The 57,671-nt window shown below is 42.2% G+C and carries 48 protein-coding genes (1 of these 48 running past the window's edge); 40 read left to right on the forward strand and 8 right to left on the reverse strand.

Going from position 1 to position 57,671, the window contains the following annotated elements; all coding sequences use genetic code 11:
* The 6 genes from rplJ to QZ169_RS03850 all read left to right on the forward strand — a co-directional run.
* Window positions 1-286, forward strand: a 286-nt coding sequence (gene rplJ / locus QZ169_RS03825; protein WP_295504997.1) for a 50S ribosomal protein L10, incomplete at its 5' end; no start/stop codon positions are given.
* 72 nt (window positions 287-358) lie between these two features.
* On the forward strand, window positions 359-727 hold the full coding sequence (gene rplL / locus QZ169_RS03830; protein WP_002895571.1) for a 50S ribosomal protein L7/L12: 369 nt from the start codon (window positions 359-361) through the stop codon (window positions 725-727).
* Window positions 728-1,013: 286 nt separating this feature from the next.
* Complete coding sequence (locus QZ169_RS03835; RefSeq protein ID WP_295504998.1) at window positions 1,014-6,758, forward strand: ZmpA/ZmpB/ZmpC family metallo-endopeptidase; 5,745 nt, start codon at window positions 1,014-1,016, stop codon at window positions 6,756-6,758.
* 369 nt (window positions 6,759-7,127) lie between these two features.
* Complete coding sequence (locus QZ169_RS03840; protein ID WP_295504999.1) at window positions 7,128-8,864, forward strand: ABC transporter ATP-binding protein; 1,737 nt, start codon at window positions 7,128-7,130, stop codon at window positions 8,862-8,864.
* Between the two features lie 13 nt (window positions 8,865-8,877).
* Entirely contained in the window at window positions 8,878-10,656 is a 1,779-nt protein-coding gene (locus tag QZ169_RS03845) for an ABC transporter ATP-binding protein (protein ID WP_295505000.1), read from the forward strand.
* Between the two features lie 56 nt (window positions 10,657-10,712).
* A complete protein-coding gene (locus QZ169_RS03850) occupies window positions 10,713-11,267 on the forward strand; it encodes a GNAT family N-acetyltransferase (RefSeq protein WP_295505001.1) in 555 nt (184 codons plus the stop codon).
* Window positions 11,268-11,315: 48 nt separating this feature from the next.
* Here QZ169_RS03850 and QZ169_RS03855 read toward each other — a convergent pair whose 3' ends face one another.
* On the reverse strand, window positions 11,316-12,470 hold the full coding sequence (locus QZ169_RS03855; RefSeq protein WP_295505002.1) for a low temperature requirement protein A: 1,155 nt from the start codon (window positions 12,468-12,470) through the stop codon (window positions 11,316-11,318).
* Between the two features lie 377 nt (window positions 12,471-12,847).
* Between QZ169_RS03855 and brnQ the strand changes: the two genes are divergently transcribed.
* From brnQ to sdbB, 9 genes are all read left to right on the forward strand, one after another.
* Window positions 12,848-14,176 carry a branched-chain amino acid transport system II carrier protein gene (gene brnQ / locus QZ169_RS03860; protein WP_295505003.1) on the forward strand — a complete coding sequence of 443 codons (1,329 nt, stop codon included), beginning with the start codon at window positions 12,848-12,850 and terminating at the stop codon, window positions 14,174-14,176.
* A gap of 157 nt (window positions 14,177-14,333) precedes the next feature.
* Window positions 14,334-15,044 carry a thiol-disulfide oxidoreductase-associated membrane protein CcdA2 gene (ccdA2, locus tag QZ169_RS03865; RefSeq protein WP_002900406.1) on the forward strand — a complete coding sequence of 237 codons (711 nt, stop codon included), beginning with the start codon at window positions 14,334-14,336 and terminating at the stop codon, window positions 15,042-15,044.
* Window positions 15,045-15,071: 27 nt separating this feature from the next.
* Window positions 15,072-15,392 (forward strand): hypothetical protein, encoded by a 321-nt coding sequence (locus QZ169_RS03870; protein WP_295505004.1) that lies wholly within the window; start codon window positions 15,072-15,074, stop codon window positions 15,390-15,392.
* Between the two features lie 70 nt (window positions 15,393-15,462).
* Window positions 15,463-16,026, forward strand: a complete 564-nt coding sequence (locus tag QZ169_RS03875; protein ID WP_295505005.1) for a redoxin family protein — start codon at window positions 15,463-15,465, stop codon at window positions 16,024-16,026.
* 15 nt (window positions 16,027-16,041) lie between these two features.
* Window positions 16,042-17,151 carry a peptide-methionine (R)-S-oxide reductase MsrB gene (gene msrB / locus QZ169_RS03880; protein WP_295505006.1) on the forward strand — a complete coding sequence of 370 codons (1,110 nt, stop codon included), beginning with the start codon at window positions 16,042-16,044 and terminating at the stop codon, window positions 17,149-17,151.
* 59 nt (window positions 17,152-17,210) lie between these two features.
* The gene (locus QZ169_RS03885) at window positions 17,211-17,945 is read left to right on the forward strand and encodes a response regulator (protein WP_295505007.1); all 735 of its coding nucleotides are present in this window, start codon (window positions 17,211-17,213) and stop codon (window positions 17,943-17,945) included.
* Complete coding sequence (locus QZ169_RS03890; RefSeq protein ID WP_295505008.1) at window positions 17,942-19,645, forward strand: sensor histidine kinase; 1,704 nt, start codon at window positions 17,942-17,944, stop codon at window positions 19,643-19,645. The genes QZ169_RS03885 and QZ169_RS03890 overlap by 4 nt, the downstream gene beginning before the upstream one ends.
* Window positions 19,646-19,867: 222 nt before the next feature.
* Entirely contained in the window at window positions 19,868-20,575 is a 708-nt protein-coding gene (gene ccdA2 / locus QZ169_RS03895) for a thiol-disulfide oxidoreductase-associated membrane protein CcdA2 (protein ID WP_049542437.1), read from the forward strand.
* 16 nt (window positions 20,576-20,591) lie between these two features.
* On the forward strand, window positions 20,592-21,167 hold the full coding sequence (gene sdbB, locus QZ169_RS03900) for a thiol-disulfide oxidoreductase-associated lipoprotein SdbB (RefSeq protein WP_295505009.1): 576 nt from the start codon (window positions 20,592-20,594) through the stop codon (window positions 21,165-21,167).
* 51 nt (window positions 21,168-21,218) lie between these two features.
* Here sdbB and QZ169_RS03905 read toward each other — a convergent pair whose 3' ends face one another.
* The 3 genes from QZ169_RS03905 to QZ169_RS03915 form a co-directional block, all read right to left on the reverse strand.
* Window positions 21,219-22,463, reverse strand: coding sequence for an NAD(P)H-dependent oxidoreductase (locus QZ169_RS03905; protein ID WP_295505010.1), 1,245 nt, complete (start codon window positions 22,461-22,463; stop codon window positions 21,219-21,221).
* Between the two features lie 17 nt (window positions 22,464-22,480).
* Window positions 22,481-23,086, reverse strand: coding sequence for an NADPH-dependent FMN reductase (locus QZ169_RS03910; RefSeq protein WP_002900396.1), 606 nt, complete (start codon window positions 23,084-23,086; stop codon window positions 22,481-22,483).
* 170 nt (window positions 23,087-23,256) lie between these two features.
* The gene (locus tag QZ169_RS03915) at window positions 23,257-24,192 is read right to left on the reverse strand and encodes an FAD:protein FMN transferase (RefSeq protein ID WP_295505011.1); all 936 of its coding nucleotides are present in this window, start codon (window positions 24,190-24,192) and stop codon (window positions 23,257-23,259) included.
* A gap of 258 nt (window positions 24,193-24,450) precedes the next feature.
* On the opposite strand from QZ169_RS03915, the gene nox reads away from it, so the two are divergent.
* From nox to QZ169_RS03990, 15 genes are all read left to right on the forward strand, one after another.
* Window positions 24,451-25,827 (forward strand): H2O-forming NADH oxidase, encoded by a 1,377-nt coding sequence (gene nox, locus QZ169_RS03920; protein ID WP_295505012.1) that lies wholly within the window; start codon window positions 24,451-24,453, stop codon window positions 25,825-25,827.
* Between the two features lie 144 nt (window positions 25,828-25,971).
* Window positions 25,972-27,528, forward strand: coding sequence for a ClC family H(+)/Cl(-) exchange transporter (locus QZ169_RS03925; protein ID WP_295505013.1), 1,557 nt, complete (start codon window positions 25,972-25,974; stop codon window positions 27,526-27,528).
* A gap of 118 nt (window positions 27,529-27,646) precedes the next feature.
* The gene (gene efeO / locus QZ169_RS03930) at window positions 27,647-28,519 is read left to right on the forward strand and encodes an iron uptake system protein EfeO (RefSeq protein ID WP_295505014.1); all 873 of its coding nucleotides are present in this window, start codon (window positions 27,647-27,649) and stop codon (window positions 28,517-28,519) included.
* Window positions 28,520-28,523: 4 nt separating this feature from the next.
* Entirely contained in the window at window positions 28,524-29,732 is a 1,209-nt protein-coding gene (gene efeB, locus QZ169_RS03935; protein WP_295505015.1) for an iron uptake transporter deferrochelatase/peroxidase subunit, read from the forward strand.
* Window positions 29,710-31,410, forward strand: a complete 1,701-nt coding sequence (locus tag QZ169_RS03940) for an FTR1 family protein (RefSeq protein WP_295505016.1) — start codon at window positions 29,710-29,712, stop codon at window positions 31,408-31,410. The genes efeB and QZ169_RS03940 overlap by 23 nt, the downstream gene beginning before the upstream one ends.
* Window positions 31,403-32,119, forward strand: coding sequence for a twin-arginine translocase subunit TatC (gene tatC / locus QZ169_RS03945; protein ID WP_295505017.1), 717 nt, complete (start codon window positions 31,403-31,405; stop codon window positions 32,117-32,119). The genes QZ169_RS03940 and tatC overlap by 8 nt, the downstream gene beginning before the upstream one ends.
* On the forward strand, window positions 32,119-32,307 hold the full coding sequence (locus QZ169_RS03950; RefSeq protein WP_223310567.1) for a twin-arginine translocase TatA/TatE family subunit: 189 nt from the start codon (window positions 32,119-32,121) through the stop codon (window positions 32,305-32,307). Before tatC ends, QZ169_RS03950 begins: the two co-directional genes overlap by 1 nt.
* 65 nt (window positions 32,308-32,372) lie before the next feature.
* Window positions 32,373-32,954 (forward strand): xanthine phosphoribosyltransferase, encoded by a 582-nt coding sequence (locus QZ169_RS03955; protein ID WP_295505018.1) that lies wholly within the window; start codon window positions 32,373-32,375, stop codon window positions 32,952-32,954.
* A 115-nt stretch (window positions 32,955-33,069) separates the two neighbouring features.
* Complete coding sequence (locus QZ169_RS03960; RefSeq protein WP_295505019.1) at window positions 33,070-34,413, forward strand: MATE family efflux transporter; 1,344 nt, start codon at window positions 33,070-33,072, stop codon at window positions 34,411-34,413.
* A gap of 227 nt (window positions 34,414-34,640) precedes the next feature.
* Window positions 34,641-36,884, forward strand: a complete 2,244-nt coding sequence (locus QZ169_RS03965; protein ID WP_295505020.1) for an ATP-dependent Clp protease ATP-binding subunit — start codon at window positions 34,641-34,643, stop codon at window positions 36,882-36,884.
* Between the two features lie 206 nt (window positions 36,885-37,090).
* Window positions 37,091-38,431: a dihydrolipoyl dehydrogenase gene (gene lpdA, locus QZ169_RS03970; protein WP_295505021.1), complete on the forward strand. Its 1,341-nt coding sequence runs from the start codon at window positions 37,091-37,093 to the stop codon at window positions 38,429-38,431.
* Window positions 38,432-38,446: 15 nt separating this feature from the next.
* Window positions 38,447-39,520, forward strand: coding sequence for a thiamine pyrophosphate-dependent dehydrogenase E1 component subunit alpha (locus QZ169_RS03975; protein ID WP_295505022.1), 1,074 nt, complete (start codon window positions 38,447-38,449; stop codon window positions 39,518-39,520).
* An 18-nt stretch (window positions 39,521-39,538) separates the two neighbouring features.
* Window positions 39,539-40,570: an alpha-ketoacid dehydrogenase subunit beta gene (locus tag QZ169_RS03980; protein ID WP_295505023.1), complete on the forward strand. Its 1,032-nt coding sequence runs from the start codon at window positions 39,539-39,541 to the stop codon at window positions 40,568-40,570.
* Between the two features lie 13 nt (window positions 40,571-40,583).
* Window positions 40,584-41,843 carry a dihydrolipoamide acetyltransferase family protein gene (locus QZ169_RS03985; RefSeq protein WP_295505024.1) on the forward strand — a complete coding sequence of 420 codons (1,260 nt, stop codon included), beginning with the start codon at window positions 40,584-40,586 and terminating at the stop codon, window positions 41,841-41,843.
* Window positions 41,844-42,085: 242 nt separating this feature from the next.
* Window positions 42,086-44,686, forward strand: a complete 2,601-nt coding sequence (locus QZ169_RS03990) for a PRD domain-containing protein (protein WP_295505025.1) — start codon at window positions 42,086-42,088, stop codon at window positions 44,684-44,686.
* Window positions 44,687-44,797: 111 nt separating this feature from the next.
* On the opposite strand, the gene QZ169_RS03995 is transcribed toward QZ169_RS03990, so the two are convergent.
* The 3 genes from QZ169_RS03995 to QZ169_RS04005 all read right to left on the reverse strand — a co-directional run bounded on the left by QZ169_RS03995 (window position 44,798) and on the right by QZ169_RS04005 (window position 48,777).
* Window positions 44,798-46,183 (reverse strand): MATE family efflux transporter, encoded by a 1,386-nt coding sequence (locus QZ169_RS03995; RefSeq protein ID WP_295505026.1) that lies wholly within the window; start codon window positions 46,181-46,183, stop codon window positions 44,798-44,800.
* Between the two features lie 115 nt (window positions 46,184-46,298).
* Complete coding sequence (locus QZ169_RS04000; protein ID WP_295505027.1) at window positions 46,299-48,260, reverse strand: family 20 glycosylhydrolase; 1,962 nt, start codon at window positions 48,258-48,260, stop codon at window positions 46,299-46,301.
* Window positions 48,261-48,339: 79 nt separating this feature from the next.
* On the reverse strand, window positions 48,340-48,777 hold the full coding sequence (locus QZ169_RS04005; RefSeq protein WP_295505028.1) for a DUF3284 domain-containing protein: 438 nt from the start codon (window positions 48,775-48,777) through the stop codon (window positions 48,340-48,342).
* A gap of 372 nt (window positions 48,778-49,149) precedes the next feature.
* On the opposite strand from QZ169_RS04005, the gene QZ169_RS04010 reads away from it, so the two are divergent.
* The 4 genes from QZ169_RS04010 to QZ169_RS04025 are packed head-to-tail and all read left to right on the forward strand — an operon-like array spanning window position 49,150 to window position 52,493.
* A complete protein-coding gene (locus QZ169_RS04010) occupies window positions 49,150-49,482 on the forward strand; it encodes a PTS lactose/cellobiose transporter subunit IIA (protein WP_002895529.1) in 333 nt (110 codons plus the stop codon).
* On the forward strand, window positions 49,479-49,769 hold the full coding sequence (locus QZ169_RS04015; protein WP_002909758.1) for a PTS sugar transporter subunit IIB: 291 nt from the start codon (window positions 49,479-49,481) through the stop codon (window positions 49,767-49,769). The genes QZ169_RS04010 and QZ169_RS04015 overlap by 4 nt, the downstream gene beginning before the upstream one ends.
* Window positions 49,770-49,782: 13 nt before the next feature.
* Window positions 49,783-51,090, forward strand: coding sequence for a PTS sugar transporter subunit IIC (locus tag QZ169_RS04020; protein WP_295505029.1), 1,308 nt, complete (start codon window positions 49,783-49,785; stop codon window positions 51,088-51,090).
* The gene (locus QZ169_RS04025; protein ID WP_295505030.1) at window positions 51,087-52,493 is read left to right on the forward strand and encodes a glycoside hydrolase family 1 protein; all 1,407 of its coding nucleotides are present in this window, start codon (window positions 51,087-51,089) and stop codon (window positions 52,491-52,493) included. Before QZ169_RS04020 ends, QZ169_RS04025 begins: the two co-directional genes overlap by 4 nt.
* Before the next feature lie 47 nt (window positions 52,494-52,540).
* On the opposite strand, the gene QZ169_RS04030 is transcribed toward QZ169_RS04025, so the two are convergent.
* Window positions 52,541-52,741, reverse strand: a complete 201-nt coding sequence (locus tag QZ169_RS04030; RefSeq protein ID WP_260468138.1) for a 4-oxalocrotonate tautomerase — start codon at window positions 52,739-52,741, stop codon at window positions 52,541-52,543.
* A gap of 105 nt (window positions 52,742-52,846) precedes the next feature.
* On the opposite strand from QZ169_RS04030, the gene QZ169_RS04035 reads away from it, so the two are divergent.
* The 6 genes in view from QZ169_RS04035 to QZ169_RS04060 are tightly spaced (at most 46 nt apart) and all read left to right on the forward strand, a layout consistent with a single transcriptional unit that may run on beyond the window.
* Window positions 52,847-53,419, forward strand: coding sequence for a thymidine kinase (locus tag QZ169_RS04035; RefSeq protein ID WP_002897586.1), 573 nt, complete (start codon window positions 52,847-52,849; stop codon window positions 53,417-53,419).
* 35 nt (window positions 53,420-53,454) lie between these two features.
* Window positions 53,455-54,534 carry a peptide chain release factor 1 gene (gene prfA, locus QZ169_RS04040; protein ID WP_295505031.1) on the forward strand — a complete coding sequence of 360 codons (1,080 nt, stop codon included), beginning with the start codon at window positions 53,455-53,457 and terminating at the stop codon, window positions 54,532-54,534.
* Window positions 54,534-55,364, forward strand: coding sequence for a peptide chain release factor N(5)-glutamine methyltransferase (gene prmC / locus QZ169_RS04045; RefSeq protein ID WP_295505032.1), 831 nt, complete (start codon window positions 54,534-54,536; stop codon window positions 55,362-55,364). Before prfA ends, prmC begins: the two co-directional genes overlap by 1 nt.
* Window positions 55,357-55,947, forward strand: a complete 591-nt coding sequence (locus QZ169_RS04050; RefSeq protein WP_295505033.1) for an L-threonylcarbamoyladenylate synthase — start codon at window positions 55,357-55,359, stop codon at window positions 55,945-55,947. Before prmC ends, QZ169_RS04050 begins: the two co-directional genes overlap by 8 nt.
* Window positions 55,948-55,993: 46 nt before the next feature.
* On the forward strand, window positions 55,994-57,256 hold the full coding sequence (glyA, locus tag QZ169_RS04055) for a serine hydroxymethyltransferase (protein WP_295505034.1): 1,263 nt from the start codon (window positions 55,994-55,996) through the stop codon (window positions 57,254-57,256).
* Window position 57,257: 1 nt separating this feature from the next.
* Window positions 57,258-57,671, forward strand: the 5' end (the start) of a protein-coding gene (locus QZ169_RS04060; protein WP_295505035.1) for a nucleoid-associated protein. 561 nt of this gene lie beyond the right edge of the window; only the first 414 of its 975 coding nucleotides appear in the window; its start codon is at window positions 57,258-57,260; the stop codon falls past the right edge of the window.

The raw sequence follows: 57,671 nt of genomic DNA on the forward strand, positions 1-57,671 counted from the left end.
CCTGGCATCTGTTTTTGTTGGACCATCTGCAGTAGCATTTTCTAACGAAGATGTTGTTGCTCCAGCGAGAATCTTGAACGACTTTGCTAAGAACGCTGATGCACTTGAAATCAAAGGTGGTGCAATCGAAGGCGCTGTCGCATCAAAAGAAGAGATTCTTGCGCTTGCAACTCTTCCAAACCGCGAAGGACTTCTTTCTATGCTCCTTTCTGTACTTCAAGCGCCAGTTCGCAACGTTGCACTTGCTGTCAAAGCAGTTGCAGACAACAAAGAAGACGCAGCTTAATCTTAAGCTACGTAGCGTAGCCTAGCTACGAAAAAATATTATAAATTTAAAAATTATTTGGAGGAAATAACAATGGCATTGAACATTGAAAACATTATTGCTGAAATTAAAGAAGCTTCAATCCTTGAATTGAACGACCTTGTAAAAGCTATCGAAGAAGAATTTGGTGTAACTGCAGCTGCTCCTGTAGCTGTAGCTGCTGCTGGTGCTGGTGAAGCTGCCGCTGCTAAAGATTCATTTGACGTTGAATTGACTGCAGCTGGTGACAAGAAAGTCGGCGTTATCAAAGTTGTACGCGAAATCACTGGTCTTGGCCTTAAAGAAGCTAAAGAACTCGTTGATGGTGCACCAAACGTTATCAAAGAAGGCGTTGCTGCAGCAGAAGCTGAAGAACTTAAAGCTAAATTGGAAGAAGCTGGAGCTTCAGTTACTCTTAAATAATAGAGTTTCCAATCATAGAAATCAACCAAGTCGAAAGACTTGGTTTTTTGTATCCAAAAATCATTTTTATGTTAAAACGCTAACAAAAAATAGGATTCTATGATATAATTTAGACAGATTATTGCGATTTAGGAGATATTATGAATAAGATAAAAGTTATATGAGATTGTAGATTAGCAGATTTTTGTTAGGGAGATTCAGATGAATGGAAGCAATGGCTTACTGTTGCTCGTTCTCTGGTTTAAAGGATTTGTTATTCTTTTTAGAATAATTTGAAAGGGATTTTATGAAAAAGTTTTTTGGGGAGAAGCAAACTCGTTTTGCTTTTAGGAAATTAGCTGTCGGGCTTGTTTCGGCTGCTATTTCTAGTTTGTTTTTTGTGTCTATCGTTGGGGTTGACTCTGTTCAAGCGCAGGAAAAGTTGAATGTTCACTATAAATACGTGACAGATACTGAAATAACTCCGCAAGAAAAGGAGTTGATTGTAAGTGGATTTCCTAAAATGTCAGAAGGCAACGAGGAGACTTACTATCTTGTCTACAGGTTAAACTCAAATACTGGAGCAAAAACCTTACCGAATACAGGCGATGATAACAATTCCAATACTATGATGACGGCTGGTCTGTTAACGACGATAGGATTGGTTGTTTTTGTTGTGTCGAAAAGAAAGGTTAAAAGCAAGTTCCTATTGACTGTTTTGGTGGGTGCTGGTGTCGGAGGAGGTTTGATACTATCCGTCGATGCGTTGGAAAATGGGATCTTGCTGCAGTATAATGCCGAATATCAAGTGTCGGCTGGGGAAAGTCTGCCGTCACCGGGTGAGATCTCGGGCTATACCTATGTTGGCTACATAAAAGATGAATCAATTAAAAAATTATTAGACAATAAGATTCTTGATAATCAGCAGAATGCTAATCTAAATAAAGAGACTTTAAACCAAAATGAGAAGCTAGATTATTCAGTTTCTTTTGATAAGAATGGGCTGAAAAATCAAACTCTTGGTGTCAATACAATTGAGCCCCAAGATGAAGTCTTGTCTGGCCGAGTAGCTAAACCAGAACTATTATACAAAGAAACGTCTATTGAAACTGAGATAGCCTTTGGAGAACAAATACAAGAAAATCCGGATTTACCTGAAGGTACTGTAAGAGTAAAACAAGAAGGCGAACCAGGCCGTAAAATCGAAGTCGTTCGAATTTTTACTGTAGATAATGCGGAAGTTTCTAGAGAGGTTCTTTCGACAAAAATAGAGGAAGCGACTCCTAAAATAGTGGAAAAAGGGACTAAAAAGCTTGAAGCGCCTAGCGAAAAACCAGTAGCTTCTAACTTAGTGGCACCCGAGCAAGTTGCTCCCTTACCAGAGTACACAGGCGTCCAAGCCGGCGCAATCGTTGAGCCTGAGCAGGTTGCTTCATTACCTGAGTATACAGGTACATTATCTGGAGCCATAGTTGAGCCTGAACAAATTGAACCGGAGATTGGAGGTGTCCAATCAGGAGCAATTGTTGAACCCGAGCAAGTTACATCATTACCAGAATACACAGGAACTCAGGCAGGTGCGGTAGTCGAACCTGCGCAAGTGACTCCCTTACCAGAGTATACGGGAACTCAAGCAGGAGCAATCGTAGAACCTGAACAAGTTTCTTCATTGCTAGAGTATACAGGAACCCAATCCGGTGCGATAGTCGAACCTGCGCAAGTGACTCCATTGCCAGAGTATACGGGAACTCAAGCAGGTGTAGTAGTGGCACCCGAACAAGCGACTCCATTACTTGAATATACAGGAACGCAAGCAGGAGCCATAGTTGAGCCTGAACAAGTGTCTTCATTACCTGAATACACAGGAACCCAAGCAGGTGTAGTAGTTGAGCCTGAACAAGTGTCTTCATTACCAGAATATACAGGTGTTCAATCAGGAGCAGTAGTGGCACCCGAGCAAGTGACTTCATTGCCGGAGTACACAGGAGTCCAAGCAGGAGCTGTAGTGGCACCTGAGCAGGTCGCTCCACTACCAGAGTATACAGATGTCCAAGCAGGAGCCATAGTTGAGCCTGAGCAGGTAGAGCCTCCGCAAGAGTATACTGGAAACATCGAACCAGCAGCTCCAGAAGCAGAAAATCCTGCTGAAAAAGCTCAAGAGCCGAAAGAGCAGAAGCAAGAACCTGAAAAGCATATTGAATTGAGAAATGTATCTGAACTGGAATTGTATAGTCTATCTGACGGAAAATACAAACAACACGTTTCTCTGGATGCCATTCCAAGAAATCAAGACAATTATTTTGTGAAGGTCAAATCTTCTAAGTTTAAAGATGTTTTCTTGCCGATTTCTTCAATAGTTGATAGCACGAAAGATGGTCAGCCGGTTTATAAAATTACAGCAAGTGCTGAAAAATTAAAACAGGACGTCGACAATAAGTACGAGGACAATTTTACTTTCTATCTAGCTAAAAAGGCAGAGAGAGAAGTCACAAACTTCACTTCCTTTAGTAACTTGGTTCAAGCTATAAATAATAATCTTGGTGGAACCTATTATTTAGGTGCTAGTCTGAATGCCAATGAGGTCGAACTAGAAAATGGCTCTAGCAGTTATATAAAGGGCAGATTTACTGGTAAGCTGATTGGCAGCAAAGACGGAAAAAATTATGCTATTTATAATTTGAAGAAGCCTTTATTTGACACTTTGAGCGCTGCTACTGTAGAAAATCTGGCTCTTAAAGATGTAAATATCTCAGGGAAATCTGAAATTGGGGCCCTTGCAAATGAAGCCAATAATGCAACAAGGATTAACAATGTCCATGTAGACGGTGTTCTGGCTGGTGAACGAGGTATTGGTGGCTTGGTGTGGAGGGCATATAATTCTAAGATTACCAATAGCAGTTTCAAGGGAAGAATTGTTAACTCCTATGAAACGAGGTCACCATACAATATTGGAGGATTAGTAGGTCAACTTACTGGGATCAATGCAGTAGTTGACAAGTCAAAAGCTACGATTGCCATCTCGTCAAATGCGGATAGTACAAACCAAACTGTCGGCGGCCTTGCAGGTCTTGTCGAGAAAGATGCGCTTATCAGCAATAGTTACGCTGAGGGCAACATTAATAATGTGAAGCGCTTTGGAAGCGTTGCTGGTATAGCTGGCTACTTATGGGATAGAGATTCTAGCGAAGAGAGACACGCTGGAAGATTGCATAATGTTCTTAGCGATGTCAATGTTATGAACGGAAATGCGATTAGTGGCTATCACTATCGAGGAATGAGGATAACTGACTCATATAGCAACAAGGAGAACAGAGTCTACAAAGTGACTCTTGAAAAGGATGAGGTTGTAACTAAGGAATCTCTCGAAGAGAGAGGAACAATCCTTGATGCTTCTCAAATCGCAAGTAAGAAATCTGAAATCAACTCTCTTAATGTACCGACTGTCGAAAATTTGCTGACTAGCAGCAATAAAGAAAGTGATTTTTCTAAGGTTGAAGACTATCAAGCCAGTCGAGCATTAGCGTATAAGAATATCGAAAAATTACTGCCGTTTTATAATAAGGCAACCATTGTCAAATACGGTAATCTGGTAAAAGAAGATAGCGCTTTGTTTGAAAAAGAAGTCTTATCTGCAGTCATGATGAAGGATAATGAAGTAATTACAGATATTGCTTCGCATAAAGAGGCGGCTAATAAGCTCTTGCTGCACTATAAGGATCATTCATCTGAAACACTAGATATTACCTACCAATCTGACTTTAGTAAGTTAGCAGAATACCGTGTTGGCGATACTGATCTCATCTATACGCCAAATCAATTCTTGCATAGTCATAGTTCGATCATCAATGAAGTTTTGCCTGATTTGAAAGCGGTCGATTATCAGTCAGAGTCTATCAGAAACACCCTAGGTATTTCTTCAGGAGTTTCACTGACGGAATTATACTTAGAAGAGCAGTTTGCCAAAACCAAGGAAAATCTAGCAAATACACTGGAAAAACTGTTGTCTGACGATGCAGTCATTGCCAGCGAAAATCAAACGATTAATGGTTACGTCGTAGATAAAATCAAACGCAATAAGGAAGCCTTGCTTCTAGGTTTGACCTATTTAGAACGCTGGTACAACTTTAACTATGGTGACGTGAATATCAAAGACTTAGTCATGTACCACATGGATTTCTTTGGTAAGGGCAACGTATCACCTCTAGATACAATCATTGAATTAGGTAAATCTGGCTTTAACAATCTTCTAGCCAAGAACAACGTAGATGCCTATAGCATCAGCCTTGCAAACAATAATGCAACAAAAGATTTGTTCAGCACGCTTGCCAATTATCGAGAGGTATTTTTACCAAACAAAACAAATAATCAATGGTTCAAAGAGCAAACCAAGGCTTATATCGTTGAAGAAAAATCAGCTATTGATGAGGTGAGGGTCAAACAAGAGCAGGCTGGCAGCAAGTATTCAATCGGGGTGTATGATCGAATTACCAGCGACACTTGGAAATACCGAAATATGGTTCTACCTTTGCTGACAATGCCTGAAAGATCTGTCTTTGTCATCTCGACTATATCTAGTCTTGGTTTTGGTGCTTATGACAGATATAGAAATAATGAGCACAGAGCAGGGGCAGAACTCAATAAGTTTGTTGAGGATAATGCCCAAGAAACCGCAAAACGTCAACGCGACCATTATGATTATTGGTATAGAATATTAGACGAGAAGGGGCGTGAAAAGCTCTATCGAAATATCTTGCTCTATGATGCCTATAAGTTCGGTGATGACACTACTGTTGGCAAAGCTACAGCAGAGGCGCAATTTGACAGTTCTAATCCAGCTATGAAGTACTTCTTTGGACCTGTTGGAAACAAGGTTGTACACAACAAGCATGGAGCTTATGCTACTGGGGACGGTGTTTACTATATGGGCTATCGCATGCTGGATAAGGACGGAGCCATTACCTATACCCATGAAATGACGCATGATTCTGATAATGAGATCTATTTGGGTGGATATGGAAGAAGAAGTGGACTGGGTCCAGAATTCTTCGCCAAGGGCTTGTTGCAAGCACCGGACCATCCAGATGATGCGACAATCACGGTCAACTCAATTCTCAAATATGACAAGAACGATGCGACTGAAAAATCTCGTTTGCAAGTCCTGGATCCAACTGAACGATTCCAAGATGCGGATGATTTGAAAAACTATGTTCACAATATGTTTGATGTCATTTATATGTTGGAGTACCTAGAAGGGATGTCAATCGTGAACCGTCTGTCCGATGTGCAGAAAGTAAACGCTCTGAGAAAAGTCGAGAATAAATATGTCCGAGATGCTGATGGAAATGATGTTTACGCAACCAATGTGATAAAAAATATTACAATGGCGGATGCGCAGAAAATAAACTCATTCGACAGTCTGATTGAAAACAATATTCTTTCAGCGCGTGAGTACAAAAATGGTGATGTAGAAAGAAATGGCTACCATACAATTAAACTCTTCTCTCCGATTTATTCGGCATTAAGCAGTGAAAAAGGAACTCCTGGAGATCTTATGGGAAGGCGTATGGCTTATGAGCTTCTGGCAGCCAAAGGCTTCAAAGATGGTATGGTCCCTTATATCTCTAATCAGTATGAAGATGATGCTAAGCAAAACGGGAAAACAATCAGTATCTATGGTAAGACCAGAGGTCTGGTAACTGATGACTTGGTTTTACGCAAGGTCTTCAATGGTCAGTTTAATAATTGGACAGAGTTTAAGAAAGCTATGTATGAAGAACGTAAAAACAAGTTCGACAGCCTGAACAAGGTCACATTTGATGATACAAGACAACCATGGACAAGTTATGCTACTAAGACCATTAGTACCGTGGGAGAGTTGCAGGCATTGATGGATGAAGCAGTTCTCAAAGATGCAAATGACAATTGGTATTCTTGGAGCGGCTATAAACCAGAACATGACAGCGCTGTGCATAAGCTGAAAAAAGCAGTCTTCAAAGCCTACCTCGATCAGACCAATGATTTCAAAAAATCAATCTTTGAAAACCAGAAGTGATTGGTTTGAGCAGTCAAATGGTCTGCAAAGTTACAAGTCTGAAATGATAGGGCAGAGCTTGAATTACTCTTAAATTCAGACTTTCTTGCAGATAAGAAATGACGAACCTAGTGAAAACTAGGTTTGTTTTTCTATATAAGTCAAGCAATTAAAACAGTTGCTGGTCTGCTTTCAGGCAGTTTGTTGCTGACAGTCAGTTATGAGGCTGATACTAGACAGGAAAAAAGTCCCCAATAACCTTTACCCGCTTTCATATTTTTGTTATAATATCTATAGTAAAGCGTGCATTTGCGCGCTCTTTTCTGTGTTTAGAAAGCACTTGGGTGCTTTAGAGTGAGTTATTTTTGAATAGATGGTGAAGGAGGAGTTATGTTATACATTTGGTCTTATTTGAAGAGATATCCTAAGTGGTTGGTCTTGGACTTTGTTGCGGCAATCTTTTTTGTAATCGTCAATCTAGGTCTGCCAACGGTGCTGGCTCGGATGATTGATGAGGGAATCAATCCTAAGCAGACAGATCGGCTCTTTTTCTGGGCTTGGGTGATGTTTGGCGTTATTATCTTAGGAGTGCTGGGGCGAATCGTTCTGGCTTATGCGGCAGGGAAGCTAACGACGACCATGGTGCAGGACATGCGCAATGATCTCTATGCTAAGCTTCAAGAGTATTCTCATCATGAGTATGAGCAAATCGGTGTATCCTCTTTAGTCACGCGCTTGACCTCGGATGCTTTTGTACTCATGCAGTTTGCAGAGCAAACCCTGAAAATGGGTGTCATTACTCCCATGATGATGCTGTCTAGTATTCTCATGATTTTCTTGACCAGTCCGTCTCTGGCCTGGATTGTAGCTGTTTCAGTGCCCTTCTTGGCTGTTGTGGTCATTTATGTGGCGGTTAAAACTAAGCCCTTGTCTGAAAAGCAGCAGAAGACCCTTGATAAGATTAATCAGTATGTGAGGGAAAATTTGACTGGTCTGCGCGTTATTCGAGCTTTTGCAAGAGAGGAATTTCAAGAGAAGCGTTTTGCTGACGAAAATGAGGTCTACGCGCAAAACTCCAATAAGCTCTTTAAGCTGACTGGTCTGACAGAGCCGCTCTTTGTGCAGATTATTATTGCGATGATTGTGGCCATTGTCTGGTTTGCCCTAGATCCTTTGCGGGATGGAAGTCTTGAAATCGGGAATCTTGTTGCCTTTATCGAATATAGCTTTCACGCGCTGCTGTCCTTCCTCTTCTTGGCCAATCTCTTTACCATGTATCCTCGGACGGCGGTATCGAGCCAGCGGCTCAAGGAAGTCATGGACATGCCCATTTCAATTAATCCTAATCAAGATGGTATAACCGAGACAGATACACAGGGTTATCTGGAGTTCGACAATGTAACTTTCGCTTATCCAGGTGAGACAGAGAGTCCTGTACTGCATAATATTTCCTTCAAAGCTAAGCCTGGTGAGACTATTGCCTTTATCGGTTCAACTGGTTCTGGTAAATCTACACTGGTGCAGCTGATTCCTCGCTTTTACGATGTAACACTAGGTAAGATTTTAGTGGACGGTGTGGACGTCCGTGAATACAATCTGAAAGCTCTTCGTCAGAAGATTGGCTTTATTCCGCAGAAGGCTTTGCTATTTACCGGAACTATCGCAGCGAACCTGCGCTACGGAAAGGAAGAGGCTAGTCAGGAAGAGCTGAGTCAGGCGGCTGAGGTTGCTCAAGCCAAGGACTTTATCGAGAGTCGGGAAGAGCGTTTTGAGACTCATCTGGCTGAGGGAGGAAGCAATTTATCCGGAGGGCAGAAGCAACGGCTCTCTATCGCCCGAGCGGTGGTCAAAAAGCCGGATATTTATATCTTTGATGACTCTTTTTCTGCTCTGGATTATAAGACAGATGCGGTGCTTCGTCGTCGCCTCAAGGAAGTGACAGGTCAGGCAACAGTGCTGATTGTAGCCCAGCGAGTGGGAACCATCATGGACGCTGACCAGATTATCGTTCTGGATCAGGGCGAAATCGTTGGACGCGGGAAGCATGAAGAACTAATGGAAACCAACGATATCTATCGTGAAATTGCGGATTCGCAGCTGAAAAATCAATCTTTGGCAGAGGAATAGAAAGGAGACTGATATGAAAAACACATCTAGTTTTGCTCGCCTGTGGAGCTATCTAAAAGTTTATAAATTTGCAGTCGCCTTTGCGATCTTCCTCAAAATCCTCAGCGTCGTTATGAGTGTCGTCGAGCCCTTTGTCTTAGGTCTAGCCATTACTGAACTGACAAATAATTTGCTGGATATGGCTAAAGGTGTGGCTGGTGCCCAGATTAATGTGTCCTATGTTGGCTGGGTCATGGTCTTGTATTTTGTGCGGGCAATTTTTTATGAAATCGGTTCTTACTATTCTAATTACTTTATGACCAATGCAGTGCAGGCTACCATTCGTGACTTGCGAGATGAACTTAGTCATAAGATTAATCGCATCCCCGTTTCTTACTTTGATAAGCACCAGTTTGGTGACTTGCTGGGGCGTTTTACCAGCGATGTCGAAGCTGTTTCCAATGCCTTGCAGCAGTCCTTTCTGCAGGTTATAAACGCAGTCTTTACTCTGATCTTGGTTATCGTCATGGTATTGGTACTCAATCTGCAGTTGGGTATCATTGTGGTAGTTTCGATTCCGATTACCTACCTCAGTGCTCGCTTTATCGTAAAGAAATCCCAGCCGTACTTTAAACAGCAGGCAGATGCATTGGGAGCTATGAATGGCTTTGTTCAGGAGAATTTGACAGGCTTTAATATTTTGAAGCTCTATGTCAGAGAAGAAAGCTCCCAGGAGGATTTTCGTCAAATTACGCAAAATCTGCAGAAAGTAGGTTTTAAAGCCAGCTTTATCTCTGGTTTGATGATGCCTGTTTTGAATGTTATTTCAGATCTGACCTACCTCTTGCTGGCTCTGCTGGGCGGTCTTCAGGTTATTGCAGGACGATTGACAGTCGGAAATATGCAAGCTTTTGTTCAGTACGTCTGGCAGATTAACCAGCCCATTCAAAACCTGACTCAGTTAGCAGGTCAGCTGCAGAGTGCCAAGTCTTCTTTAGACCGGATTTTCCAAGTGCTGGATGAAGCAGATGAAGTCAATGATGAGACAGAAAAGCTGGATCAAGATCTGACAGGTCAGGTTAGCTTCAAGGATGTGGACTTCCAGTATGTGGCAGACAAACCGCTCATTCGGAATTTCAATCTGGAAGTCAAACCAGGAGAAATGGTGGCTATTGTCGGTCCGACTGGTGCTGGTAAAACCACGCTGATTAACCTGCTCATGCGTTTCTACGATGTGACCAAAGGTGCGATTACTGTGGATGGTCATGACATACGCCATTTGTCTCGTCAGGACTACCGAAAACAGTTCGGTATGGTGCTGCAGGATGCCTGGCTTTATGAGGGGACTATCAAGGAAAATCTTCGCTTTGGCAATCTGCAAGCCACTGATGAAGAAATTGTAGAAGCGGCCAAGGCAGCTAATGTGGACCACTTTATTCGGACCTTGCCAGGCGGCTACAATATGGAAATGAACCAAGAATCCAGCAATATCTCGCTAGGTCAGAAGCAGTTGCTCACGATTGCGAGGGCTCTTTTGGCCAATCCTAAGATTTTGATTTTGGATGAAGCGACCTCATCTGTCGATACACGGCTGGAGCTCTTGATTCAAAAGGCCATGAAGACACTTATGCAGGGACGGACCAGTTTTGTCATCGCACACCGGCTGTCGACCATTCAGGAAGCGGATAAGATTTTGGTGCTCAAGGATGGTCAGATTATCGAGCAAGGAAACCATGAGAGTCTCTTGGCTGATAAAGGATTTTATTATGACCTCTATCAGAGCCAATTTTCTAAAAAGGCGGAAGAAGCTTGATAATGCTTGCTAAATTTTTTGACAACTGCTAGAATATTAAGCAAAGTGAGGTAGCAATGTCTTTAACAAGTCAAATTATTACAGCAGAATTTCCCGATTTAGATAAGGTTGAGGCCTTAAACCGCGAGGCTTTTCCTGAAGAAGAGAGAGTTCCTATCAGTGAATTTCTCCGCTATACTAATGATAAACGGTCTCATTTCTTTGCCTTCTACAATGAGGAAGAATTTGTTGGTTTTGCTTTTGCAGTCTATAACGAAAAAATGTTCTATGTCAGCTTCTTTGCGATTATGCCGCACCTTCGCAGCCATGGCTATGGGGGAGAAATTATTCATAAACTGACAGAGTTTTATCAAAAAACCATGGTTCTAGAAGTGGAACGTGTCGATGAGGAATGTGACAATCTAGAGCAACGTCAAGCACGTATGGACTTCTATAAGCGTAACGGCTTTCGAACGACTAATGCCTTTCTGGAATATGAAGGATTAAGCTTTGAAATCCTGTATTTGGGAGACCATTTTGATGAGGAGGCTTATCGAGATATTTTCCATATGCTGCAAGAGAAGAACTTCTTTGAATTCGAAATTAAGTACCGAAGATTTAGCGATGTTTAAAAACAAGCAATTTCAAAAAGGTTGAGATAAGATGTCTCAACCTTTTTACTATGAAAAATCTCTTTTATTTTGTTTAGGATCAGGATGTACAATATTGTATTTCTCGCGCATTAAGCGTCGGTAGCGCATACCGGTTTGCTGCATCAAAAAAGTCGAAATGACTAAGGACAGGCCTAGCAGAAAAAGATTTTGGCGCAGGATATAGAAAAAGAAGCAAGAAATAAATAAGATAAGAGAGTACTGACCAATCAGCTTTTTATCAATTTGGTAGAAGTCGTGATTGTACCAAGAAGTTGCTAAAGTCCCGATGAAAAAGGCCAGAATGGAAAAGATAAAGAAATAAGTGCCTAATTCATGATGGGCTTTATTGGCAATGAACTGGAGACCAAGAGTAAGAAACATGAGGCTCAGTATGATAATCAGATGAGCATAGTGAAGCAGAAGCGGTGAAGCATTTTGATGGTGATTAACATTGATAAAGGTCTGGACAATATAAAAAACAAAGAGAAAACCTAAACCGAGAAAGAAGACAACACCCTCCAAAGGATAGTGAGTAAGGGGATAGGTGCGGATAATTGTAACAACGGATTCGCCAAAAGTCAGAATTGTAAAAAGCTGCTTGCGCTCCAGAAAGTGAGCGAAATTGAAGCGGTCTGTGAAGAGTTCTTTTCTGAAAAAAAGGGGCAAAATCAGAGGAAGATAGTAGACTGGAAAAACAGAAAGGGAAAAAGGAATCAGAGTAGTTGCAAGAGGTAGAAGGGCGATAGAATAGATAAGCAAGAAGCTGATATGAAACTTCATGACCCGATTAAATCCTAGTTTTAGTCCCTTGAGATAATATTGGAGGGCAATGGTCAGGTAAGCTAGTATTAGAAAACAATTAAAGGCGATAACAGTAAGCTGGTTATTGGCAAGGATATCTAAATCAAAATTGATGTTGAGAGCCAGATTTCCTACCCAGAGCATGAGAAAAATTACTGAGTAAATGTCAATCATGCGCGAGTCGCCGTATTTGTTATAGTAATAAGCTTCATTACTCCAAATGCTAATCATGACAATGTTGATAGTGATAAAGGCTACAATTTGCTGCCAGTTCAAAGGCTCGATATGGATGGCAGAAGTCATCTGACTAATCGCTAAGACAAAGGATAAGTCAAAAAAGAGTTCGTAGTTGGATACGCGTTTCGAAACAATCTTGGACATAGATCCTCCTATAAATAATTAGGGAAAGCAAGCGAAGTCAACATAAAATAGACAAAGAGATATGTAAGCTCTTTCTAACTTTTCTTCTCTTAGTATAACATAAAGGAGCCACGCAAGAAAGGCAGGTAAGGAGGTGAGTTATAGAAAATACCTTGCGATTTAAAACGAAAAATTTTATTTAGTCTTAAATCACTCAAAATTCACAAAAAATCTGTGGATAAATGAGGATTTTGCCCAAAATTCTGGATAGATAATTCGATTTAAATCAGATATAGCCTTTTGATTTGAATTAATATTCTGAAAAATTCAAAAGTCTTGCGTATCGGGCTATTTCCGTATATACTGATAAAGCATGAAAAAAATTAAAGGAGATTCCCGTGATTAAAAAAGGTGGCTTAACAGGCTTGCTCTTATTTGGAATATTTTTCGGTGCTGGGAATTTGATTTTCCCGCCTTCACTTGGAACATTATCTGGCCAGCATTTTTGGCCAGCTATTGCAGGATTTGTCCTGTCTGGAGTTGGGCTTGCTGTGCTGACTTTGATTATCGGAACTCTCAATCCTAAGGGATATATCTATGAGATTTCTAAGAAGATTGCACCTTGGTTTGCTATTGTCTATCTTGTTGCCCTCTATCTCTCCATTGGGCCCTTCTTTGCTATCCCGCGGACTGCGACAGTGGCCTATGAAGTTGGTATCGCTCCTATGCTGTCTAAAAATATGACAGGTATCGGATTGATTGTTTTCACGACACTTTACTTTGCGGCGGCTTATCTGATTTCTTTGAATCCATCTAAGATTTTGGATCGGATTGGACGTATTCTGACGCCTGTCTTTGCAGTTTTGATTATTATCTTAGTCATTCTAGGAGCTTTGAAATACGGAACAACGACACCTCGGCAGGCTTCGGAAGCTTATTTAGCGTCAGCTTTTGGACAGGGCTTCTTGGAAGGTTATAACACTTTGGATGCCTTGGCTTCCGTGGCCTTCAGCGTAATCGCAGTAACAACTCTTAACCAGCTAGGTTTCAAGAATAAAAAGGAATATGTTTCAACCATCTGGGTTGTTGGTTTGATGGTAGCGTTGGGTTTTAGCGCTATGTATATCGGTTTGGCTTTTCTGGGCAATCATTTCCCAATTCCAGCTGAGATTATTGCCAAAGGCAATCCAGGTGTTTATGTCCTATCGCAGGCGACACAGGCTATCTTTGGATCTACAGCACAGATTTTCCTTGCAGCTATGGTTACTGTGACTTGCTTTACGACAACAGCAGGACTTATTGTATCGACTGGGGAATTCTTCCATAAAACTTTCCCTAAGGTATCTTATAAAGTGTACGCAACGGTCTTTACTTTGATTGGGTTTGCAATTGCTAATCTTGGGCTTAATGCTATTATTCAATATTCTGTTCCAGTCTTGCAAATTCTCTATCCAATTACCATTGTTATCGTACTGATTGTCATTGTCAATAAATTCTTGCCACTATCCAAAATCGGTATGCAATTGACGGTAGCAGCAGTGACTCTGATTTCCTTTGCGGGCATTCTTGGGCAGCAGTTCCATATCACTAGGATAAGTGATATTGTAAATGCCCTTCCATTTGCTCAGGCTTCTTTGCCTTGGTTGGTGCCGGCTCTAGTTGGAATCCTACTTTCTCTCTTTTTGCCTAACAAGCAGAAGAGTGAGCGTTTTGAGATGGAGAGCTAATAGATAACATCCGCCACAATGTGGTGGATGTTTTTGCTAAATCCAGAAATCTCAAGCAATATAACATCAAATTCAAGTTTTTTCAAATCAATCTCCCTATTTTTAGGGGGATTTTTATTTTATACTAGAGTCAGAAATTGATAGAGAGGTTTTTGAAATGGCAACAAGTTTTTTGTTCTTTATTTCTGTTTTTCTGGCGGGGATTCTATCTTTTTTCTCGCCCTGTATTTTACCGCTTATGCCAGTCTATGTGGGGATTTTGCTGGATTCGGATCAGCCGAAAACGGTTCGGTTTATGGGAAAAGACATTTCCTGGTATGGTCTAGCTAAGACGCTCTGCTTTATAGCTGGCTTATCAACTGTATTCTTAGTTTTGGGCTACGGAGCTGGTGCTTTGGGGCAAGTCCTCTATGCCCCTTGGTTTCGCTATGTTCTGGGCGGGATTGTCATTCTACTGGGAATCCACCAGATGGGAATCATTAATATCCAGCAGCTGCAAAAGCAAAAGAGCATCCAACTTAAAAAGAATAGTAAAAGAAGTGATTTTCTTAACGCTTTTCTCTTGGGTATCACCTTTAGCTTTGGTTGGACGCCCTGTGTGGGACCTGTTCTGAGTTCTGTTTTAGCAATTGCTGCTTCTGGAGGCAACGGCGCTCTTCAGGGAGGCTTGCTTATGTTGGTTTATACACTTGGATTAGCCCTTCCTTTTCTAGCCATGGCTTTGGCTTCTGGCTGGGTATTACAGCGCTTTGCGAAACTCAAACCTTATATGGGAACGCTTAAGAAAATCGGCGGTGCACTCATTATTCTCATGGGAATTTTGCTAATGCTTGGAAATCTAAACGTTTTAGCATCATTATTTGGATAAAAATTATATAATTAAAGGAGACACATCATGAAAAAAATCACTACACTTACAATCGCTGCACTTAGTATCTTTGTCCTAGCTGCCTGCTCTAATCAAAAATCAGATTCTGATATGAAGAAGATGGATGACAGCAGCATGATGAAGAAAGACGTTATGAAAAAAGACGACATGAAGAAGGAGGATATGAAAGACTCCAGCATGTCTGATGATAAAATGAAAAAGGATGATATGAAGGATTCTTCTATGATGTCCGACAATAAGTCTGATATGAAAGATGATATGAAATCAAGTGATTCAAGCATGAAGGATGACATGAAAGATTCATCCGAAATGTCATCTGACAAATAAGAATTCCACCATAGGAAAGAAAGTCGTCAGTTTTGTCGGCTTTCTCCTTATTTTGAAAGGAAAGAAAACGATGAAGAAGTTATCGATATTGACAGTCAGTCTGCTTTGTGTCGGCTTTTTGGGAGCCTGTTCAAATCAGAAGATAAACTCGGAAGTTTCTAAAAGTGATAAAAGCAATATGCAAACAAAAGCTGATTCTGAGCAATCTACCAAGATGGCCAAGGACTTTAGTCTGCAAGGAGTAGATGGCAAGACCTACAAGCTGTCTGATTTCAAAGGCAAGAAAGTCTATCTAAAGTTTTGGGCTTCTTGGTGCTCAATCTGTCTATCTACACTTGGAGATACCAATGATTTGGCTAAGGAGCAGTCAGGAAAAGATTATGTTGTCCTATCGGTGGTGTCTCCGACTTTTAACGGAGAAAAGTCTGCCTATGATTTCAAGGAATGGTACAAGTCTTTGGATTATAAAGACTTCCCAGTTCTCATGGATACCAAGGGAGAATTGCTGAAAGAATACAGTATTCGCTCTTATCCCTCTGCTCTATTCGTAGGAAGCGACGGTTCTCTTGCCAAGACACATATTGGCTACATGAGCAAGGAAGATATTGAGAAAACATTGAAAGAAATCAAGTAGAAAGGAGTAATGAACATGGAAGGCAAATGGAAGATTCTTCTGGTTATGCTTGGTTTGCTTGTCTGCTTTGGACTGGTCTATGTGATTATGGGAAATGGTAAGCAAACGTCTCCTGAGCAGATCAAGAAAGCCTCTATGAGCAAGACAGAAGCGGTAGCCAAACAAAAGCAAGAAGACGTCAAGGAAGAAGATAAGCGGGAGATTTATCTGGCTGGCGGCTGTTTTTGGGGAGTAGAAGAGTACTTTTCTCGTGTGCCAGGTGTAATTGATGCAGTATCAGGCTATGCAAATGGTAAGGGAGACACGACCAAGTATGAATTGGTCTCTCAAACTGGTCACGCTGAGACTGTTCACATCACTTACAATGCCAAGAAAATTTCGCTAAAAGAAATTCTGCTTCACTATTTCCGCATCATTGATCCAACTTCTAAAAACAAGCAGGGAAATGACCAGGGTACCCAGTATCGGACAGGTGTTTATTATAAGAACGAAGCTGATCTTGAGACTATTAATCAGGTCTTTGATGAGGTTGCTAAGAAATATGATAAACCTTTAGCTGTTGAAAAAGAAGCTCTGAAAAACTTTATCAAAGCAGAAGATTATCATCAGGATTACCTGAAGAAGAATCCTAATGGATATTGCCATATTGATGTCAATCAAGCTGCTTACCCAGTTATCGAAGCTAGTCGCTATCCTAAACCTAGCGATGAAGAGATTAAGTCCAAGCTCTCGCCAGAAGAATATTCTGTCACACAAAAGAATGATACAGAGCGAGCTTTTTCTAACCGCTATTGGGATAAGTTCGATGTTGGTATCTATGTGGATGTGGTGACGGGAGAGCCTCTCTTTTCATCAAAGGATAAGTTTGACTCTGGCTGCGGTTGGCCAAGTTTCACCCGTCCTATCAGTCCAGATGTAGCGACTTACAAAGAAGACAAGAGTTTCAATATGACACGGACGGAAGTTCGCAGTCGGGTTGGAAATTCCCATCTGGGTCATGTTTTCACAGACGGTCCTAAGGACAAGGGCGGCTTGCGCTATTGCATCAATAGTCTGTCAATTAAGTTCATTCCAAAAGCTGAGATGGAGGAGAAGGGCTACGGTTATCTTTTGGATTATATTTAAGAGCATTTTGATTGAAAATTTGCTATAATAAATCCAGTATAAATAAGGAGTTGAATCTTGTGTATTCAATTATGATTGTAGAGGATGAGTATCTGGTAAGACAGGGAATTGCGTCCTTGGTAGACTATGAACAGTTTGGTATGCAAGTTATTGCCCAGGCTGAAAATGGAAGAGAAGCTTGGCAGAAATTTCAGGAAAATCCTGCTGACATCCTGCTAACCGATATCAATATGCCACAGATGAACGGCCTCGAACTGGCCAAGCTAGTCAGAGATCAGGTTCCTACTTGCCATATCGTTTTTCTGACGGGCTATGATGATTTTGACTATGCTCGGACGGCCATTAAGCTAGGTGCTGATGACTATCTGCTAAAGCCTTTTTCCAAGGATGATGTTGAGGAAATGTTGGCCAAGGTGCAGACCAAGCTTGATAAAGAACGCAAAAAAGCCCAGATTCAAAACTTGGTCGATCAGGGGCAGCGTTCTGAGTTGGAAGAGGCTATTCACGAGCGTCTAGCAGATTCAGAATTAAGCCTGAAGAGTTTGGCTTCCCAGCTGGGTTTCAGTCCCTCTTATCTCAGCGTTTTAATCAAAAAAGAACTAGGCTTGCCCTTTCAAGATTATTTGATTCAAGAGCGGATGAAAAAAGCAAAACTCTTACTCCTAACTACAGATTTGAAGATTTATGAAATAGCAGAGCAAGTAGGTTTTGAAGATATGAACTATTTTTCTCAGCGCTTCAAGCAGGTGGTTGGGCTGACACCTCGGCAGTTTAAAAAAGGAGAGGAGAAATGAAACGATATCCGCTTCTTATCCAGTTGATTGTCTATATTTTTCTGCTGGTTCTTTTGCTCTTGGGATTTGTTGGGAGTCTTTACTATCAGACTAGCTCGGGGACTATTCGACAGCTGACAGAGCGAACTACGCGTAATAGCATGGAGCAAAGTGGGCAGTTCATTGCTTCCTATTTGCAGAAATTAAAACAAACCACCTCCACACTAAGCAAGGAAGAAACGATTCGTAAATTTGCTCAGAATCAAGAAAGTAGTGAAACATCCGTTCAGACTTTGATGAAAACCATCATTGAAACAGATCCGGATTTGGTGTCGGCAGTATTGGTTACCAAGGACGGGCGCGTGGTCTCGACAGATACTCAAATAAGTATGCAGACATCCTCTGATATGATGAATGAAAAATGGTATCAGGAAGCTGTCCGTACCAGAGCCATGCCTGTCTTGACTCCTGCTCGCAAGGAGTCTCTATCATCAGAGAAGGAGAAGTGGGTTGTTTCCGTCACTCAGGAAGTGGTGGATGAAGCAGGGCAGAATCTCGGTGTTTTGCGTCTGGATATCGGCTATAACAGTCTCAAAGCCTATCTGGATCGGCTTCAGCTAGGGAAGAAGGGTTTTAGCTTTATTGTCAACAGCCAGCATGAATTTGTCTATCATCCCAAGAAAAGTGTTTATTCATCCAGTCAGGAAATGAAAGCTATGCAGCCCTATATCTCGGTCAAGGACGGTTACGCAGACCAGAAACAGGCGTTTGTCTACCAGATTGATATCGCGGACAGCGACTGGACTCTAATTGGTGTTGCCTCATTGGAGCAATTGCAGATGCTTCAGTCACAGATGCTTTATTCTTTTGTAGGAATGGGAGTTTTAGCACTCCTGATGTGCTTGACTGGTATTTGGTTTGTCCTGCGTTTGTGGATTAAGCCTCTGCAGAATCTGCAGGCTGTCATTCTGAAGATTGGCTCGGGCGACTCAAACCTTCGGGCAGAAGCAAAGGGTTCTCCAGAGTTGGTTGACTTGGCTCAGCAATTCAATAAAATGTTGGACCAAATTGAACAACTAATGGAAGCTGTCAAGACTGAAGAACAAAATGTCCGACGCTATGAGCTCCGAGCTCTCTCAGCTCAAATCAACCCCCACTTCCTTTATAATACCTTGGATACCATTGTATGGATGGCTGAGTTTAATGACAGCAAGCGTGTTGTTGAGGTAACAAAATCACTCGCTCAGTATTTCCGTTTGGCGCTTAATCAAGGGCACGAACAGATTGCTCTTAGAGATGAGATTGACCACGTTCGTCAGTATCTCTTTATCCAGAAGCAGCGCTATGGTGACAAGCTCCAGTATGCGATTGAAGAGGATCAATCCATAGCTGATTATAAACTGCCCAAGCTGGTACTTCAGCCTTTGGTTGAAAATGCCATCTACCATGGAATAAAGGAAATTGACAGACAGGGCATGATTCGGGTGACATCAGTAGTAGAAGAGGGGCAGCTGGTACTGTCTATCTATGATAACGGCCGAGGCTTTGATGTCAACGCCTCTATGGATGCGACTCTCCTTCGCTTAGGTGGTGTCGGTCTGAAAAATGTTGATCAACGCTTAAGATTGCAGTTCGGAGACGACTACCATATGGAAATCCAGTCCGAACAAGATAAATTTACCCAGATTAGTCTTTATTTACCGCTAGTTACAGATGATTAGGTCTATTAAGTTTTAAAATATTCAAGCCGGTAGGATTTTCTCCGGCTTTTTACTGTTTGAAAAAATGTACTATTATTGCTGTTCATCAGGCGAATTTTTCTCTCTTTCTACTCTCATCACGCTTGCAAGAAAATTACCGTAGCGGATTTGTGAAAAATCTATAAGATTCATTTATAATGATAAGTGAATGTATATTCTACGTAAGTAGTTAGAGGAGAGTAAATGGAATCACCTTTATTTTTTGTTTCAGTTTTTTTAGCGGGTATTTTGTCCTTCTTTTCCCCTTGTATTTTTCCCTTATTGCCGGTTTATATTGGCATTTTATTGGATGACAAGGAGGGCAAGACCCTGAAAGTATTTGGACGGGAGCTTGCTTGGCAAGGCATGGTTAGAACGCTCTTTTTCATTGCAGGCATCTCAACGGTCTTCTTTTTGCTTGGCTTTGGAGCTGGATTTTTAGGAACTATTATTTACAGTTCGACCTTTCGTTATGTGATGGGTGGCCTCATCATTCTGCTAGGTCTGCATCAGATGGAGCTTATTAATATTCGTCAGTTACAGATTCAAAAGAGTTTGACTTTCAAAAAGAACGGTCAGAAGCATCATTTTTGGTCTGCTTTCTTACTGGGGATTACCTTTAGCTTTGGTTGGACTCCCTGCATCGGTCCGATTCTCAGCTCAGTCCTGGCTTTAGCAGCTTCGGGTGGAAATGGTGCTTTTCAGGGAGCAATTTTGACCTTGATTTACACTTTGGGAATGGCTCTGCCTTTCTTAATTCTAGCTTTGGCATCAAGCTTTGTTATGCAGTATTTTAATAAAATCAAGCCTTATATGGGCCTGATGAAGAAAATTGGCGGAGCCCTGATTATTCTGATGGGAATTCTGCTGATGTTAGGACAGCTTAATGCCCTGTCTGGACTTTTTGGATAAAAGGAGAGAAAGAAATATGAAAAAATTCGTTACATTATTAGCAACTGTGTCAGCTGTAGCCTTTTTGGCAGCCTGCTCAGAACAGGAAGAGAAGCCTATGACTATGCCTACAACCAGTAGTTCATCTAGCGAAGTTGCTCAGACAAGTACAGTCGCCCAAGCAGCTGTCGGTCAAGAGGCGCCTGACTTTACTTTGCAGTCTATGGATGGAAAAACAGTCAAACTTTCTGACTACAAAGGCAAGAAAGTTTATCTAAAATTCTGGGCTTCTTGGTGTGGACCTTGTAAGAAGAGTATGCCAGAATTGGTCGAATTAGCTGGTAAAACAGATCGTGATTTTGAAATCTTGACAGTTGTAGCACCAGGCCTCCAAGGAGAGAAATCTGTCGAGGAATTTCCAAAATGGTTTCAAGAACAAGGTTATAAAGATGTACCAGTTCTATTTGACACTTCAGGAGAAATTTTCCAAGCCTATCAGATCCGCAGTATCCCGACTGAAATCCTCATTGACAGTCAAGGGAAAATCGGTAAAATCCAGTTTGGAGCTATCAGTAATGCTGATGCAGAAGCAGCTTTCAAGGAAATGAAATAAAGCGAAAAAAGAATGGACTTATGATCCATTCTTTTTTAGTTTGTAAGGTAATTAAGCACTAGCACCTGATGTTGCATCAGCTCCTCCGTCTCCATGACCTCCATCGCCTCCAGCATCAGAAGCACCAGAAGTAGCGTCTGCGTCTCCATGACCTCCGGCAGGAGCAAATGGTCCGCTGCCTCCAACCAAACGTTTACCAGTTTCTTTTAAGTACCAGTCGAGCCATGGTTGGAAATTAAAGACGATTTCATTGATACCTGCGTATGATCCGTCTGGATAGTACATAGCTTGGTAGTTGTGGGTATTGATAACTCCTGCAGGTGAACCAGGGACGATTGTACGAACGTATTCTTGGTTTCCGTTGCGAAGTGTTCCGATAACCCACTCTACATTTTTCATCCGAGCTGGTGGAAGAGAGCCGTGAACAGTTGACATGCGGCTACCTGATTGAGGTGGCACACGTTTGGCAAACATAGTGTCTGGGTCTTGGTGAGCGTTGTTGTAGTAGAGGAATTGGTTGTTATCGTCAGCGTATGTCAATTCAAATGGCATAGCTTTCAAGAACATATCAATTTGATTAACGGTCAAGATACCATGGTCAAGTTTGACATAAGTATCACCTGAAACAGCGCCAGTGATTTCAGCGACTTTTTCCACCCATTCTGGATCATCTGGATCAACTTCTGTAATTGTCGTAGCGATTGGCTTTCCGCAGTCTAAGTCTTCAGGTTCAATTGGTTTTGGTTTTTTCAATTTTGAAACGACCTCTACATATTTGATAAAGTTATCTAAGCATGTTTCAAGGAAATTCACAGTTCCTTCGTTAGTGATATTGCCATCATTGTCAAAAGCTTCCTTGGCTTTGCCCAGCAAGAACTCATTGCCTGGAAGGGTATAAGCATTGACGCCAGGAGCATCTAGGATTTTACGCAGGTGAACTTGAGCGCGAGATGTTCCTTGGTCGTAGTAAGAAGCACCGACAATCATGACAGGCTTGCTTTCGAAAGGATGAACCTCATAAGAGAGCCATTCTAAGACACTCTTCAAAGGAGCGCTGATAGTATGATTGTGCTCAGGGGTTGCGATGATGACACCGTCTGCACGTGTGATTTTGTTATACAAATACCGCAATTGGAAGCTTTCATCCCATTTTTCATCTTGGTTAAACATTGGGACTTCATCGATTTCTAAGACTTCCAATTCAAATTTAATTTTGAACTGACGACGGATGAATTCCAATAATTTTCGGTTATATGATTGTTCGTAGTTTGATCCTACAATTCCAACAAATTTCATTCTTTCGGTCTCCTATCTTACAATTTTTCCCAGTTAAATTCTTCAGCATCTTTGCGAAGCAATTCTTGTGCGTTGCGCAATTTTTCAGTGATTTTGACAAAGATACGGAAGTCATCAAAGATAGCATCCAATTTTTTGACAACGTCAAGATCTACCAAGTCTCCGCTTTGATCAAAAGCTTGAAGAGAATGTGAAAGCAAGAACTCATCTGGAAGAACAGTTGCCTTGATTTCTGGAGCGTTCAAAATTTGACGGAGCTGCAGCTGGGCACGAGAGGAGCCAAGTGTACCATAAGAAGCACCAGTGATCATGACCGGCTTGTTCAGCAGTGGATAAATACCATAAGAAAGCCAAGCCAGAGCATTCATGAGTACAGCTGGGATAGAATGGTCGTATTCAGGTGTGCCGATAAGTACGCCATCCGCAGCATCAATTTTTTCGGCAATTTCTGATACCAACTCAGGGACATTTCTGTCAGCAGGTTTATTAAACATCGGGATATCTTTAATCTCAACCAGCTCGATTTCAGCCTTGTCAGCGAAGTGCTTAGACATATATTGAAGAAGTTGCCGGTTTGTAGAACGCTTAGAATTTGTTCCAACAATTGCAATAAGTTTTAACATAAAATTTCCTTTCTGAAATTAAGATACAAAACCCTCATGTGTGCATTTATTTTTCTTTAGGCAGATAAAAACCAGAAGAAAGAGAGGGTGTTTTTAAATGGGCATGTTTATAAAAGCTAGAGCGATAGAGTTACCGCTTAGTGTTGTAGCAAATTTATCACATTTGAAAATTAAGAAGCAGGAATTATCTGCTCTAAAAGGCCTGAGCTACAGAAGAGTTGACTGTCTTGGGTGATAATCAAGGCTTCAATCCCTGTTTGCTGTTCAATCTGTGACAGAATTGATGTCGGACTTTCACCAAATAGGCGAGTTGTCCAGATTTCGCCATCTACGGACTTGTCTGAAACAATGGTCAGACTAGCTAATTGATTTTCGATAGGATAGCCTGTTTTGCGATCCAGAATGTGATGGTAGTTCTGCCCCTCAACTGTAAGGGTTCGCTCGTAGATTCCTGATGTGACCACTGACTGATTGGTGACGGCTAGTATAGCTGAGTGATTGCCGCGTAACAGCTTGGGATTTTGGATGCCAATCCGCCAGGCGCGCTGGCTGACTGCATTTTGCCCAATCGTCAGAACATTGCCACCAAGATTGATAAGAGCAGAAGTCACTCCCTGACTCAGCAAAAAGTCCTTAATCTTATCAGCGATATAGCCTTTAGCCAAGGCGCCTAGATCCAGCTTCATGCCTTTCTTTGTTAAAAAAACACTACAATCTTCTGGATTCAACTCAAGTAAGTTTGGGTCAGTCAGAATTAGAGCTTGCTGAATCTCCTCCGTACTTGGGAGACGAGCATCTGAAAATCCTATCCGCCAGGTCTGGACGAGAGGGCCAATCGTGATATTTAAGTGGCTGCCTTCTGCTAGGCTGTGATATTTTCCCAGCTCAATCAGCTCAAAAAGCTCTGGATGAACTGAGACGCTTTTAACTCCTGCCAAATGGTTGATAGTCATAAGTTCAGAGTCTTCATCATTGGCACTGAAGCGATTTTTATAGACATGAAGCAGTTGGACCGCCTCATCTAATAGTATTTCCGCTCGCTCATGATAGAGAGAGAGACAAATTGTACTCCCCATCAAATGAAGCGAGCGAGAAGTGAAGTCCACATTATCACAACCTTTCTAAAATTAACCTCTCTGACCTTATTATATCAAAAAGATACCGGTTTCACAATCTTAAAATTGTTATATTTTCAGAAAATTAACTTTCGCACAAAGCTGTATTTTCGAAGCGATGAGACAGCGGTAGTACAGCTTTTTAGGCAGGATAAGAATTTTTGAAAATATCGAGCAAATTTCTTGTAAACGCTCACAGGAGATGATATACTGGTCTAGTAAATTATAAATTAAGGTAGGACTATTCTTATGAGTAAAATCGTTGTAGTTGGTGCAAACCACGCAGGTACAGCGTGTATTAATACAATGTTGGACAATTATGGTGCAGAAAACGAAGTAGTTATTTTTGACCAAAACTCAAACATTTCATTCTTGGCATGCGGAATGGCCCTTTGGATTGGACAGCAAATCAGCAAGCCAGATGGACTTTTTTATGCAGATAAAGAAACTTTTGAAGCAAAAGGCGCAAAAGTTTATATGAATTCACCAGTTGAGTCAATTGATTATGATGCGAAAAAAGTTACAGCTATTGTTGATGGCAAAGAGCATGTAGAGTCTTATGACAAATTAATTTTAGCAACAGGTTCTCAGCCAATTCTGCCTCCGATTAAAGGTGCTGAGCTGGATCCTAACAGCCGCGAATTTAAGTCAACCTTGGAAAATCTGCAGTTCGTAAAATTGTATCAAAATGCTGCAGATGTTATCGAGAAATTGCAAGACAAGAGCAAACATATCGAACGTGTGGCAGTAGTAGGTGCTGGTTACATTGGGGTTGAGTTGGCAGAAGCCTTCAAACGCCTTGGTAAAGAAGTGATTCTGATTGACGTTGTGGATACTTGCTTGGCTGGTTATTATGACCACGACTTGTCTGATATGATGCGTCAAAACCTTGAAGATAATGGTGTTCAATTAGCCTTCGGTCAAACTGTTCAGGCTATTGAGGGTGAAAGCAAGGTAGAACGCATTGTAACAGATAAGGCTAGCTATGATGTAGATATGGTTGTCTTAGCAGTTGGCTTCCGTCCAAACACTGGTCTTGGTACCGGCAAGCTGGAAACATTCCGCAATGGTGCTTTCTTGGTAGATAAGAATCAAGAAACTAGCATCAAAGATGTTTATGCAATTGGTGATTGTGCGACTGTTTACGATAACTCTATCAATGATATAAATTACATTGCTTTGGCTTCTAACGCCCTGCGCTCTGGTATCGTAGCAGCTCATAATGCTTGCGGTCATGAATTGGAGTCTAACGGTGTTCAAGGTTCTAACGGTATTGAAATCTTTGGTCTGAAGATGGTTTCAACTGGTCTGACTGAAGAAAAGGCTAAACGCTTTGGTTACAGCCCAGCTGTAGTTGAGTTTAAAGATACTCAAAAGCCAACTTTCCTTGAAAAGGTTGAGCATCATGATGTTACAATTAAGATTGTTTATGATAAGGACACGCGTGTAGTTCTTGGAGCTCAGATGGTTTCTAGAGAAGATATGTCTATGGGGATTCACATGTTCTCATTGGCCATTCAAGAAAAGGTTACAATTGATAAACTAGCCTTGTTGGATCTCTTCTTCCTGCCACACTTCAACAAACCATACAACTACATTACTCAAGCAGCTTTGCGCGCTAAATAAGAAAATAAGTAAGTCTGGGACAATTCCTGGACTTTTTTTGTAGAGTCTTTTAAAAACTGAAACAAGAAATTTATATTTCATCTGTTTATCAGGCCTGCTTTGTGCTAGAATATTGGTAAAGTAACTATTTAGAGGAGATTGGGAATGACAAAAGAAGCTAGCTCACGTGAGGACGACATCAAGAGAGAATTTAATTTCGCAACTCATTCAATTATTTCCCAGGTTTTGCGAGGTGTTTTAGTTGGGATTTTTGCTGGACTGGTAGTGGGCATTTTTCGCTTTCTGATAGAAAAAATCTTTCATTTAGTGCAGGATGTCTACCATAGGAGTCAGCAGTCTTTGCTTTGGTTACTGGCCTTAGTGTTAATTTATGCTTTCATCGTCTTGCTCAATGCCCGCTTGGTAAAGTCGGAGAAGAATATCAAGGGGTCAGGTATTCCGCAGGTTGAAGCAGAACTGAAAGGCCTGATGTCGCTTTCTTGGTGGAGTGTTCTCTGGAAGAAGTTTGTTTTAGGGATTTTAGCCATTGCCAGCGGTCTGATGTTGGGGCGAGAAGGACCAAGTATTCAGCTAGGTGCTATGAGTGGCAAAGGCGTTTCTAAAATTCTGAATCTTAGTGCTGCTGAGGAGAGAGCGCTCATTGCAAGCGGTGCAGCAGCAGGCTTAGCAGCAGCTTTTAATGCACCAATCGCGGGTCTGCTATTCGTAGTAGAAGAAGTTTACCGTCATTTCTCACGCTTTTTTTGGGTTTCTACGCTGGCGGCCAGTCTGGTTGCCAACTTTGTCTCTCTTTCTATGTTTGGCCTAACACCAGTACTGGACATGCCGGATAATATCCCAATCATGAGACTGGAGCAGTATTGGATTTACCTAGTCATGGGCTTGCTGCTGGGCTTGTCAGGCTATGTTTATGAAAAAGTCATTTTGAACATTCAGCTAGTTTATCAGTTTTTAGGACGAATATTTAGGATTTCAGAAGCTTATTATCCTATTTTAGCCTTTGCTTTGATTCTTCCAATTGGCTATTTCTTACCTCACTTGCTGGGCGGGGGCAATCAGTTGATTTTATCTTTGACCGCTAGTCATTATACTGTGGGAACCTTGCTCTTATTTTTTATTCTGCGTTTTGTTTGGAGCATGTTGAGTTACGGAAGCGGGCTGCCAGGTGGTATTTTTCTGCCTATCCTTGCTCTGGGTTCACTTCTGGGCGGAGCAATGGGGGCAGTCTGTCTGCAGCTGGGTTTGATTTCTCAGGAGCAATTTCCGATTTTCATTATTCTGGGTATGAGTGGCTACTTCGGCGCCATTTCCAAGGCTCCACTGACAGCCATGATTCTGGTCACAGAGATGGTCGGTGACATCCGTAATCTCATGCCGTTGGGACTGGTCACTCTGACTGCTTACATTATCATGGATCTGCTAAAAGGAGCACCAGTCTATGAAGCCATGCTGGAAAAAATGTTGCCAGACAGTATCGAGGATCAAGGAGATACTACTTTAATTGAAATCCCTGTTTCTGAAAAGATTGCTGGTCGGCAGGTGCATGAGCTAAACTTGCCTGATGGGGTCTTGATTACCATGAATGTCCACAAGGGAAAGACTCAAACGGTCAATGGCAGCACGCGCCTCTATCTGGGAGATACGATTTACTTGGTGCTGAAAAAGACGGAAATCGGGAAAGTTAAAGAAGCGCTGCTTTAGCGGTTTGAATATACAGTTTTTGATTAAATTGTCAGACAATTTCTTGAAATATGAGAAAAAAACTGGTATAATTTACAGGAAATAATCTCTATCTAGGAGAGAAAACAAAGGAGTCACCATGAAAAAACTTGGCATCGTCCTATTTTCAACGGCAATTTTACTGACTGGCTGTGCAGCCAACAACTCTTCAAACAAGACTGGCTCAAGCAGTCAAGCATCCAGCAGCCAAACAGCTGTCAATCAGAAAGAATTGGACAAGGCGACAGCGGATTACAAATCTTTTGTCCAAGGACAAATCGATCAGCTCCTGACAGATACGGAGAAATTTCGTGATACCCTTAAAGAAGGCAAGCTTGATGAGGCTAAAAAGCAATATCCGCTTATTCGTATGGCCTACGAGCGCTCGGAACCGATTGCTGAGAGCTTTGGTGAATCAGATGTTAAAATTGACTTCCGCTTAGTCGACTATGTGGATGAAAACAAGACCGAAGAAGGCTGGTCTGGTTTCCACCGCATCGAAAAAATCATGTGGGAGCAAAATACGACCAAGGGAACGGAAAGCTATGCTGATCAGCTGGTCAACGATATCAAGGAGCTAAAAGCTAAAATCGCAACAGTTGAAGTGACTCCGGATATGATGTTGACGGGTGCTGTTGACTTGCTCAATGAAGTAGCGACCAGCAAGATTACAGGCGAGGAAGAGGTATTCTCCCATACAGATCTCTATGATTTCCGAGCAAATATTGAAGGAGCAGAAAAGATTTTTGAGCTCTTTAAGCCATTGATTAAGGACAAGGACGAGAAACTTGTTAAGACTTTGGAACTTGAGTTTAAAAACGTCAATAGTCTCCTAGACAAGCACATGACCGACTCTGAAAACTACAAGCTCTATACAGAATTGACAAAAGAAGACACCAAGGAGCTGGCAGAAGCTGTAACAAAACTGGGTGAGCCTCTTTCACAAATGGGAGTCATTCTAGACGGGAAGTAATCATATGACAAACGACGAAAAATGGTTTAATAAAAAGATGGATCGTCGTGAATTTCTTAAAAAAGCAGGGATTGGAGGCGCTGGTCTTGCACTGGGTGTCTCTGGTGCATCTGCTTTTTTCGCTAATCAGGCGAAGGAAGATAAGAAATTCGCTGACGGTGAGGAAGAAATCAGCTTCTATGGAGAGCATCAGGCGGGTATCACTACTCCGATGCAGAAGAATATCTACTTTGTTGTGTTGGATTTGCATACGACAGATAGGGAGACCATTATTCAGCTCTTCAAGGACTGGACAGCCTACAGTGAGAAGCTGGTCAATGGAGAATTGGTCAAAAAAGATAATTCAAATGCCCTTTTGCCGCCAACGGACACTGGAGAAACTGTCGGTCTCAACCCTTATCGATTGACCTTGACCTTTGGTGTCTCAGCCTCTTTTTTGAAAAAAATGGGCCTGTCAGACAAACGACCGAAGGCTTTTCGAGATTTACCTCCTTTTCCAAAAGAGCAGCTCAAAGAAAAATATACGGGTGGTGATATTGTCATCCAGGCCTGCTCAGATGACGAACAGGTAGCATTTCATGCGGTCCGCAATCTGATCCGCAAGGGCAGAAATGCCATCACCATGAAGTGGAGTCAGTCAGGCTTTGCTGCTATCGGAGACCGGATGTCAACGCCTCGTAATCTCTTTGGATTTAAGGATGGCACGGCCAATGTGACCAAGGAAAAAGATTTTGACAAGGTCATTTGGTGCGACAGCAAGGACTGGATGCAGGGCGGCTCTTACATGGCTGTCCGCCGAATCCAGATGTTCCTTGAGACCTGGGACCGGACCAATCTGCAGGAGCAGGAAAATACTTTTGGCCGCTATAAGGAAAGCGGAGCGCCTTTTGGCAAGAAAGACGAGTTTGACGAGGTTGACTTAGACTTGCTGCCAGAGGATTCACATGTCCGTCTGGCCAAGGAGGTTGATAAGCCTATATATCGCCGGTCTTACTCGTACTCGGATGGGATTGATGAAACTACTGGTCAGTTCGACACAGGCTTGCTCTTCCTATCCTTCCAAAAGGATCCAGACAGCTTTGTCAAGGTTCAGACCAATCTAGGCGCTCAAGATAAGATGAATGAGTACGTCACACATGTCGGCAGTGGCTTGTTTGCTTGCTTTGGTGGAGTGAAAAAAGGAGAGTACCTTGGTCAAAAATTATTTGAATAAAAGCCTATTTGTCTTAGGACTCTTGCTGTTCTTTTTGGCTAAGCCAGTTTTAGCGGATGAGAGCTACAGCAGTTTATTTGTCAAAATCACTGATGCCAGCACTGCGGTCAAGCAGAAGGAGCAGGAAAAAGCCAAGCAGCTAGTCGGAGAAATCAAGACTGAGTTTGATAGAGTGGCTAATCACGACTCAGCAGCGGGACAAGAGGTAAGCAAGGCACTAGACTTATCGGGTCAGGTGACTGAGGAGAAGCTGACAAAGATTTCTTCAGCCCTCTTGAAATTTGAAAAAGAGCAGAATCCAGTCGACTTAGAGGCCGAGAAAAAGAAGCTTCTCAGTAAGCTAGAGCCAAAATTTGAAAATCTACAAAAGGCCATTAGTGCTAAGGATTTAGAAGCGACACGAGAAGCATACAAGAAGATGAATAGCACCTGGACCACCAATGAAAGCGTGGTGCGAGACAATAGCACAGCCCATTACGGCAAGGTAGAAACAGCTATTTCATTCCTGCGCAGTGCCATTGAGACGGAGCCTACTGACTTTGATATGATTCAGTCTTCTTTTGATGATTTGAAAACCGCCATTGATAATTTTGTCAAAGGCGAGAAAGTCCAAGAAACTGCTGGCAATCTGACGCTGAAAGATGGAATTAAGCTCCTAGAGGAAGCCTTGAGTCTCTTCCAAAGCGGAGATGATAAAAAGGCCGCCGCCAAGATGAAAGAGTTCATCACCATTTGGCCAACGATTGAAGGAGATGTTAGTGTCAATAACCCTTCACTTTATACCAAGGTAGAGAGTCAGACGCCTGTTATTATGGTCAAGGGGAGCGAAGAGAAGTATCAAAAGCAGCTAGAATTCTTGATTAGTGAGCTGTCACAGATTGACACGACAGCTTCCTATCATTTCTTTGATGCTATGCTGATTTTGCTGCGTGAGGGTGTAGAAGCGCTCTTGATTGTCATGGCTTTGATAACGACTCTAAAGGCCTCAAAGATGAAAAAAGGACTCAAATGGGTCTATGCCGGCGCAGCGAGCGGGGTTCTAGCCAGTGCTGTGATTGCAGCTTTGCTGCAGTTTCTATTCCCAGCAGTTGCTTCAGGATCCAATCGTGAGATTATCGAGGGTGCAGTGGGAATTTTCGCTGTCGCCATGATGATATTGGTTGGTATCTGGCTGCACAGCAAGGCATCTATTGAGAAATGGAATGACTTCATGGAAAGCCAAATGAAGGCTGTAACAGCCACAGGCAGTTTTCTTTCCATGTTTGCTCTTAGCTTTCTGGCAGTTTTCCGTGAAGGGGCTGAGACCATCCTCTTTTATGCGGGAATTCTGCCGCGTATCACTATGACTGATTTCCTTTTGGGAATCGGCTTGGCAGTTCTGGTCTTGGTCTTTCTGGCCTTTATCATGAGCAAGGCGTCTGGTCTTCTCAAGCCACACAGCATTTTCTTCTGGCTGACTTGGCTAATCTATGCTCTGGCCTTTAAAATGCTGGGCGTCAGCATCCATGCCCTTCAGCTGACCAATATCCTACCGACTCACTTAATCAATGGTTTTGTGACAGTAGACTGGATGGGGATTTATCCAAGCCTGGAAGTGGTCGTCAGTCAGGTGCTCTTTATCCTGCTGGTGGTCTATGTAAGCTTTAAAAATCTGAAAAGCGAGCGGCAGCATGGATAAAAAAGAGCAGACAATTATTGAGCATTTGATTGAGTTCAGACGGCGTTTTTTAGCGGTATTGGCTTGCTTCTTCATGGTTTTTCTGGTCAGCTTGCTTTTTTCGGCTGATATTTATCGATGGCTGACTAGTAATTTTGAGCAGAAGCTGCTGGTGCTGGGGCCGGATGATATCCTTTGGATTTATATCAGTCTGGCTAGTCTGGTCGCTTTTTCCCTGACCTTGCCTTTTTTGGTTTATCAGGTCTGGGAGTTTGTCCGACCAGCTTTGCGAGCCAATGAAGCACGAGCCGTTTTCGCTTATATCCCGGCTACCTTTATCTGTTTTGTTTTGGGGCTGGCTTTCGGCTTTTACTTTGTGACTCCGGCTATTTTACAGGTTTTGCTGTCGCTGGGTGAGGGTCTCTTTGGGACTCGGCTGACAGCACAGAATTATATTAGTTTCGTCTTTCATACCACTATTCCGATCGCTTGCCTTTTTGAGCTGCCAGTTCTTGTGTCCTTTCTGACTTCTATCGGTTTGCTCAATCCGAAATTTTTGGTAAAATATAGACGATACGCTTACTTCGTTTTGCTGGTTTTAGCTGTTGTCCTGACACCGGCCGACTTTATCAGCGATTTGTCTATGACAATACCTTTGATTTTGCTCTATGAAGTCAGCATCTTGCTCAGTCGCATCATTTATCAAAGAAAATCAACGAGGAGAAATTAATGGGACTTTTAAAAGACATCGGAGTACCTGGGGTAATCATTATTGTTCTGGGAGCCCTGCTCATTTTCGGACCAAAACGCCTGCCCGAACTAGGGCAATCTATCGGTAAAATGTTTTCAGAATTCAAAAAAGCAGTCAATCATGCTGGAGAAGAAGACAAGACCGAGAATAAAAATAAAAAAGAGTAAACGAAAAGCACGGATATCTGTGCTTTTTCTGCTAGAATCAAGATGGATTTTGAAAAGGAGGATAAATGAAAACATTAGAAGAACGGATTCTCAGAGATGGACAAGTGTTAGGTGAAAATATCTTGAAAGTTGACTCTTTTCTGACCCATCAGGTTGATTTTTCTCTGATGAAAGAGATTGGCCAGGTCTTTGCGGAGGCGGTAAAGGAGGCAGGAATTACAAAGGTAGTGACTATTGAGGCTTCTGGTATTGCTCCGGCTGTCTACGTGGCTGAAGCGCTGAATGTCCCAATGATTTTCGCTAAGAAGGCCAAAAACATCACCATGACAGAAGGGATTTTGACGGCTGAAGTTTATTCTTTTACCAAGCAAGTGACTTCGACCGTTTCGATTGCTGGGAAGTTTCTCAACTCCGATGATAAGGTGCTGATTATTGACGATTTTTTAGCTAATGGCCAGGCAGCCAAGGGCTTAATTACAATTATTGAGCAAGCAGGAGCGCAAGTGGAAGCTGTCGGAATTGTCATCGAAAAATCGTTTCAGGATGGCCGTCAACTTTTGGAAACTGCTGGTTATCGTGTCCTTTCTTTGGCGCGAATCGCAGGATTTGAGAAGGGGCAGGTTGTCTTTACTGAGGCAGATATATGATTTCCTTTTCCTTTTGACTATCTGTCTGGCTTATAGTATAGTAAAGATAGTTGATATTCTAAAAATCTAAGCTCATTGATTTTACTTGGGTAGAAAAAGTTTTTGAGGGATTTCTATGCACCAAACTCATAATTTACAGCAGCGGATGCGGCTCTTTATTTCTATTTTTTTGCCGATTTTAATCTACCAACTGGCCAATTTTTCAGCTTCATTTGTCGATACGACCATGACTGGCCAGTATGATACTCTGCATCTGGCTGGTGTTTCCATGGCAACTAGTCTTTGGATTCCATTTTTCGATTTGCTGATAGGGATTGTGACGGCCTTGGTCCCCATAATTGGGCATCATTTAGGACAGGGAAAAAAAGAAAAGATTGCTGCTGATTTTTATCAATTTATTTATCTTTCTTTGGGGTTATCGCTAATTTTATTTGCCTTGGTATTTGTGGGCGCTCCTCTGGTTTTGTCTCACCTTGGTCTAGAGCCTTTGGTAGAAGAAGTGGCTAAGAACTATCTTTGGTATCTGGCGCTTGGTATTATTCCTCTTTTGCTCTTTAGCACTATCCGTTCTCTGTTTGATGCTTTAGGGTTGACCAAGCTTTCCATGTATCTCATGCTCTTACTTTTGCCTTTGAATAGCTCTTTCAATTATGCCCTAATATACGGGGCGTTTGGATTTCCAGAAATGGGCGGAGCTGGAGCTGGACTTGGGACTTCTTTGGCTTATTGGGTTTTGCTCCTCATATCCTTGTTGGTAGCAGTTAAACATCCCAAAATCCGATCCTATGAGCTATGGAAGATTCGACCGCTAGATAAAAAGGGCTTAATCGAAGGCATTCGACTTGGACTGCCTATCGGCGGAACGTTTTTTGCTGAAGTCGTGATTTTCTCGGTTGTTGGACTGGTCATGGCTAAGTTTTCGTCACTAATCATTGCCAGCCATCAGGCGGCCATGAATTTTTCAAACTTAATGTATGCCTTTCCTATGAGTATTTCAACCTCAATGTCCATCATTGTTTCTTATGAAATTGGAGCCAATCGTCATGATGATGTTAAGAAATTCTGTAAACTTGGGCGGCTGACGGCCTTGGGAATTGCTGGATTTACCTTTCTCTTTCTCTATATCTTACGTGACCGTGTGGCTGCTCTCTATGGTTCGGATACCGAGTTTATCCGTATGACATCTGTTTTTCTGACCTACAGCCTCTTTTTCCAGTTAGCAGATACTTTTGCGGCTCCTTTGCAGGGCATTCTTCGGGGATACAAGGATACTCAGGTGCCATTTTACTTAGGTTTGATTGCTTATTGGGGAATTTCGCTGCCTCTGGGGTTCTTCTTAGATCACTTTACTAGTTTAGGTCCTTATGGGTATTGGATTGGCCTCATTGCCAGCTTGGTGATGAGCGGCATACTCTTTCAGTGGCGGCTTAATCGTTTGACTAAAAATATCATAACTTAAAGAGCGCTGGCTTGTCCTTTTAGGATAAGTCAGTGTTATTTTTTTCACAAAGTTTTATTAAAATTAGATTAAAACGGTAAAACGCTTACATATTTTCTAGTATATTGATTGTGAAAATGATATAATAGACATAAGATTATCGAGTTAAGTTTTTGTTTAAATAGGTTAAATTTTAAAATATTGTTTGCAGTTGTCTTTGGTTTTCAGTAGAAAAGCGAGGGAACTATATGACTGAACACTATACCCATCTTTTGCAAGAAGTACTAAATGCTGCAAAGGAATTAGCTATTCAAAAACACAATTATCAAGTGGACATTCCGCATGTTTGGACAGTGCTGACCCAGCCTCAAGCTTTTGCCTTGGAATTCTATACCGGTTTGGACCTTGATATTAATGAATTTATCAGAGTCATCAATCAGGAACTAGATAAAATTCCTGTGTTTTCGCATACGGATAAGAACCGATTTGGACGTCAGTATAGCCAGCGTCTCAAGAATCTTTTGGATGATGCGGAGGCTGAGAGGGCGGAACTGAGGGACGAGGTAGTAACAGTAGAACACCTGATTCTCTGTCTATTTCATCAGCAGCGAAATCCGATAACTGTCTTTTTGAAGCAGGCAGGGATTGATAAGGAGCTAGTTGCGAAAAAGTTGAATAAGGTTCGCCAAGGCAAACGAGCTGTCTCTTCCAGTCAGGAGAGTCGCTATCAAGCCCTGAGCAAATATGCAACTAACTTTAATCAGTGGTTGGCAGACCAGTCCGGTAGGAAGGTGATAGGCTGCAAAGAGGAAATCAATGATATTATCCGTGTCCTTTCCAGAAAAGACAAGAGCAATGCCATTCTCATAGGTTTTCCAGGTGTTGGGAAAACTAAAGTAATGGAGGGATTTGTTGGCAGACTGATTGCTGATGATGTTCCGGAACATTTACTGGGCAAGGAAGTTTTTAAGTTAAATCTAGGCGGACTGATTGCCGGAACTAAATACAGAGGAGAGTTTGAAGAGCGCTTCAAGGCTGTTTTGGATGAGGTGCTGGCTGCTAAGGGGAAGATTATTCTTTATATTGAGGATATCCACCAAATCGTGACAGCAGGTCGGACAGAGGGTTCTCTTGATGCAGGCAATCTTTTAAAGCCGCTCTTGGCTCAGGGACAGATTAATATCATCGGAACCACAACTTTTGCTGCTTATCGAGAAAGCTTCGAGCTAGATCAAGCTTTGGAGGGGCGCTTCCAGCGCATTCGCATTGAGGAGCCTGATCAAGATAAGGCATTGACAATTCTGCAAGGACTGCGAGAGAATTATCAGGACTTTCACGGAGTTAGGCTGACGGACGAAGCTCTGCAGGCAGCAATCAGTCTTTCAATTCGTTATCTGTCAGATCGTTATTTGCCTGATAAGGCACTGGACTTGATTGATGAGGCTTGTGCTGTCAAGAAAATCCAGCTAGCTCAAGCGGAAACAGAACGACCAGACGTCAGTCGTGAAGATATAGCTAGTATCGTAGAACGTATAACGGGAATCAAAGTGCAGGGAATCATGGACAACGAGCGCGAACACCTGCTAAATCTAGACAAGCTCCTGCGCCAGAGAATTGTAGGACAAGACCAAGCTGTTCAAAAGGTTTCGGAGGCCATTTTACGCTCGAGAGCTGGAATTCAAAATCCAAAGCGTCCTATTGGTTCATTCATCTTTCTAGGGCCTACTGGAGTCGGGAAGACTGCTCTGGCAAAAGCCCTTGCTGAGCGGCTGTTTGGCAATGAGTTGGAAATGGTCCGACTGGATATGTCTGAATACATGGAAAAACATGCCGTGGCTCGTTTAGTTGGTCCGCCACCAGGCTACGTAGGATTTGAAGAGGGAGGACAGCTGACAGAAGCTGTTCGTAGAAGGCTTTATTCGATTGTCTTGCTGGATGAGATTGAGAAAGCCCATCCGGATGTATTTAACACCCTGCTGCAAGTATTGGACGAAGGACGCTTGACAGACTCTAAAGGGCGTACTATCGACTTTAAAAATACTATTTTGATTATGACAAGCAATATTGGCTCCCAGCAGATTTTGGAAAGTCTCAAAAGTAAACAGGGACTGACTGCTGAAACGCAGGAAGAAGTTCTGTCCCTGCTACAACATAGCTTTAGACCAGAGTTTTTAAATCGAATTGACGAGACGGTTATTTTCAACCCTCTGAGGGCGGAAGATATGATCAATATCGTAAAAATTGTGGTTCGGCAACTTCAGGAAAGGTTGGAACATCAGAAGATTCAGCTTCATCTGAGCGAAGAAGTTTACGCTTTCTTAGCCCAGAAAGGCTACCAGCCGGAGTTTGGTGCCCGTCCTATTCAAAGAAGCATTATGCGTTATCTAGAAACGCCTTTGGCTCGTTATTTGGTCGAAAATAAGGAAACAGCTGAAATGACAGTTCAAGTCAGTTTGAAGGATAGGCATCTGGATTTTAATTATTTGGTATAAGCTTCTTCCAAAAGGTAAGCGCTTGCTATGTGTAGACAAAGAAAATGAAGAAAGGGGGTTCATGGTTTCTGAGCAGACTCTATCCTGAGATTTTGAAATGAGTCTTAGGTATACGAAAAATAATGAGATACTTTTTGTATCTATAGCCGACAACAATCATTTTGATTGTTTGAGCACCCTTTGCATTTTATGAAAGGAGGCCTGTTTTGTCTGTTTATGATGTTTTGATTATCGGTGCTGGACCGGGCGGTTATGTGGCTGCTGAAGAAGCAGCTCGTTTGGGTAAGAAGGTGGCCGTGGTAGAAAAGAAGTCTATCGGCGGAACCTGCCTGAATGTGGGATGTATACCGTCTAAGGCCTATCTCCAGCACGGTCATTGGTTGCTGACAATGGAGGAGGCTAGGCGTTATGGCATTGAGAGCAAGCTTGAAAGGATTGATTTTGAGAAATTGGTAGACCGAAAGAATCAGGTTATTGCCAGTTTGCAATCTGGAATTCATGCTAGCTTTAAGTCTTTAGGTATTGAATATATCCAAGGGCAGGCCAAGTTTGTCAAAGACCGAACTTTTTCCGTCAATGGTAAAGAAATCAGTGGCAAAGATGTGATTTTGGCTACTGGCAGTTATCCTTTTGTGCCTCCTATCAAGGGATTGGAACAGGTTGACTATCTAACGACAGATACGTTTTTTGACTTGAGGGAGCTTCCTGAGAAGTTAGTCATTATCGGAGGTGGCGTTATCGCAATTGAGCTAGCTTTCGCTATGGCTCCTCTGGGTGTCGCTGTCACTGTTATTGAGGTTGCGCCGGAAATTCTTTTGACCGAAGAAGCTGAAGCGCGACATGTGATTCAAAAGAAACTAAAGAAAATGGGGGTGATGATTTATCAGGGAGCGCAGATAAAGGAAGTAACTTCTAATTCTGTCTTACTTGAGAACGAGCAGGTTGCTTTCGACCATCTTTTGGTCGCTACTGGCCGCAAACCAAATCTAGAGCTAGCAAAGGATATGGGATTAGCCTTGACAGATCGGAATTTTGTCAAGGTAGATCAATACTACGAAACATCCAAAGAGCATGTTTATGCTATCGGTGATCTCTTGGAATCTTATATGCTGGCTCACGTAGCTAGTGCAGAAGGAATAAAGGCTGTAAGAGCTATCTGCCGGAGAGCTGAAGAAGCAGTTGATCCGCTGGGTGTTCCCCGTTCACTCTACACCAATCCTGAAGTAGCTTCTTTTGGTCTCAGCAAGGAAGAGGCTGAGCAGGCCGGCTATGATGTTCTGGTCGAGAAGCTGCCTTTCTCTTATAATGGGCGGGCTATCGCAATAGGTGAGACGGAGGGCTATGTCAAGCTAATCTCAGAAAAGCAATACCATCTTCTGCTAGGTGCAGTCATCGTCGGTCCGAACGGTACAGATCTTCTGCAGAATTTGATTTTGCTGAGGCAGGCCGAAGCAACGCTGGATCAAGTTCTTGAAACAGTTTTTGCTCATCCGACTACATCAGAACTAATACAAGAAGTCGCTAAAAGACTCGTTCAGGACGATTAATGAGGAGGTAAAAATATGTCAAATTATAAAGATTTACCACAACGATTGACCAAAACAAGAAGCCAAGGGGCTGTATCAGAGCTAGTCGATTTAAAAGTCCATGATGCTACCGAAGTTGAGGTGGAGCAGATTTCCAAAGAAAAAGCCAAAACCATGTATAAAACCATGTGGGATATCCGAAATTTTGAGGAAAATACACGGCGTTTCTTTGCTGCAGGACAGATTCCTGGCTTTGTTCACCTTTATGCTGGAGAGGAAGCGATCGCTACGGGTGTCTGTGCCATTCTGACAGACCAGGACTATATTACCAGTACTCACCGAGGACACGGTCACTGTGTTGCTAAGGGCGGTGATTTAAAGGGAATGATGGCAGAAATTTTTGGCAAGGAGACTGGACTTGGAAAAGGAAAAGGCGGATCTATGCACATCGCCGATTTGGATAAGGGGATTCTCGGTGCCAATGGTATGGTTGGTGGAGGCTTTGGTCTAGCAACTGGTGCTGCTATGCGTAACAAGTACTTGAAAACAGACAGTGTAGCTGTCTGCTTCTTCGGTGATGGTGCAGCCAATGAAGGAAATTTCCACGAATGTCTCAACATGGCAGCAATTTGGAAACTGCCGGTTATCTTTGTCAATGAAAACAACTTCTTTGCAGAATCGACACCGCAATGGTATTCTTCAGCGTCTGGCACCATTGCTGAGAGAGCGGCTGCTTATAATATGCCCGGCGTTCGGGTTAATGGTAAGGATTTATTCGCTGTCTACCAAGTAGCCAAGGAAGCTGTAGAGCGGGCTCGTAGAGGTGAAGGACCTACCTTAATTGAAGCTGTAACATATCGCGATCATGGTCACTTTGAAGGGGATGAGCAGAAGTATAAGGCTTTGGAAGGTGAAGAAAAAGACTGGGCTGATGTGGATGCTCTGGACGTCTTCCGTGACTACGCTATCGAGCATGGCCTCTTGACTGAAGATGAACTTGATGCCATCTTAGAAGAGTCTCGAAAGGATGTGGAAGAAGCTATCAAATTTGCTCAAGACAGTCCTATTCCTCGTCCCGACTCTCTGCTGGAAGATGTATTTGCTGATTGATAGAAGGAGGTTGATCAAATGGCTAGACAACTGTTATTTATGAAAGCAATCAATGAAGCGCTGGATCAGGCAATGGCAAAAGATGACACCGTAATCCTTCTGGGAGAAGATATTGCTGGCGGTGTAACAATCAAGCACTTGGAAGAAGAAAACGAAGATGCTTGGGGCGGTGTAATGGGTGTGACCAAGGGACTCATGCCAAAATATGGCCGAGAGCGGGTGATTGATACTCCGATTTCAGAGCACGGATACGTGTCAGCTTCTGTTGGAATGGCTCTGACTGGCTTGCGTCCAGTACCGGAGCTGATGTTCAATGACTTTATCGGTTTCTGCTTTGACGCCATTCTGGGGCAAGGCTCAAAAATGCGCTATATGTTTGGTGGCAAGGCCAAGGTTCCGATGACAATGCGGACCATGCATGGGGCAGGAGCTTCGGCTGCAGCTCAACACTCGGGTTCATATTACGGTATCTTTGGATCTATTCCTGGTATAAAGGTAGTTGTTCCAGCAACTCCGTATGATGCTAAAGGGTTACTGCTGGCTTCCATTGAAGACGACAATATCGTGATTTATTCAGAAGATAAGACTCTCTATGGTATCAAGGGAGAGGTACCAGAAGAATATTATACAGTTCCAATTGGGAAGGCTGCTGTCCGCCGTGAGGGAACTGATCTTACTATCGTCACTATCGGTAAGATGCTCTATGTAGCTTATGAAGTAGCGGATCGCTTGGAAAAAGATGGTGTTTCAGTTGAAGTGATTGACTTGAGAACAGTAGCTCCTTGGGATGAGGAGACTGTCTTTGAATCAGTCAAGAAAACTGGACGGCTGATTATCGTTGATGAATCAAACCCTCACAATAACACAGCGACGGATATCGCAGCAGCAGTGACAGACAAATGCTTTGACTATCTGGACGGTCCAGTGAAATGCGTCTGTGCGCCAAATGTGCCGGTACCATTTGCGGTGAATTTGGAACAGCTCTATATCCCTAATGCTGATAAGGTTCTGACTGTTGCTGCAGAATTGATTGACGATCTGAAGAGATAGAAGGGAGGCAAGTATGGCTACAGAAATTGTAATGCCTAAGCTAGGCTTAACAATGACCGAAGGTCTGATAAATAACTGGCTGGTCAAGGAAGGCGACACCGTAGCTGCTGGTCAGCCTGTCTTGGAAATCAGTTCTGAAAAATTGACCAGCGATGTAGAGGCGCCAAGTGCAGGAGTGATTTTAAAAATTATCAGTCAGGCTGGCGATACTGTCCCGTGCAAGAAAGTAATTGCATGGATTGGTGAAGCAGGAGAATCTATTCCAGGTATGGAGACGGAAGAAGTCTCTGCGAATAAATCAGAAAGTGATAAGGGAGCAGTTGATTCAGAGCCAGAGCTAGCTGAAAAAACTGTGGCAGCAAGTTCCAACACTGTTGGAAAAAGTGAACAGGGACGTATTTTTATCACCCCGCTGGCCCGCAAGATTGCTAAGGAAAAAGGATATGATATTTCCATGATTTCAGGAACGGGAGGTAAGGGCCGCATTACCCGACGGGATGTGGAAAACTATAAACCAGAGGCGCTTCCAAACCAAACACCTGAAAATAGCTCTGCGATCCTTCAGCCGGCTAGTCAGGTTGACTATGGCGCAGGATTGACAGGCATGCGTAAGTCTATTGCGGAGCGGATGATGACCAGTCTCCAGACATCGGCTCAGGTGACCTTGCACCGTAAGGTTGATATCAGCAAGCTGATAGCCTTTAGACAGGATATGAAGGATAAGGTAGCTTCTCCATTAGAAAATGGTGAAATCAGCATCACGACCCTGCTGACAAAGGCTGTTGCCAAGGCGTTGAAAGATCACCCTCAACTCAACGCTTGGTATTTCAATGGTCAGTATCAGGAAGTAGAAGATATTCACATCGGTATTGCGACGGCACTTAGTGATGGTCTGGTGGTGCCAGTCATTCGTCACGTGGATAAGCTAACGCTGGCTGACTTGGGCCTAGCTATCAAAACAGAGGCCAATCAAGCTCGTAAAGGCACTTTAGATCCAGCTCTTTACTCAGGTTCAACCTTCAGCATTACCAATCTCGGGGCAGCAGGGATTGAGTATTTCACTCCTATCCTAAATACTCCAGAAGTGGCGATTTTAGGAGTTGGTGCCCTGCAAACGGCGCTGGCTCTTGACAGCCAAGGACAGGTCTACGAGCAGAAATTCCTGCCACTCAGCTTGACTTTTGACCATCAAGTCGTAGATGGTCAGCCCGCAGCAGAGTTTCTAGCTAGTCTAGCGGACAAGTTGGAATCTCCTTACGACTTGGTTTTCTGATAAAAGAATGAATAAAGAATTTCATTCCTGAATGATAAAGAAAGAGGCCAGCTGTTTATATCACTCATTAACAGTTGGCTTTTATATATTCTATCATTCTCTTGCTTCAATTTATAATGTTTAGATAAGGAAATGACAGGATGATAGGGAGTAAATTCTAAGGCTCTAAGTAGGTGAATCAAGCTGCAGTATAAGATAAATTGAATGACGATAATGGGAGAAAAATATCAGTGAGGTAGAATATGAAGGTTGCCAAAACACTAGTCTTAGAATATCTAGAGCAAGAATTACTAAAGAATAATAAGCAAGGCCTTGAAACAAAAGTGATTGCTGCTGCTTTAGGAATGCAACGCTCAAATGTGAGTACCATTTTGAATCAATTGGTAAAAGAAGGGATGCTTGTTAAAGGAAATACAAGGCCAGTTCAATACAAGTTAAAAGAGATATTTGTAGAAAATCCTTTGGATTTTCCAAGCATTATAGGTGAAAATGGCAGTTTGCGAACAGCCATCCAGTTAGCACAGGCAGCTATTTTATACCCAAATTATGCCCTTCCAGTACTCATTTTATCCGAGGTCGGTGCTGGTAGAACTCACTTCGTTAATAAAATGATGGAGTTTGCCATTCAAAATCAAGCGATTAGTAAACCTCAGTTGTTTGAAAAAATTAACTGCTTAGACTATATTGATGTTCTGGATGATTTGCTGAAGTTGTTATTTGGCTCAGAGGGGACTAAGTCTGTATTTGAGAAAGTGGCAGAAGGAATTTTATTTATAGATAACATACAGGTTCTATCTTCGGCGGATCAAAATAGATTGATTTCCTGGCTGAATCACAGAGAAGGAGAACAAAAGAGACGTCAGAAGAAAGGTTTGGTGATTATCGGAAGTAGCGCTAAGCTATCTGAACATTTATCCAATAAACTTCCTGTTGTAATCCAGCTGCCTTCTTATCCGAATCGACCGATTAGTGAAAAGCTAGAGTTACTAAATTACTTTTTAGCTATCGAATCAAAGAATTCTGCGCATGATATTCAAGTGCCGCGTGATGTCATTCATTCCTTCATCCTATCAGCGAATATTAGCAATATAAAAGAATTAGAATATGCAGTTCGAACTGCTTGTGCCAATGCTTTTGTAAGAAGTCTGAGGTCGGAGCTAAAAGATTTAACACTTAGTAATGACGATTTGCCCATTCCTTATCAAGGAATTCGGCATTTAGGTGGTCATAATGTAGTTAAAATCGATGAATTGATTGGCAAACGTAAGGTGCTGATTTATGATAAGGAGTTGGGATTGCTGGATTTTCCAGAGCAAGAGTCGGATGATTTATATAACAAAATTAAATCAGAATATTCTCAGTTATCAGAAAGAGGCATTGAGCAGGATGATGTTTTTGAGGCAGTGAGAAACTATATTCAAAGCTATATTGAATACAAACCTTTTGTTAAGAAAGAAGATGAGTTGGAAAATCTTAATCAGCTTGAGACGATTGTTTCTGCTGAAGTAATCCAGTTGGTACAAGCCTTTGTTCTATCTGTTCAAAAAGAACTTAATATAGAGCTTAATTCGACGGCATATTACGGCATCAGCCTTCATGTCAATGCGATGCTTAAGCAGAAAGGGTCTTTAAATCGGCAGTTGGATAATGATGCTATTGTGAAAGTGATTCGGGATTATCCAATAGAGTATGCACAATGTTCTAAATTTGCCAGGCAACTAGAAACAAGATTTCAACTGGCTGTTCCAATAGATGAAATCGTCATCCTAACCATGTTTATTATTGAATCCGAAAAGAAACAAGATAGTCTACGACCTATCTTGCTCTACGTTCTGCATGGTAAAGGGGTTGCCAAGTCCTTGGCTGAGTCAACCAAGATGCTGACAAAAAATAGCCAAGTGTATGGCTTTGATATTCTATTAGAAGAATCTCTAGAGGAAAGCTATCGTAAATTAAAAGACCAAATTGAGGAGCTAGACCAAGGTTTAGGAGTCATCGTCCTCTATGATATGGGATCGATTAAGGAAATGCTGGATAAAATTCGAGAAGAAACTCTGATTAAAATCAGAGAATTTGAAATTCCCATTACTATGATTGGCATGGGGATTGCACGGCGCTGTTTGATAGAAGATGATATTGACAGTGTCTTTCACGCTTTTCATATGGAAATGAATCAGCTTTATAAAAATCGGGACCAAGAAAAAATCATCATCACGCTCTGTTATACCAGCGAAGGTGGTTCTCTTCAGCTCAAGCACTATCTTGATCAGTATTCAAAGCTGGGTTACCGTGTCATTGCTTTGTCAGTTGCTAATAAGGAGATGTTGATTGAGGAAGTGATGGCCTTAAGAAAGACCTATCAAGTTCATGCTTTTGTTGGAACTTTCGACCCTCAAATTATGGGTATCCCTTTCATTTCCATTAAAGATGTTTTTGAGCAGCCCAAGGAGCACTTAGATAAATTATTGATGTTTGTACCGACCTCTGTCAATAGCTACGATTATGAGAAAGTTTACCAATTTTTAGAAGAGCAATTTGTCTATACTTCCTTAGCTAAGATTAAAAAGATTCTTCCTGCTATTTTAGATGAATTTGATTTTTATTATCAGCTTACAGAGGAGCAAACAATAGGTTTGTTTGTTCATATTGCGTGTCTAGTGGAGCGGACCCTTTCAGGAGAATGCCTGAAGAAGAGCAGTAAAGAAATTACTGGTGTTATCGAAAAATTCCCTGACGACTATAAGCATGTTAGGAAAATCATCCGAACAGTGGAGCGAAGCTTTAAGATTCTTGTAGATGACGCAGAGGTCAGTGTTTTAATTCAGATGCTGCGCAAATTATAAAATTGTAAGTTGGAGTCGCAAACCAATAAAAAAGCACCTGACTCTCATTACCTTTTTAGTCGGGATTTACATTTCCGATTTCTGTGGTAATGTTGTGATTTAGATGCTTTTTTACATGTGCTCTTGCACAAGATTATGCAGCCATTTCCCTGAGAAGACACGAGGGATGCCCCAGATTGGCTTGAGAATGTCTTCGCCATTTATCACAAGAAAGATTAGCCAAATGGGAGCCTGCAGACTAACCAGAGCATAGCCAAGTGGAATGCTGAAGAGCCAGACAGGTAAAATATCTAGCAGGCAGGCATAGTTGGTATCGCCTCCGCTACGTAAAATCCCGACGATTAAAACAACACTAAAAGCTTTTGGAATAAACAACAGGGCATTTAACTGAATCATCAGGATGGTTAGCTGCTCTGTCTGATTGCTTAAGTTGTAGAGTTTCAGGGCTAAGGGCATGGCCCAGATGAGTAGGATGCTGACGATGAGCCCGATGAGAGGTAATAGAAGTAAGAAGCGCTTGGCATCTTGTAAGGCTTTTTCTACTTGGTTTTCCCCGATGGTATTGCCTAGCATAACAGCTACGGCATTGCCTGCACCACGAACGAAGACAAAACCAATTTGGGCAATGGCGCTAGCAATCTGGGTAGAGGCCACCACTTCAGTACCTAATAGCCCGATAATGGCCAAGCCAATTGATGTTCCAAGAGACCAAGCGCCTTCATTAAAGACGACTGGTAAGGTTTTTTTCAAAAATTGATAAACGAAGTCTTTGTGGAAAGCAAAGAGTTCAGCTATGCTAGCGGCTCCAGCCATCCTTGTTCGATAGACACCAAAGACTAACCAGCAAAGCTCTAGCAATCGAGCCATAAAGGTAGCAATAGCGGCACCAACCAGTCCAAGTTTAGGAAACCCAATCAGCCCAAAAATAAGGACGGCATTGCCAATGATATTGGTCGCCATGGATAGGAGACTAGCAAGAGTTGGTAAGAAAACTTCATTACTACAGCGACACATGGTGGCCAAGGAGGTTGTGATAGCTGTCATCAGGTAGGTCCAGGAGACGATAGATAAGTACTGGGCGCCCAACTGAATAGCTTCGGTATCATGAATATAAAAACCAATCAGTTGCTTGGGAAAAAGTAAAGCGACTAAAGTAAAGGAAGCGGAGATGAGCCCGCTCAGCATATAGACTAATCCCAAGGTTTTTCTCATATCAGCAATTCGCTGGGCTCCCCAGTATTGGGCCATGAAGACAGAAGCTCCGCTACCGATACCAAACTGTACAATAGTCAAGAGAAAGAAAATCTGGTTGGCAGCACCAGCAGCTGCGATTTGTTTTTCTCCTAGCTGGCCAATCATGACAACATCAGCTAGATTGACAGCGCTAGCCAGTAGAAATTGAAGAGAAAACGGTAGACTGAGACGTAAGAATTGTTTCAGAAATGTTTTCTTTTCACTCACTGTCTCACCTCCCTTCGTTTCAAATAGGATAAGCAATCAGTATGTCTAGTAACCTGATATCTAGAAAGTTTCTGCTTTTTTTGAATTGGATGATTCTGATTCCTCATAAATTTCGCTATTTCTATCTGATAGCTTGAAATAAGCCTCAAGTTTAGTGATAATAGGCAATTTGATCAACAAAAATTTGACAATCTTTGTCAGCTTCTGTTTGAATCTCTACATTCTTCAATTCCTTTTCAGGATAAGGGTTTTGAATAGGAAATGCGAAGAAAGTTTGTTGCTCTTTTTGATAAGGTTTGGTGCTAAGCGAGACTTCAAATAATTGCTCATCTACCTTATAGATGGGTTCGCCAGGTAGAGGGTTGGTATTGGTAGTCCGATCCCATTCAACACTTGTTTTGCCAATGTTTTCTCCAAAGATAATTGGAACAGCAACCTCTGTCTGATCGGTATAGGTTAGTAGGATATTTCCGATTTGATAGGTTTCCATTTCGGGGAAGACACCGTCCACAAACCATTGGTATTCCACAAAATAGTCAGTAGCATAGCCAATTTCAATCCAGATAGGATGCGCTAGTGTTTCAAGGCTGCGCGAGTGGTTCTGCAGGTCAGGATAGTGGTAATGGAAGAGATATGATAAGGTTTTATCACGGATAGTCGCATAGTCTTCATCACGATAGTCATGATTCCAAAACATCTCGTATGCATAGGCCAAGCCGAAGAAAATGACATTTCTCTGCAGGATTACCTCATTTAAAGTGCTCCAGTTGGAGATGATAGCTCCCTTGCTCCCCTTCTTCAAATGCTCAGCCCAATGCGGAAAGAGATAGCCTTCAAAATTACCATAACGGATGCTAAAGCCTTCTTCTAAAACTTCATCTTCCAGTTTTTCATCCAAACTCCAGAGCCAATGGAGAATTTCGACATCTTTGGGAATCTGGTGAATAGCCTGCCAGGTTGCCGGCATGATGCCAACTTTTTTGCCTGTATCTTTTTTGAACTGGGGAGTGTACATGATGATTTCTGCTCCACCAAAAGACCCTGCATCAGGAACGATAGCGTTTTTCAGTAACTTGTCTCCCCAAATCATGGTTCGGACATTTTTCTGCTTGAGGTGGTCATAAATCTTGATAATGTCCTCTGCAAAGATATCAGCTCCAGCCTTCCCTTTGCAACGCTCACACATGGCAATTGAATAGTATTCATCATGCCCGATATTGATGACTTCTGGTTCAAAGACCTCAATGATTTCATCCAGAACATCAAAGAGGAGTTCATAAGAGGCAGGATTTGATGGGCAGTAAGTGTCTGGATAAGGATCTTCAGGGATTTCTGCAATTTCTGGGTGGCCAAGCATCAAATAATCGCAGTGACCGAGGGATGGCACTTCAGGAATCACCTCAAAAAATCGTTCCTTGCAGTAGAGGACCAGATCTTTCACATCATTTTGACTTAGAAACTCCCCGTCACCATTCTCCATGTGAATGGCATTCTTGTACCAAGGGAAGGTATAGTCTTGGATTTCTTTGGTCTTGCCAGAGTATTCAGCCATATCAGCACAATATTTAATCCACTCTTGATTAATTTCAGGGTGTTTTTTATATTCCATAGCACCGCCGATTTCAATCATGAGGGTATTGTACTTGAAGAAAGCAAGCATATCCACAAATTGCTTGAAGAAATCCATATTCTTACGAGACGGTAAAAAGACCTTGAGGCCACGCTCGGAACAGACGGGTTCGTCGTAGGCCAAGCCATAAGGCAAGTAGCCATCCTGCAACATTTGAATAATTGAAATTGCCCCATAAAATAAGCCGCGTTGGGACAAGGCATAAACGAAAATGCCGTCTTGAGCAATCTTTACGATGTGCGCTTCAGGGTTGGATGGATAGGGAAGTGAAAAGGACTGCATGACCTCTTGTCCGACTTCTCGGGAAATCCCTTCTATGAAATGAATAGCAGGGAAAGCCAGCTGGCCATCATTTCTTGCTTTTGGATGAGCCAGTAAAGTGTCGGTTAAAATAGGCAGAGGGCTGAATATTTGAGTTTCTTTAGTGAAATAGCGACCGTTGTTTTCTTGTTTCCAATATTGAGGTGTGATGCCTTGTTTCATAATCTGCTCCTTGAACTATCTGAATATCTGCAAGTCATAAATCTGGGCGCAAAAAGAAGGTATGAATCGGATTTACCTGTTACTGAGTTTTCTCTTTTCTAGTCTTCTCGATTTCGCCTTGAATCTTATAAAGATTTTCCGAAAGACGACCAAAGTAGAGTAGCTCTCCCATCCACTTGATGAGCTTGCTTTTTGAATTTTTTGTCAATTTATTTTGTTCTTGCTCTAGCGTAACCTCAAGCCCTTTTGAGCAAGGCTTGGTCTTGTAGGAAGTAATCGTTTTTTCACTGTGGGACGAGATTTGAATGACGTAGGTTTCATGGCGACGATAGTCCAGAATCTCATAATCAGTCTTGGTATAGACATTGTCTGACAATTTTGAGTAACGAAGTCCTTTCTTTAACCTATCTATCTTTTTTGTTTGATTGTCAGTTTGATTGATTTGATTCAGAAACTCGCTTTCCAAGAAGTCATAAAATTCATCTGAAGTGACTTGGAGTTCTCTAATAATCTTCATAAATTAAGTATATAATAAGCCCTTGTGGAAAGTAACCCCCTGAGGAAAAAGAGACGGATTTTAATGAATTTTTATACTCTTTAGCTTTCTATTATACATTATCATAAAAAACGATTAATTTTTATACACTAATTTTACGATAGGTTCTAAAATATATTAAAGGAACTATTTAAAAATAACAGAGTACCAGAGGTAAAGCACGTAAGAAACTATTGCTTTAAATTTTTTATAATAAATTGAGTATGAATGGCATTTGAAAATGGATACACTAAGCTAGAAAACTGTATATTAAGAAAATATAAACGCTTTTGACACCCAGATAGACCTATAGTAAACTGTGGGTAAGAAGTCAAATTGAAAGGAGGTATTTGTATGGAAGAATGGAATAGTTCAGCGGAGATTATTGCCATGTCCTTAATTGCCAATTCTGGTGCAGCCCGATCCTTAGCTTTTGAAGCACTTAAAAAAGCAAAACTAGCAGAATTTGATGCAGCTAAGGAATTAATGGATGAGGCAAATAGTGTAATTTTAAAGGCCCATCATTCCCAAACAGATTTATTGCAGGAAGAAGCACAAGGAAACGGTCATCAGTTGAGTATACTGCTTGTTCATGCACAAGATCATTTTATGACGAGTCTCTTGGCCATTGACCTTATCACCGAGATGATTGAGCTGTATTCCAATCGAGAAGGAGAAAGACAATGAAAATCTTATTAATATGTGCAGCCGGAATGTCCACGAGCATCCTGATGAAAAAAATGGAGCAATATGCAAATGACCAAGGTATTGACCTCGATATAAAAGCGGTCGGATTGATGGACTATCAAGATTATGCTCAGGACTATGACGTAATTTTATTAGGTCCTCAGGTTTCTTATAAACTTGATTCTGTCAAAGAGACAGTTTCAAAACCTGTTGCCACCATTCCAGCTATGGATTATGCAATGGGAGATTGTAAGAATATCTTTCAATTAATTAAAGCAATATCTTAAGGAGGTTTTTCTGATGGAAAAATTCTTTAACAGTAAATTCATGACCAAACTTCAGGAAATTGGTTATAAACTGGCCAACAATGTGTTTATACAGTCTTTACAAGCTGGATTGGGCTCTCTCTTGGGATTGATTACCGTAGGTTCCTTATTTCAAGTCTTAGCTGCAATTGGAAATGAAACTGCTCTAGGTTGGTTCAAAACAGGGGATGCAGTGTATAATACATTGACCTTGCCTTTCCGTTATTCAATGGATTTTATTTCTATCTGGGTTGCTATCTTCTTTGCTTATCATTATGCTAAGAATTTGAAATTGAAATCCCCTATTATGGCAGCTGTTGATACAGCAGTTACTTTCATGCTTGTGGCAGGAGCTTTTGTTGATACTGAAGACTTCTCCGGCCTGCAATTAGACTACCTTGGCTCACAAGGTATGTTTATCAGCTTCTTTATTGTCTTTGTCGTCGTACAGATTGAAAAATTCTGTTATGAAAAAGATATTAAAATAAAGATGCCAGATGTTGTGCCGCAGTTCCTGCAAGATAGTTTCGGCTCTATTCTGCCGGTATTCTTCTCCATCACTCTCTTCCTCTTGCTGAATGTTGGAATTGGAGCCTTGACAGCAGGAGCTTATAATGTTCCGTCTGGTTTTATGGCTCTCTTGCGTGCACCGCTTGGCGCTGTATCATCTGTTCCAGGGATTGTGATGCTTTGTATGTTAGCGCTGATTCTTTGGTGCTTCGGTATTCATGGTACCCTCATCATTATTCCAATCATTTCTCCGCTTGGGATTCAAGCGGCAACAACCAATGCTGCTCTTCATGCGAACGGTCAGCCAATGCAATTCTTCCCAGTCTTGCTTTATACTTCTATGGCCTTAGTTGGTGGTACAGGAAATACATGGGCCCTGGTCCTGATGGGCTTACGATCAAAATCTAAACAAATCAGTGCCGTATCAAAGATTTCACTCATTCCTGGGTGGTTTGGTATCAACGAGCCAGTAACATTTGGTATGCCAATTATGTTCAACCCAATTCTTTGTATCCCTTATGTACTCAATGTGCCTATTATGATGATTTTGACTTATTTTGCTTACAAAACAGGCTTTATCATTCCAGCTTGGATTGTTGTCAGCGCTCAGTTGCCAATGGGCTTTAGTAACTATCTGACCACCCTTCGTTGGCAAAACTTTGTTTGGGACTATATCTTGATTTTACCAGCTATGTTAATCTACTATCCATTCTTCAAAAAATACGAAGAGCAATTGGTTAAGCAAGAAGCTGAAGCGGAAGCAATAGAAGCCAAAGGAGGTGCAGCAGCTTGATTGATGTAACAAAATTTTCTAGAGACTTTCTCTGGGGATCGGCTTCAGCAGCCTATCAAGTTGAAGGAGCTTGGGATGAAGATGGTAAGAGTCTGTCTATCTGGGACACCTTTGTCCGCCAGCCTAATAGGACCTTTAAAAACACTACAGGCGATGTGGCAGTGGATCATTATCATCGCTACAAAGAAGATGTTAAACTGATGGCCGAAATGGGTCTGAAAGCTTATCGATTTTCTATTGCCTGGACCCGTATTTTACCTGAGGGACGAGGAGAGGTTAACCAGAAAGGTATTGAGTTTTATTCAAATCTGATTGATGAACTTCTCAAATATAATATCGAACCCATTATCACGATCTATCACTGGGATTTGCCTCAAGTACTGCAAGATGAGTATGGAGGCTGGGAATCCAGAAAGATAATCAATGATTTCCTGTATTATGTAGAGGTTCTCTTTGAAAACTTTGGAGATCGAGTAAAGTATTGGATAGGACTTAACGAGCAAAATGTCTTTGTTGGACTCGGCTACAGAGATGGCTATTTCCCACCAGGGATTAAAGACATCAAGCGAATGCATCAAGTCAATCACATTGTCAACTTGGCTAATGCGACGATTATCAAACGATTCCATGATTTAAAAATAAAAGGTCAAATCGGTCCAAGCTTTGCTTTTCCTGTCCTCTATGCTCTGGATAATCAGCCAGAAAATGTTCTAGCCATGGAGAAATCTTTGGATGTTAATGTTTGGTACTGGATGGATGCTTATCTATTGGGACGTTATCCAAAGACAGCCTTAGCTTATTTGAAAAATCAATTCGGTATAGAATTAGATATCCGAGAAGGAGATTTAGATATTTTAAAAGCAGGCCGTCCAGATTTCGTTGGTGTCAACTATTACCAATCTCATACTTTTGCTGCTAATGTTCCGAATGCTGAAGCTGGTGAGCCGGACCAGTTTAAGCATGTGCCAAATGAACACTTAGAGCGTACTAGCTGGGAGTGGGAAATAGATCCAATTGGTTTGCGAATTGCTTTACGGCGGATTACCAGTAGATATGACATCCCGATTATGATAACTGAAAATGGGCTAGGAGAGTATGATACCTTAACGGAAGATAGAAAGATACATGACCCATATCGGATTGAATATCTTGATAAGCATATTACAGCTGTACAAAACGCCATAGAAGATGGTTGCCAAGTCATCGGCTATTGTACGTGGTCTTTCACAGATTTACTTTCATGGCTCAACGGCTATGGCAAGCGTTATGGATTTGTTTATGTAGACCGTGATGAGGAAGAAGGTGGTAGTCTAGAGCGGATTCGAAAAGATAGTTTTTACTGGTATCAAAAATTAATTAAAGAATTTGAGAGCAAAAGAGAAAACAGTAGAACCTATTCATAGAAAAAAGTCAGCAGTTTATAGGGATATAAACTGCTGACTTTTCTTTTTTATTTTTCTCGCATTTGACCTTGTGGGAAGTAGGTGCCTTCTGGCATGTCGTTAATGATGACATGGACAGCAGACTGAGGTGCGCCTGTATTTCTGATAACAGCTTCAGTTACTTCCTTGGCGAGAGCTTTTTTCTGCTCCAGAGTACGACCTTCAAATAAATCAATTCTAACAAATGGCATATTTTCTGCCTCCTTTATTTCTTTATCATTATTTTATCATAAATGAGGTTTTAAAGAGTAGTGAATTATGGTAAAATAATGTGAAGTAAAAATGGAGATAGTGAATTAGCAAAGATTTAAATTATGGCTCAGTTATACTACAAATATGGCACGATGAATTCGGGCAAGACCATTGAGATTTTAAAAGTCGCCCACAATTATGAAGAACAAGGCAAGAGCGTGGTTATCATGACCTCGGCTGTTGACACCCGCGACGGCTTTGGTGTCGTTTCTAGTCGTATCGGCATGAAACGAAATGCCATAGCTATTGAAGACCAGACGGATATTTTTGGCTATATCCAGCAGCTGCCTGAAAAGCCTTATTGCGTTTTGATTGATGAGGCTCAGTTCTTGAAACGCCATCATGTCTATGATTTGGCTAGAGTGGTGGATGAGCTGGATGTTCCGGTTATGGCTTTTGGTCTGAAAAATGATTTTCGCAATGAACTTTTTGAAGGCTCCAAGCACCTTTTGCTCTTGGCTGACAAGATTGAGGAGATTAAAACTATTTGCCAATATTGCTCTCGTAAGGCTACCATGGTTTTACGGACTGATAACGGAAAGCCGGTTTATGACGGAGAGCAGATTAAAATTGGCGGCCACGAGACTTATATCTCTGTCTGCCGCAAGCATTATTTTAACCCCGACATTAAGTAATCCAACGATAGAAAAAAGGAGATGATGAAAAATATATGAACATCTATGAACAGTTACAAGCGGTGGAAGATCGCTACGAAGAGCTTGGTGAACTTCTCAGTGACCCTGATGTGGTCAGCGATACCAAGCGCTTTATGGAGCTTTCTAAGGAAGAAGCCAGCACTCGCGATACAGTGACGGCTTATCGAGAGTATAAGAAAGTCTTACAAAACATCACTGACGCTGAAGAGATGATTAGAGACGCCTCTGGTGACGCGGACTTGGAGGAAATGGCCAAGCAGGAGCTCAAGGATGCCAAGGCTGAAAAAGAAGAATACGAGGAAAAGCTGAAGATCCTTCTCCTTCCAAAAGATCCAAACGATGATAAGAACATCATTTTGGAAATCCGCGGTGCTGCAGGAGGAGACGAAGCGCAGTTGTTCGCAGGAGACCTCTTGCAGATGTATCAAAAATATGCTGAGAGCCAGGGCTGGCGCTTTGAAGTCATGGAAGCCTCTTACAATGGTGTAGGTGGGATCAAGGAAGTGGTCGCTATGGTCTCGGGCCAGTCGGTCTACTCAAAGCTTAAGTATGAATCGGGTGCTCATCGTGTACAGCGGGTTCCTGTAACAGAAAGCCAAGGTCGTGTTCACACTTCCACAGCAACTGTCTTGGTGATGCCAGAAATTGAAGAAGTAGAATACGACATTGATCCTAAAGATCTGCGGGTGGACATCTACCACGCTTCAGGTGCCGGCGGTCAGAACGTCAATAAGGTTGCGACTGCGGTTCGTATTGTCCATCTACCAACCAATATCAAGGTCGAAATGCAGGAAGAACGGACCCAGCAGAAGAACCGGGATAAGGCTATGAAAATCATCCGAGCTCGTGTAGCAGACCACTTTGCTCAAATTGCTCAAGATGAGCAGGATGCAGAGCGCAAGTCCACAATTGGTACAGGCGATCGCTCAGAGAGGATTCGCACCTATAATTTCCCGCAAAACCGGGTGACAGACCACCGTATCGGCTTGACCTTGCAAAAGCTGGACACGATTTTAGCTGGCAAACTGGATGAAGTCGTTGACGCTCTGGTTCTCTATGACCAAACGCAAAAACTAGAAGAGCTGAATAAATAATGATACTAGCTCAATATTTGGCGGAGCTAGAGCAGGAGCTGGTAGCAGCGGGAGAAGAAGCAGAAAGCCTGTCTTTCGTTTATAGAGCTCTCAATGAGCTCTCCTTTACCGACTTTGTTCTCAAACTTCGGACAGAAGTAAGTCAGAAAGAATGTGACCAACTAAAAGCGATTCAAGAGCAGCTGCTTGCTCACAAACCGGCCCAGTATATCATTGGCAGCAGTGACTTTCACAGCCTGACTCTCAAGGTTGATGAGCGGGTTCTAATTCCTAGGCCTGAGACGGAGGAGCTAGTGGAGCTGATTTTGTCAGAAAATCCCGAAAGTTCTCTATCTGTCTTAGATATCGGAACGGGTAGCGGAGCCATTGCTCTTGCACTGGCAAACAGCTGTCCAGACTGGCAGATTACTGCTTCTGACCTTTCGGAAGATGCTCTTGCTTTGGCAGCAGAAAACGCTCAGTCCTGTGGATTCAGCCTCACTTTTCTCCAATCTGATTGCTTGGATGCAATTCAAGGAAAATTTGACATTATCGTCTCCAACCCGCCCTATATTTCAGAAGCAGATAAAGACGAAGTTGGACTTAATGTTCTGACCTCAGAGCCTCACATAGCCCTCTTTGCTGAGGAGGATGGCTATGCCGTCTATCGGAAAATAGCCGAGCAGGCAGGAGACTATCTGACAAAAAAAGGAAAAATCTATCTGGAAATTGGTTACAAGCAAGGAGACGGTGTCAGGGAGTTATTGAAAAAATCTTTTCCCCAAAAACGAGTCCGAGTCTTGAAAGATCAATTTGGCAAAGATAGAATGGTGGCGATGGACAATGGATAAGATAGAGAAGACTCTGGCAGCAGGCGGAGCAGTTGTCCTGCCGACAGAAACAGTTTATGGCCTCTTTGCCCAGGCTTTGAATCAAGAAGCGGTTGAACGAGTTTATGAATTAAAACGAAGACCTCGTGACAAGGCTCTCAATCTCAATGTTGCTAGCTTGGAAGAGATTTATGTTTTTTCTAAGAACCAGCCCAGCTACCTAGAGCAGCTCTATCAGGCCTTTCTGCCTGGGCCACTAACTATTATCCTCCAGGCCAATGACCGAGTGCCTGTTTGGATAAACTCAGGTATGGAAACCGTGGGTTTTCGGATTCCTAAGCATCCAGTTACGCTGGACTTGATTCGTAAGTATGGTCCCTTGATTGGTCCATCCGCCAATCTTTCTGGAAAAGCTAGTGGAACTTCTTTCCAGCAGATTATGATGGATTTTCAAGAGGAAGTCTCGGGGGTAGAAGATGACGCATCCTTGACAGGTCAGGATTCAACTATTCTAGACTTGTCTGGAGAAAAGGCACTTATTCTACGCCAGGGAGCGATTACTCGCGAGGATATTCTCGCCCAAGTAAATGATATAAAATTTTAACTTTAGGACCTAAGGTCCTATTTTCGCAAAAGAAGGGAGACACCTTATGATTTTTGACCAAGAAGACTACAAAGCATTTGACCCAGAGATTTGGGAAGCAGTTGCTAAAGAAGAAGAACGTCAGCAGCATAATATTGAGCTGATTGCTTCAGAAAATGTCGTTTCTAAAGCTGTCATGGCCGCTCAAGGTTCTATTTTGACCAATAAATATGCCGAAGGTTATCCAGGACGCCGTTACTATGGTGGGACAGATGTAGTGGATGTGATTGAGAGTCTAGCGATTGAGCGTGCCAAGGAAATTTTTGGTGCCAAGTTTGCCAATGTGCAACCTCACTCAGGCAGCCAGGCAAATTGTGCTGCTTATATGGCTTTGATTGAGCCAGGCGATACAGTTATGGGCATGGACTTGTCTGCGGGCGGCCACTTGACTCATGGTGCATCAGTCAGCTTCTCTGGTCAAACCTATAATTTTGTATCCTATAGCGTTGATTCAGAAACAGAATTACTGGACTTTGATGCCATCCTCCAGCAAGCCAAGGAAGTACAGCCTAAGCTGATTGTGGCAGGGGCTTCGGCCTATTCTCACATCATCGACTTTTCAAAATTCCGTGAAATCGCTGATGCAGTGGGTGCCAAGCTTATGGTAGATATGGCTCACATCGCTGGTTTGGTTGCTGCTGGCCTCCATCCTAGCCCTGTGCCTTATGCGGATATTACAACCACGACTACCCACAAGACCTTGCGTGGCCCTCGCGGCGGCTTGATCTTGACAAATGATGAAGAATTGGCTAAGAAAATTAACTCAGCTATCTTCCCAGGCATTCAAGGCGGACCACTGGAACATGTCATTGCAGCTAAAGCTGTTGCCTTTAAAGAAGTACTGGATCCAGCTTTCAAGGTTTATGCTCAGCAGATTTTGGACAATGCCCAAGCTATGGCTCAAGTCTTCCGTCAGCATGACAAGTTCCGTGTGATTTCTGATGGTACTGAAAATCATCTTTTCTTGGTTGATGTCACTAAGGTTGTAGAAAATGGGAAAGTAGCGCAAAATCTCTTGGATGAGGTTAATATCACGCTTAATAAAAACTCCATCCCTTACGAGACTCTGTCACCATTTAAGACTAGCGGCATTCGTATCGGCACAGCAGCTATTGCAGCTCGAGGCTTTGGTGTAACAGAAAGTATCAAGGTAGCAGAGCTTATTATCAAGGCTCTGGAAAACGCTGAAAACGAAGCGGTGCTAAATCAGGTGCGGGCAGAAGTTCGCGAATTGACGGACGCTTTTCCACTCTATGAGGGCTTGAACTAAGATGGATATTTACGTAAAAAAAGCGATTATTCATCAATTCAGCCCAGCTGATACCGAACTGCTGCTAGCGGATAAATTTCTCAACATCACTCCCAAGATTGAAGAATATCTACGTAAGAAAATCGAGCGAGTCTATTCTGACGATGCTAAGACAGGTGTTTTCGATCCTGAAAACGTCTTTTTAGCCAATCTTTCAGACGACTTACTGGAAACATCAGTGACAGTGGCTAAGCTCTGGCAGGAGGAGTTTTCTGTCAGTGAAAACCAGAAAACCAACGATCTGATTTTTGTCCAGTTTGACAAAGAAGGTGTGGAGCACTTCGCTTTTCTGCGGATTGCTCTGCGGGAAACCCTGACCCACTTGGGTGGTGAGGTGGACAACCCTATCAAACTGACGCAGAACAATCTGCCTGGC

It is taken from the genome of uncultured Streptococcus sp. (assembly GCF_905372115.1).
Classification (GTDB): domain Bacteria; phylum Bacillota; class Bacilli; order Lactobacillales; family Streptococcaceae; genus Streptococcus.

Excerpts from the sequence above, each read along its gene's own strand:
- rplL (WP_002895571.1), top strand. The coding sequence starts at position 359 with ATGGCATTGAACATTGAAAACATTATTGCTGAAATTAAAGAAGCTTCA.
- QZ169_RS03835 (WP_295504998.1), top strand. The coding sequence starts at position 1,014 with ATGAAAAAGTTTTTTGGGGAGAAGCAAACTCGTTTTGCTTTTAGGAAA.
- QZ169_RS03840 (WP_295504999.1), top strand. The coding sequence starts at position 7,128 with ATGTTATACATTTGGTCTTATTTGAAGAGATATCCTAAGTGGTTGGTC.
- QZ169_RS03845 (WP_295505000.1), top strand. The coding sequence starts at position 8,878 with ATGAAAAACACATCTAGTTTTGCTCGCCTGTGGAGCTATCTAAAAGTT.
- QZ169_RS03850 (WP_295505001.1), top strand. The coding sequence starts at position 10,713 with ATGTCTTTAACAAGTCAAATTATTACAGCAGAATTTCCCGATTTAGAT.
- QZ169_RS03855 (WP_295505002.1), bottom strand. The coding sequence starts at position 12,470 with ATGTCCAAGATTGTTTCGAAACGCGTATCCAACTACGAACTCTTTTTT.
- ccdA2 (WP_002900406.1), top strand. The coding sequence starts at position 14,334 with ATGGCAACAAGTTTTTTGTTCTTTATTTCTGTTTTTCTGGCGGGGATT.
- QZ169_RS03870 (WP_295505004.1), top strand. The coding sequence starts at position 15,072 with ATGAAAAAAATCACTACACTTACAATCGCTGCACTTAGTATCTTTGTC.
- QZ169_RS03875 (WP_295505005.1), top strand. The coding sequence starts at position 15,463 with ATGAAGAAGTTATCGATATTGACAGTCAGTCTGCTTTGTGTCGGCTTT.
- msrB (WP_295505006.1), top strand. The coding sequence starts at position 16,042 with ATGGAAGGCAAATGGAAGATTCTTCTGGTTATGCTTGGTTTGCTTGTC.
- QZ169_RS03890 (WP_295505008.1), top strand. The coding sequence starts at position 17,942 with ATGAAACGATATCCGCTTCTTATCCAGTTGATTGTCTATATTTTTCTG.
- ccdA2 (WP_049542437.1), top strand. The coding sequence starts at position 19,868 with ATGGAATCACCTTTATTTTTTGTTTCAGTTTTTTTAGCGGGTATTTTG.
- sdbB (WP_295505009.1), top strand. The coding sequence starts at position 20,592 with ATGAAAAAATTCGTTACATTATTAGCAACTGTGTCAGCTGTAGCCTTT.
- QZ169_RS03905 (WP_295505010.1), bottom strand. The coding sequence starts at position 22,463 with ATGAAATTTGTTGGAATTGTAGGATCAAACTACGAACAATCATATAAC.
- QZ169_RS03910 (WP_002900396.1), bottom strand. The coding sequence starts at position 23,086 with ATGTTAAAACTTATTGCAATTGTTGGAACAAATTCTAAGCGTTCTACA.
- nox (WP_295505012.1), top strand. The coding sequence starts at position 24,451 with ATGAGTAAAATCGTTGTAGTTGGTGCAAACCACGCAGGTACAGCGTGT.
- QZ169_RS03925 (WP_295505013.1), top strand. The coding sequence starts at position 25,972 with ATGACAAAAGAAGCTAGCTCACGTGAGGACGACATCAAGAGAGAATTT.
- efeO (WP_295505014.1), top strand. The coding sequence starts at position 27,647 with ATGAAAAAACTTGGCATCGTCCTATTTTCAACGGCAATTTTACTGACT.
- efeB (WP_295505015.1), top strand. The coding sequence starts at position 28,524 with ATGACAAACGACGAAAAATGGTTTAATAAAAAGATGGATCGTCGTGAA.
- tatC (WP_295505017.1), top strand. The coding sequence starts at position 31,403 with ATGGATAAAAAAGAGCAGACAATTATTGAGCATTTGATTGAGTTCAGA.
- QZ169_RS03950 (WP_223310567.1), top strand. The coding sequence starts at position 32,119 with ATGGGACTTTTAAAAGACATCGGAGTACCTGGGGTAATCATTATTGTT.
- QZ169_RS03955 (WP_295505018.1), top strand. The coding sequence starts at position 32,373 with ATGAAAACATTAGAAGAACGGATTCTCAGAGATGGACAAGTGTTAGGT.
- QZ169_RS03960 (WP_295505019.1), top strand. The coding sequence starts at position 33,070 with ATGCACCAAACTCATAATTTACAGCAGCGGATGCGGCTCTTTATTTCT.
- QZ169_RS03965 (WP_295505020.1), top strand. The coding sequence starts at position 34,641 with ATGACTGAACACTATACCCATCTTTTGCAAGAAGTACTAAATGCTGCA.
- QZ169_RS03975 (WP_295505022.1), top strand. The coding sequence starts at position 38,447 with ATGTCAAATTATAAAGATTTACCACAACGATTGACCAAAACAAGAAGC.
- QZ169_RS03980 (WP_295505023.1), top strand. The coding sequence starts at position 39,539 with ATGGCTAGACAACTGTTATTTATGAAAGCAATCAATGAAGCGCTGGAT.
- QZ169_RS03985 (WP_295505024.1), top strand. The coding sequence starts at position 40,584 with ATGGCTACAGAAATTGTAATGCCTAAGCTAGGCTTAACAATGACCGAA.
- QZ169_RS03990 (WP_295505025.1), top strand. The coding sequence starts at position 42,086 with ATGAAGGTTGCCAAAACACTAGTCTTAGAATATCTAGAGCAAGAATTA.
- QZ169_RS04000 (WP_295505027.1), bottom strand. The coding sequence starts at position 48,260 with ATGAAACAAGGCATCACACCTCAATATTGGAAACAAGAAAACAACGGT.
- QZ169_RS04005 (WP_295505028.1), bottom strand. The coding sequence starts at position 48,777 with ATGAAGATTATTAGAGAACTCCAAGTCACTTCAGATGAATTTTATGAC.
- QZ169_RS04010 (WP_002895529.1), top strand. The coding sequence starts at position 49,150 with ATGGAAGAATGGAATAGTTCAGCGGAGATTATTGCCATGTCCTTAATT.
- QZ169_RS04015 (WP_002909758.1), top strand. The coding sequence starts at position 49,479 with ATGAAAATCTTATTAATATGTGCAGCCGGAATGTCCACGAGCATCCTG.
- QZ169_RS04020 (WP_295505029.1), top strand. The coding sequence starts at position 49,783 with ATGGAAAAATTCTTTAACAGTAAATTCATGACCAAACTTCAGGAAATT.
- QZ169_RS04035 (WP_002897586.1), top strand. The coding sequence starts at position 52,847 with ATGGCTCAGTTATACTACAAATATGGCACGATGAATTCGGGCAAGACC.
- prfA (WP_295505031.1), top strand. The coding sequence starts at position 53,455 with ATGAACATCTATGAACAGTTACAAGCGGTGGAAGATCGCTACGAAGAG.
- prmC (WP_295505032.1), top strand. The coding sequence starts at position 54,534 with ATGATACTAGCTCAATATTTGGCGGAGCTAGAGCAGGAGCTGGTAGCA.
- QZ169_RS04050 (WP_295505033.1), top strand. The coding sequence starts at position 55,357 with ATGGATAAGATAGAGAAGACTCTGGCAGCAGGCGGAGCAGTTGTCCTG.
- glyA (WP_295505034.1), top strand. The coding sequence starts at position 55,994 with ATGATTTTTGACCAAGAAGACTACAAAGCATTTGACCCAGAGATTTGG.